The 57671-nt window shown below is 65.9% G+C and carries 48 protein-coding genes, 1 tRNA gene and 1 pseudogene; 32 read left to right on the top strand and 18 right to left on the bottom strand.

Features of this window, described 5'->3' with window-relative positions:
• Positions 1-105: 105 nt before the first annotated feature.
• The 7 genes from UU9_RS13665 (at position 106) to hutH (ending at position 9038) form a co-directional block, all read left to right on the top strand.
• Positions 106-2214, top strand: coding sequence for a glycoside hydrolase family 36 protein (locus tag UU9_RS13665; protein WP_007082351.1), 2109 nt, complete (start codon positions 106-108; stop codon positions 2212-2214).
• Positions 2211-3137, top strand: coding sequence for a DMT family transporter (locus UU9_RS13660; RefSeq protein ID WP_007082350.1), 927 nt, complete (start codon positions 2211-2213; stop codon positions 3135-3137). The genes UU9_RS13665 and UU9_RS13660 overlap by 4 nt, the downstream gene beginning before the upstream one ends.
• A 15-nt stretch (positions 3138-3152) precedes the next feature.
• The gene (locus UU9_RS13655) at positions 3153-4439 is read left to right on the top strand and encodes a D-tagatose-bisphosphate aldolase, class II, non-catalytic subunit (RefSeq protein ID WP_007082349.1); all 1287 of its coding nucleotides are present in this window, start codon (positions 3153-3155) and stop codon (positions 4437-4439) included.
• The gene (locus tag UU9_RS13650) at positions 4429-5586 is read left to right on the top strand and encodes an SIS domain-containing protein (protein ID WP_040671071.1); all 1158 of its coding nucleotides are present in this window, start codon (positions 4429-4431) and stop codon (positions 5584-5586) included. The genes UU9_RS13655 and UU9_RS13650 overlap by 11 nt, the downstream gene beginning before the upstream one ends.
• On the top strand, positions 5583-6527 hold the full coding sequence (locus tag UU9_RS13645) for an N-acetylglucosamine kinase (RefSeq protein ID WP_007082347.1): 945 nt from the start codon (positions 5583-5585) through the stop codon (positions 6525-6527). The genes UU9_RS13650 and UU9_RS13645 overlap by 4 nt, the downstream gene beginning before the upstream one ends.
• 185 nt (positions 6528-6712) lie before the next feature.
• Positions 6713-7438 carry a histidine utilization transcriptional repressor HutC gene (hutC, locus tag UU9_RS13640; RefSeq protein ID WP_007082346.1) on the top strand — a complete coding sequence of 242 codons (726 nt, stop codon included), beginning with the start codon at positions 6713-6715 and terminating at the stop codon, positions 7436-7438.
• Between the two features lie 70 nt (positions 7439-7508).
• Positions 7509-9038, top strand: a complete 1530-nt coding sequence (gene hutH / locus UU9_RS13635) for a histidine ammonia-lyase (protein WP_007082345.1) — start codon at positions 7509-7511, stop codon at positions 9036-9038.
• Between the two features lie 175 nt (positions 9039-9213).
• Here the strand turns inward: hutH and UU9_RS13630 are convergent.
• A tRNA-Met gene (locus tag UU9_RS13630) sits at positions 9214-9290 on the bottom strand.
• Between the two features lie 173 nt (positions 9291-9463).
• Between UU9_RS13630 and UU9_RS13625 the strand changes: the two genes are divergently transcribed.
• The 8 genes from UU9_RS13625 (at position 9464) to UU9_RS13590 (ending at position 14584) form a co-directional block, all read left to right on the top strand.
• Positions 9464-10018, top strand: coding sequence for an RNA pyrophosphohydrolase (locus UU9_RS13625; protein WP_007082344.1), 555 nt, complete (start codon positions 9464-9466; stop codon positions 10016-10018).
• Positions 10019-10076: 58 nt separating this feature from the next.
• The gene (locus UU9_RS13620) at positions 10077-10274 is read left to right on the top strand and encodes a (2Fe-2S)-binding protein (protein WP_007082343.1); all 198 of its coding nucleotides are present in this window, start codon (positions 10077-10079) and stop codon (positions 10272-10274) included.
• Between the two features lie 125 nt (positions 10275-10399).
• Positions 10400-10870, top strand: a complete 471-nt coding sequence (gene bfr / locus UU9_RS13615) for a bacterioferritin (protein ID WP_007082342.1) — start codon at positions 10400-10402, stop codon at positions 10868-10870.
• A gap of 106 nt (positions 10871-10976) precedes the next feature.
• Positions 10977-11723, top strand: coding sequence for a DUF6776 family protein (locus tag UU9_RS13610; protein WP_007082341.1), 747 nt, complete (start codon positions 10977-10979; stop codon positions 11721-11723).
• Positions 11710-12141, top strand: a complete 432-nt coding sequence (locus UU9_RS13605) for a bactofilin family protein (protein WP_007082340.1) — start codon at positions 11710-11712, stop codon at positions 12139-12141. The genes UU9_RS13610 and UU9_RS13605 overlap by 14 nt, the downstream gene beginning before the upstream one ends.
• A gap of 103 nt (positions 12142-12244) precedes the next feature.
• The gene (erpA, locus tag UU9_RS13600; protein WP_007082339.1) at positions 12245-12613 is read left to right on the top strand and encodes an iron-sulfur cluster insertion protein ErpA; all 369 of its coding nucleotides are present in this window, start codon (positions 12245-12247) and stop codon (positions 12611-12613) included.
• Between the two features lie 14 nt (positions 12614-12627).
• Positions 12628-13599: an NAD(+) diphosphatase gene (gene nudC, locus UU9_RS13595; RefSeq protein ID WP_007082338.1), complete on the top strand. Its 972-nt coding sequence runs from the start codon at positions 12628-12630 to the stop codon at positions 13597-13599.
• Between the two features lie 115 nt (positions 13600-13714).
• Positions 13715-14584, top strand: coding sequence for a cobalamin biosynthesis protein (locus tag UU9_RS13590; RefSeq protein ID WP_007082337.1), 870 nt, complete (start codon positions 13715-13717; stop codon positions 14582-14584).
• A gap of 80 nt (positions 14585-14664) precedes the next feature.
• Here the strand turns inward: UU9_RS13590 and UU9_RS13585 are convergent, their stop codons facing one another.
• The 7 genes from UU9_RS13585 to UU9_RS13555 form a co-directional block, all read right to left on the bottom strand.
• Positions 14665-16539, bottom strand: a complete 1875-nt coding sequence (locus tag UU9_RS13585) for an MFS transporter (protein ID WP_007082336.1) — start codon at positions 16537-16539, stop codon at positions 14665-14667.
• A 245-nt stretch (positions 16540-16784) separates the two neighbouring features.
• Positions 16785-18068, bottom strand: a complete 1284-nt coding sequence (gene purD / locus UU9_RS13580; protein WP_007082335.1) for a phosphoribosylamine--glycine ligase — start codon at positions 18066-18068, stop codon at positions 16785-16787.
• A gap of 80 nt (positions 18069-18148) precedes the next feature.
• A complete protein-coding gene (locus tag UU9_RS13575; protein ID WP_007082334.1) occupies positions 18149-19537 on the bottom strand; it encodes an AMP-binding protein in 1389 nt (462 codons plus the stop codon).
• Positions 19538-19617: 80 nt separating this feature from the next.
• Complete coding sequence (gene tsaC / locus UU9_RS13570) at positions 19618-20190, bottom strand: L-threonylcarbamoyladenylate synthase type 1 TsaC (protein WP_007082333.1); 573 nt, start codon at positions 20188-20190, stop codon at positions 19618-19620.
• Positions 20191-22707, bottom strand: coding sequence for a DNA topoisomerase I (locus tag UU9_RS13565; protein WP_007082332.1), 2517 nt, complete (start codon positions 22705-22707; stop codon positions 20191-20193).
• A gap of 111 nt (positions 22708-22818) precedes the next feature.
• Positions 22819-23955: a DNA-processing protein DprA gene (gene dprA, locus UU9_RS13560; protein WP_007082331.1), complete on the bottom strand. Its 1137-nt coding sequence runs from the start codon at positions 23953-23955 to the stop codon at positions 22819-22821.
• Between the two features lie 93 nt (positions 23956-24048).
• Complete coding sequence (locus UU9_RS13555; protein ID WP_007082330.1) at positions 24049-25176, bottom strand: LysM peptidoglycan-binding domain-containing protein; 1128 nt, start codon at positions 25174-25176, stop codon at positions 24049-24051.
• A 190-nt stretch (positions 25177-25366) separates the two neighbouring features.
• Between UU9_RS13555 and def the strand changes: the two genes are divergently transcribed.
• From def to UU9_RS13510, 9 genes are all read left to right on the top strand, one after another.
• Positions 25367-25876: a peptide deformylase gene (gene def / locus UU9_RS13550; RefSeq protein ID WP_007082329.1), complete on the top strand. Its 510-nt coding sequence runs from the start codon at positions 25367-25369 to the stop codon at positions 25874-25876.
• Positions 25877-25902: 26 nt separating this feature from the next.
• Positions 25903-26844, top strand: coding sequence for a methionyl-tRNA formyltransferase (fmt, locus tag UU9_RS13545; RefSeq protein ID WP_040671070.1), 942 nt, complete (start codon positions 25903-25905; stop codon positions 26842-26844).
• Between the two features lie 10 nt (positions 26845-26854).
• A complete protein-coding gene (gene rsmB / locus UU9_RS13540; RefSeq protein WP_007082327.1) occupies positions 26855-28159 on the top strand; it encodes a 16S rRNA (cytosine(967)-C(5))-methyltransferase RsmB in 1305 nt (434 codons plus the stop codon).
• Between the two features lie 151 nt (positions 28160-28310).
• The gene (locus UU9_RS13535) at positions 28311-29585 is read left to right on the top strand and encodes an O-antigen ligase family protein (protein WP_007082326.1); all 1275 of its coding nucleotides are present in this window, start codon (positions 28311-28313) and stop codon (positions 29583-29585) included.
• A gap of 151 nt (positions 29586-29736) precedes the next feature.
• Positions 29737-30753, top strand: coding sequence for a CDP-glycerol glycerophosphotransferase family protein (locus UU9_RS13530; protein WP_040671068.1), 1017 nt, complete (start codon positions 29737-29739; stop codon positions 30751-30753).
• Between the two features lie 38 nt (positions 30754-30791).
• Entirely contained in the window at positions 30792-31253 is a 462-nt protein-coding gene (locus tag UU9_RS13525) for an adenylyltransferase/cytidyltransferase family protein (protein ID WP_040671066.1), read from the top strand.
• A gap of 39 nt (positions 31254-31292) precedes the next feature.
• Positions 31293-32108, top strand: a complete 816-nt coding sequence (locus UU9_RS13520) for a glycosyltransferase family 2 protein (protein ID WP_007082323.1) — start codon at positions 31293-31295, stop codon at positions 32106-32108.
• 118 nt (positions 32109-32226) lie between these two features.
• Positions 32227-34128, top strand: coding sequence for an ArnT family glycosyltransferase (locus UU9_RS18430; protein WP_007082322.1), 1902 nt, complete (start codon positions 32227-32229; stop codon positions 34126-34128).
• Positions 34125-34436: a tetratricopeptide repeat protein gene (locus tag UU9_RS13510; RefSeq protein ID WP_007082321.1), complete on the top strand. Its 312-nt coding sequence runs from the start codon at positions 34125-34127 to the stop codon at positions 34434-34436. The genes UU9_RS18430 and UU9_RS13510 overlap by 4 nt, the downstream gene beginning before the upstream one ends.
• Before the next feature lie 82 nt (positions 34437-34518).
• Here UU9_RS13510 and UU9_RS13505 read toward each other — a convergent pair whose 3' ends face one another.
• Entirely contained in the window at positions 34519-35400 is an 882-nt protein-coding gene (locus UU9_RS13505) for an LpxL/LpxP family acyltransferase (RefSeq protein ID WP_007082320.1), read from the bottom strand.
• Positions 35401-35524: 124 nt separating this feature from the next.
• Here UU9_RS13505 and dtd point away from each other — a divergent pair, with 124 nt between their 5' ends.
• Together dtd and rpoD are read left to right on the top strand one after the other, a co-directional pair.
• Complete coding sequence (gene dtd / locus UU9_RS13500; protein WP_007082319.1) at positions 35525-35965, top strand: D-aminoacyl-tRNA deacylase; 441 nt, start codon at positions 35525-35527, stop codon at positions 35963-35965.
• Between the two features lie 155 nt (positions 35966-36120).
• Positions 36121-38001, top strand: a complete 1881-nt coding sequence (rpoD, locus tag UU9_RS13495) for an RNA polymerase sigma factor RpoD (RefSeq protein WP_007082318.1) — start codon at positions 36121-36123, stop codon at positions 37999-38001.
• A 148-nt stretch (positions 38002-38149) separates the two neighbouring features.
• Here rpoD and UU9_RS13490 read toward each other — a convergent pair whose 3' ends face one another.
• From UU9_RS13490 to UU9_RS13480, 3 genes are read right to left on the bottom strand one after another with little or no spacing between them, the layout of a single operon-like run.
• Positions 38150-38986 (bottom strand): aldose epimerase family protein, encoded by an 837-nt coding sequence (locus UU9_RS13490; protein WP_007082317.1) that lies wholly within the window; start codon positions 38984-38986, stop codon positions 38150-38152.
• Positions 38976-39992 (bottom strand): glycoside hydrolase family 43 protein, encoded by a 1017-nt coding sequence (locus UU9_RS13485; protein ID WP_425476852.1) that lies wholly within the window; start codon positions 39990-39992, stop codon positions 38976-38978. Before UU9_RS13485 ends, UU9_RS13490 begins: the two co-directional genes overlap by 11 nt.
• 32 nt (positions 39993-40024) lie before the next feature.
• On the bottom strand, positions 40025-41527 hold the full coding sequence (locus tag UU9_RS13480) for an MFS transporter (protein WP_007082315.1): 1503 nt from the start codon (positions 41525-41527) through the stop codon (positions 40025-40027).
• 648 nt (positions 41528-42175) lie between these two features.
• Between UU9_RS13480 and UU9_RS13475 the strand changes: the two genes are divergently transcribed.
• The 5 genes from UU9_RS13475 (at position 42176) to UU9_RS13460 (ending at position 49429) form a co-directional block, all read left to right on the top strand.
• Entirely contained in the window at positions 42176-43465 is a 1290-nt protein-coding gene (locus UU9_RS13475) for an MFS transporter (RefSeq protein ID WP_007082314.1), read from the top strand.
• 25 nt (positions 43466-43490) lie between these two features.
• Positions 43491-43631, top strand: coding sequence for a hypothetical protein (locus UU9_RS18035; protein ID WP_156804300.1), 141 nt, complete (start codon positions 43491-43493; stop codon positions 43629-43631).
• Complete coding sequence (locus UU9_RS13470) at positions 43628-46492, top strand: glycosyl hydrolase 115 family protein (RefSeq protein ID WP_007082313.1); 2865 nt, start codon at positions 43628-43630, stop codon at positions 46490-46492. Before UU9_RS18035 ends, UU9_RS13470 begins: the two co-directional genes overlap by 4 nt.
• A 66-nt stretch (positions 46493-46558) precedes the next feature.
• Complete coding sequence (uxaC, locus tag UU9_RS13465; protein WP_007082312.1) at positions 46559-47998, top strand: glucuronate isomerase; 1440 nt, start codon at positions 46559-46561, stop codon at positions 47996-47998.
• Positions 47999-48082: 84 nt separating this feature from the next.
• Positions 48083-49429 carry a glycoside hydrolase family 27 protein gene (locus UU9_RS13460; RefSeq protein ID WP_156804299.1) on the top strand — a complete coding sequence of 449 codons (1347 nt, stop codon included), beginning with the start codon at positions 48083-48085 and terminating at the stop codon, positions 49427-49429.
• Between the two features lie 629 nt (positions 49430-50058).
• Here the strand turns inward: UU9_RS13460 and UU9_RS13455 are convergent.
• Entirely contained in the window at positions 50059-52251 is a 2193-nt protein-coding gene (locus UU9_RS13455; protein ID WP_007082310.1) for a M3 family metallopeptidase, read from the bottom strand.
• A gap of 166 nt (positions 52252-52417) precedes the next feature.
• On the opposite strand from UU9_RS13455, the pseudogene UU9_RS13450 reads away from it, so the two are divergent.
• Positions 52418-52687: pseudogene (locus tag UU9_RS13450) on the top strand (membrane-bound PQQ-dependent dehydrogenase, glucose/quinate/shikimate family); the annotation flags it as partial.
• Between the two features lie 13 nt (positions 52688-52700).
• Here the strand turns inward: UU9_RS13450 and UU9_RS13445 are convergent.
• From UU9_RS13445 to UU9_RS13430, 5 genes are all read right to left on the bottom strand, one after another.
• Positions 52701-53858, bottom strand: coding sequence for an FAD-dependent oxidoreductase (locus UU9_RS13445; protein WP_007082308.1), 1158 nt, complete (start codon positions 53856-53858; stop codon positions 52701-52703).
• Positions 53859-54262: 404 nt separating this feature from the next.
• Positions 54263-54961, bottom strand: a complete 699-nt coding sequence (locus tag UU9_RS18030) for a hypothetical protein (protein WP_156804298.1) — start codon at positions 54959-54961, stop codon at positions 54263-54265.
• 68 nt (positions 54962-55029) lie between these two features.
• Complete coding sequence (locus UU9_RS13435; RefSeq protein ID WP_040671054.1) at positions 55030-56220, bottom strand: hypothetical protein; 1191 nt, start codon at positions 56218-56220, stop codon at positions 55030-55032.
• 71 nt (positions 56221-56291) lie between these two features.
• Entirely contained in the window at positions 56292-57101 is an 810-nt protein-coding gene (locus UU9_RS18025) for a TraB/GumN family protein (RefSeq protein WP_156804297.1), read from the bottom strand.
• 54 nt (positions 57102-57155) lie between these two features.
• A complete protein-coding gene (locus tag UU9_RS13430; protein WP_007082304.1) occupies positions 57156-57644 on the bottom strand; it encodes a P-loop NTPase family protein in 489 nt (162 codons plus the stop codon).
• Between the last annotated feature and the right edge of the window lie 27 nt (positions 57645-57671).

Raw genomic sequence — 57671 nt, 5'->3', positions numbered from 1 at the left:
CTTCGCTACATAACGAAACATATTTGCACCATACCGAAACGAAACGCTTGCATCAACACCGACCACTGACGCAGAATCGGTACAACACTTTTGCAGGAGTTCGCCATGGAACCGATGGGACGCCGCACGGTATTGAAGCTGGTCGCTGGCAGCGTAGCCGGCGGTATGGCCATGGCTCTCCTGCCGAAAGCCATGGCCGCCGCGATCCGGGGCGGCGGCGCGGTGGCGGGCGCGGATGCGGTGGCCCAGGACACCGTCCTGACCATTGCCTTCGACCGCAAACTCCACAGCAGCCTGCTCGTCAAAGGCGGCGCCATCACGCCTTACCAGCCCAGCGAAAGCCTGCTGCTGGCCGATGGCGCACTGGAGGATTTCACCCTCGCCGATCATCGCGAGGAAACGATCCGCGACCCGCGCCATGGCGCCGGCCGCCAGCTGATCGTCACCGGCCGCTCCAGCCGCCATGTCGAAAAGCAGGTGGCGGTGACGTTCTTCGACAGCCTGCCCGGCTTTGCCGTGCTGCAGACGCGCTACCGCAACAGCGGCAGCGCGCCGCTCAAGGTCGCCGGCTGGCGCAACGCCGCGCACGAACTGGCCGATGCGCCGGGCGGCTTCTGGAGCTTCTCCGGCACCACCCACACCGACCGCCGCGACTGGGTGCAGCCGATGGGTGCCGATTTCGATCAGCGCAACAAGCTGTCCATGGATTCGTCCGATTACGGCGGCGGCACGCCGGTGGCCAACATCTGGCGCCGCGATGTGGGCATCGCCGTCGGCCACGTGGAGCCGGTGGTGCGGCCGCTGGACCTGCCGGTGAAGAAGACGGCCAACGGCGCGCACATCGCGGTCGAGTTGATGCAGGAGTCCACGCTGGCGCCGGGCGAAACGCTGATCACCGAGCGCACCCTGCTTGCCGTGCACAGCGGCGACCATTACGCGCCGTTGCAGCAGTACAAGAGCTACATGCAGGCCGAAGGCCTGGTCGCGCCGCAGGCGCCCGCTTCCGCGTTCGCGCCGATCTGGTGCGCCTGGGGTTACGGCCGCGACTTCACCATCAAGCAGATCCTGGACACCCTCCCCAAGGCCCGCGATCTGGGCTTCGAATGGGTGGTGATGGACGACGGCTGGCAGACCAACGAGGGCGACTGGCGCATCGACAAGCGCAAGTTCCCACGCGGCGACGCCGACATGCGCGCCTTCACCGCCGAGGTGCGTCGCCAGGGCATGCGTCCGCGCCTGTGGGTGGCTCCGCTGGCGGCGGACCCGGGCAGCGATGTGCTGCACGACCACACCGACATGCTGTTGCTGGACGAAGGCGGCGCGTTCCAGACCGTGACCTGGTGGAACGCGCTGACCCAATGCCCCGCCTATCAACCCACCGTCGACTTCTACGTGGCGCTGGTGAAAAAGATCATCGGCGACTGGGGTTTCGAGGGCATCAAGTTCGACGGCCAGCACCTCAACAGCGTGGCCCCCTGCTACAACCCCGCGCACAAGCATGCGCATCCCAGCGATTCGGTCGAGGGACTGGCCACGTTCTGGAAGGCCATTTACGACGCCATCCACGAAGCCAATCCGCAGGCGGTGGTGGAGCTTTGTCCCTGCGGCACGGCATTCGACTTCCACAACCTGCCGGCCACTGACCAGTACCCCGCCTCCGACCCGACCTCGTCGTGGCAGGTGCGCAGCAAGGGCAAGTCGATGAAGGCCTTGATGGGTTCGCGCAGCAGCTATGCGGGCGATCACGTGGAGCTGTCCGATCGCGGCGACGACTTTGCCTCCAGCGTGGGTATCGGCGCGGTGGTCTCGACCAAGTTCACCTGGCCGAAGGACACCGAGCATCCCTCCGAACCGTTGCCGCCGGGCGGGCTGGTGCTCAATCCGCAGCGCGAGGCGCTGTGGCGCAAGTGGGTGGCGCTGTACAAGCAGCACATGCTGCCCAAGGGCGAATACCGGGGCGAGCTTTACGACATCGGCTTCGACCGGCCCGAGGCGCACGCCATCGCCAAGGATGGGGCCATGTACTACACGTTCTACGCCGACTCCTTCAGCGGTGCCGTGTCATTGCGCGGCCTGGCGCCGGGCCGCTACCGCGTGCGCGATCTGTTCAATGAGGTCGACCTGGGCGAGGTGGAGGCGGACGCCGGCAAGCTGCACGTGGCGTTCAAGCATTTCGTGCTGTTGCAGGCCACGCCCATCGGGGCGCGCGCATGAGTGTGCCGGCCGTGGCGCTCACCGCCACCTCGCCGCGCCGACCGTGGCTGGGTTTCGCGCTGGCGACCGTCGCGCTGTGGGGCGTGTGGGGCGCGTTGTCGCCGCTGTCCGCCGAGCACGGGTTTCCCGACACGCTGGTGTACTGCGTGTGGGCGCTGACCATGATCCCGCCGGCGCTGTACATCCTGTGGCGCAGCGGCTGGAAGCTCGAACGTTCACCGCGCGCGATCGCCTATGGCATGACCATCGGCCTGCTCGGTGCCGGCGGCCAGATGCTGCTGTTCCACACCTTGACGATCGGGCCGGCGTACTTCGTGTTTCCGATCATCTCGCTGTCGCCGGTGGTCACCATCGCGCTGTCCTTCCTGTTTCTGCGCGAGCGCACGGGCTGGATGGGCACGGCGGGCATCGTGCTGGCGCTGGTGGCGTTGCCGATGCTGGACCTGTCCTTCGGCCGCAGTGCCGACGGTGGTCTGGGCTGGTTCCTGCAGTCGCTGCTGATCATGCTGGCGTGGGGTTTGCAGGCGTATTTCATGCGCCTGGCCAACGACACCGTGCGGGCGGAAAGCATCTTTTTCTACATGACCGTGGGTGCGCTGCTGCTGGCGCCGGCGGCGCTGGCGATGACCGACTGGAGCCAGCCGGTGAACATGGGCCTGGACGGCCCGTGGATGACCGCCGGCATCCAGGTGCTCAATGCCATCGGCGCGCTGACCCTCGTCTACGCGTTCCGCCATGGCAAGGCGATCGTGGTGGCGCCGCTGACCAATGCGGGTGCGCCGCTGGTCACCGCCGTGCTGTCACTGATTTTTGCCAGCGTCGTACCCGGCCCGCTGAAGATCGTTGGCCTGGTGTTTGCCTTGATCGCGTCGCTGCTGCTGGTGCTCGAACCCGAACGCGATCCACCCGCTCCCCTTCCCTGACCGGAGCCCGTCCCCATGCAAGTCCTTCTTGACCTCATCGCCCGACACAAGCAGGGGCACGCCACCGGCGTGACCTCGATCTGCTCGGCCCATCCCATCGTCATCGAAGCCAGCCTGCGCCAGGCGCAACGCACCGGGCAGGCGTTCGTGCTGTTCGAGGCGACCTGCAACCAGGTCAACCAGGATGGCGGCTACACCGGCATGAAGCCGGCCGACTTCGTGGCCTTCGTCCACGGCATTGCCGACCGCGTCGGCTTCGACCGCGCGCGCCTTGCGCTGGGCGGCGATCACCTGGGCCCCAACCCGTGGACGGCGCTGGACGCGGGCGCGGCGATGGACAAGGCCGAAGTGATGGTGGGCGCCTACGTGGCCGCCGGCTTCCGCAAGATCCATCTGGACTGCTCGATGGCCTGCGCCGGTGACCCCGAGCCGCTGCCGGAAACGGAAATCGTGCGCCGCGCCGTGCGTCTGTGCCGCGCCGCCGAAGCCGCCTACGCCAGCGCCGGTGGCGAAGCGCCGGTGTACGTGATCGGCACCGAAGTCCCGGTGCCCGGCGGCGCCACCGAAGCGATCGAAGGGCTGGCCGTCACCACGCCGCAGGCCACGCTGGCCACGATCGAAGCGCACCGTCAGGCATTCATCGAAGCCGGTCTGGAAGCCGCCTGGCATCGCGTGATCGCCTCGGTGGTGCAGCCGGGCGTGGAGTTCGATCATCACAACGTGGTCGATTACCAGCCGCAAAAAGCCCGCGAACTGAGCCACGCCATCACCACCGTGCCGGGCATGGTGTTCGAGGCGCATTCCACCGACTACCAGACCCGCGACGACCTGGCCGCGCTGGTGCGCGACCACTTCGCCATCCTCAAGGTCGGCCCCGGCCTGACCTTCGCCCTGCGCGAGGCGCTGTGGGCGCTGGATGCGATCGAGCGCGAATGGATCGACGAGGCGTATCGCGCCGACCTGCGCGACGTGGTGCTGCGGCGCATGCGCGCCGAACCGGGCTACTGGCAGCGCTACTACCACGGCGAAGGCCACGGGCTGAGCATCGACCTGCAATACAGCCTCAGCGATCGCATCCGTTATTACTGGCCCGATCCGGTGATCGAACAGGCCCGCCAGCGCCTGTTCGACAACCTGCGCGAAAACCCGCCGCCGCTGCCGCTGATCAGCCAGTTCCTTCCCCACGCACTGCATGCGCTGCGCAACGGAACCGCCTCGCGCGATCCGCTGTCGCTGGCCATGGCCCACATCAGTGCCGCCCTCGACGACTACCACCATGCATGCCATCACCATGACCACTGAATATCTGGGCCTCACCGAATCCACGTTGACCGCCTCCGGCGCGATCGCCACCGCGAGGGAAATCACGCAGCAACCGCAGATGCTGGAGCGGACTCACGCGCTGGTGGCCGACCTGCACGAGAAGATCCAGGTCTTCGCCGGCGGGCTGACCGGCAATCCCGCCGCGCGGGTGATCCTCACCGGCGCGGGCAGTTCCGCCTATATCGGCCAATGCGTGGCGCCGCTGCTGGATCGTCAACTGGCTGCCCGCGTGGACGCCGTGCCGACCACCGACATCGTCTGCGCGCCGCATATGTACCTGGACCCGGAGCAACCGCTGCTGCTGGTGTCGTTCGGCCGCTCCGGCAACAGCCCGGAGAGCCTGGCCGCGGTGAAACTGGCCGAGTCCATGGTGCGCGAAGTGCGCCACCTGGTCGTGCTGTGCAACGCCGAGGGCGAACTCGGCAAGCTGGCCGTCGCCCACGCGATGACGGTGCTGCTGCCGCCGGAAACCCACGACACCAGCTTCGCGATGACCTCCAGCTTCAGCTGCATGATGTACGCCGTGGTGGCCGCGTTGCTGCCGACCGGAACCATGGACAGTCGCATCAAGGCCATCGCCAACGCCACCGATCGCAGCATCCACGAAGCGCTGCCGGTACTGGATGCGTTGGCGCTGGAGCAGCACGAACGCGTGGTCTATCTGGGCAGCGGCGTGCTGCAAGGTCTTGCGCGGGAGGCGGCATTGAAACTGGGCGAACTGACCAATGGCGCCGTCGCCACCTGCTTCGATTCGCCACTGGGCTTCAGGCACGGGCCCAAGACGTTCGTCAACGCGCGCACGCTGGTGGTGGTGTTCGTCTCCAACGATCCGCTCACCCGCCGCTACGACCTGGACCTGGTCGACGAACTGCGCCGTGACGGTTGCGCCGGCCGCATCATCGAGGTCACCGCACAACCGCGCACGGAAGCCGGCACCGGAAGCATCGCCGTACCCGACATGACCACCGCCGCCGACCTCGACCTGCTGTGGCCGTATATCGCCATGGCACAGACCTATGCCTTCTTCACCTCGCGCGCGATGGGTGTGACACCCGACAACCCCAACCCCGCCGGCATCGTCAACCGCGTGGTCCAAGGCGTGCGCCTGCATGCGCTGAACGCATGACTACGTCGGTCTACCTGGGCGTCGACGGCGGCGGCACCAAGACCCGCTTCGCCCTCATCGACGCCGACGGCCAGTTGCTGGCCGAGGCGCAGCGGGGCACCACCTACCATCCGCACGTCGGCCTGGAGGGCGTGCGCGCCATCCTCGCCGATGGCGTGGCCGACGTGCTGGCCACCACGAAACGCACGCCCGCCGATATCGCCCACGCCTTCTTCGGCCTGCCCGCCTACGGCGAAGACAGCCACGCCACCGCGTTGCTGCAAACCTTTCCCAAAGCGATCCTGGGCCACCATCGCTACACCTGCGACAACGACATGGTCTGCGGCTGGGCCGGCTCGCTGGCCTGCGCCGACGGCATCAACATCGTCGCCGGCACCGGCTCCATCGGCTACGGCCAGCGCCACGGCACAGCCGCCCGCGCCGGCGGCTGGGGCGAAGCGTTTTCCGACGAAGGCTCCGCCTACTGGATCGCCATCCGCGGCCTCAACGCCTACTCCCGCATGAGCGACGGCCGCCTGCCCAAAGGCCCGTTGCACGGCATCCTCAACGCGCATTTCCAGCTCGACAACGACCTCGACATCTGCGCCCACATCTACGGCGAGAAAGCCTCCCCGCGCAGCGACCTGGCCCAACTGTCGCGCCAGGTGGCCGACGCCGCGGGCGCGGGCGATGCGGCGGCGCTCGCCATCTTCCACGATGCCGGCCGCGAGCTGGCGCAGATCTGCGACGCGCTGCGGCTGGCGCTGCAATTCGAAGCGGGCGAACCGGTACCCGTGTCGTATTCCGGCGGTGCATTCAACGCCGGCGACCTGCTGCTGAGCCCGTTTCGCGACGCACTTGGCGCGGCAAGCTCCGCCTTCGAGATCCGGCTTCCCGTGCACGCACCGGATTACGGCGCGGCGCTCTATGCGATCAGGTTGGGGCAGGGCGGCGCACGCTAGCGCCAGCGCGAGCGGGCCGACGTCGAAATCGGTGTTCTCCGCAGTCCGCGTGGAAATCCGGCTCACCGCGTCAGCGTGACGGCTGCGGCCAGTAAACGGCCGCGTCTTCGCAGCCACACCCGCGCCCTGGCGGGTGAGGTTTCATGGCCTTTCATCGACTTGTATAGACATGTCATCCTAAGCCGATGAACGAGCCCGCGCCCGCGTACCTGAAGCTGAAACGCTACCTGCTTCAGCACATCGTCAACGGCGACTACCCGCCGCAAAGCCGCCTTCCCAGCGAGAAGGATCTCGTCACGAAATTCGGCGTGTCGCGCATGACCGTGAACCGGGCCATGCGTGAACTCACCAGCGCGGGCGTGATCACACGCGTACAAGGCGTGGGATCGTTCGTGGCCGACCCCAAGGTCGAATCGGCCCTGCTCGATGTGCGCAGCATCCGCAGCGAAATCGCGGCGCGCGGCGAGACCCACTCGGTCGACGTGCTGGTCAGCGAATCGGTCGCGGCCAGCCCCACCATGGCCCGACAGTTCGGCATCACTTCGGGCGAGCAACTGTTTCACTCGCGCCTGCTGCATCGGGCGGACGGAAAGCCGCTGCAGCTGGAAGACCGGTTTGTCAGCCCCGCCTGCGCGCCCGGTTACCTGGGCATCGATTTCCAGCTGGAAATCCCGCATCACTACCTCATGCGCACGGCACCGCTGCAGCGCACGGAGCACGTAATCGAAGCGGAGGCGGCGAATCGGCGCCTGGCGAAATGGCTGGACGTCAGCGTGGGTGCGCCGCTGCTCGTGCTGGGCCGCCGCACCTGGTCGCGCGACCGCGTCGCCAGCGTCGCGCGGCTCACTCACCCGGCAGCAAAATACCGTTTCGTCGGCAGCTTCCATGTCGGCGACTCGCTGCATGCGTGACGCAGCGTCCGATGGTCGCCGGCCCACGAACATGCGTTGTACCCGATCCTGATCACCGGACAAACCCGCCATGCAAACCCTGATTCCCGGACACATACCCCTGGCCCAGCTGCGCGACATCGCCGCGGCGTTCGAGCCCATCCGGCTGGATGACGCCTGCACGGCCGGCATCCACGCCGCTGCACAAACCGTGCAAGGCATCGTGGCTGCCGGCCAGCCGGCCTATGGCATCAACACTGGCTTCGGCAAGCTGGCCAAGGTGCATGTGCCAGCCGATCAGCTGGAACAGTTGCAGACCAACCTGGTGCGCTCGCACGCGGCAGGCGTGGGTGCGCTGTTGGACGACACCACCGTGCGCATGATCCTGGCCTTGAAGATTGCCTCGCTGGCGCGCGGCTACTCCGGCGTGCGGATGCAGGTCATCGACACCCTGCTGGCCATGTACAACGCCGAGCTGTGGCCATGCATTCCGTGCCAGGGCTCGGTGGGCGCCAGCGGCGATCTCGCACCGCTGGCGCATCTGGCGCTGGCCGCGATGGGCGAAGGCAAGCTGCGTTGCCGCGGCGAGATCATGGATGCCGACGATGGCCTGCGCCGCGCGGGAATCGCCCCGCTGCGACTGGCAGCCAAGGAAGGCCTGGCCCTGCTCAACGGCACCCAGGTGTCCACCGCCATCGCGCTGATGGCCCTGTTCGGCACCGAGCAGGTTTTCGCCGCCGCCGTGCTGGCCGGCGCCCTGAGTGTCGACGCCGCCTGCGGGTCTGACGCGCCGTTCGACGCGCGCATCCACGCGGTGCGCGGGCAGCCGGGGCAGATCGAAGTGGCCGCGATCTACCGGCAACTGCTGCAAGGCAGCGCCATCCGCGAATCGCACCGCGTCGGCGACCCGCGCGTGCAGGACCCCTACAGCCTGCGCTGCCAGCCGCAGGTGATGGGCGCCTGCCGCGACCTGCTGCGGCAAACCGCACGCACGCTGGAGATCGAGGCCAACGCCGTCTCCGACAATCCGCTGCTGTTTCCGGAAACCGGCGACGTGATCTCCGGCGGCAACTTCCACGCCGAGCCCGTCGCCTTCGCCGCCGACCAGCTCGCCATCGCCGTGGCCGAAATCGGCTCGCTGTCCGAACGCCGCATCGCCATGCTGGTCGACGCCAGCATCTCCGGCCTGCCGGCCTTCCTGGTGCAGGACTCGGGCATCAATTCCGGCTTCATGATCGCCCACGTCACCGCCGCCTCGCTGGCCAGCGAAAACAAGACGCTGGCACACCCCGCCAGCGTCGATTCGCTGCCCACCTCCGCCAACCAGGAAGACCACGTCAGCATGGCAACCTTCGCCGCGCGCAAAGCCGTCGACATCGTCGGCAACGTGCGCCGGATCGTGGCCATCGAACTAATGGCCGCCGCCCAGGGCATCGACTTCCGCCGGCCATTGCACTCATCCGCCGTACTGGAAGCCGCACACGCCCGCATCCGCGAAGCCGTGCCGCACTACAGCGAAGATCGCTATCTGGCGCCGGACATCGAGGCGTTGAATGCACTGATCGACAGCTCGGCACTCCACGAATTTCTCGACTTGCCGCTACCGTCGACGGTGTCGTGATGGAAATCGTCGACCAACAGCGACGCTCGGCATCTGCACCATGCGGAGCATCGCAGCTCTTGCGTTCGACGAACGAATCACATCCATCCATGCAGACGGGAAATTCAGACATGAAAAAACCCGCATCGGCGGGCTTGATCGCTCGTCATTCACTGATCTGACGGACGGGAAGACTTGGTGGCTATGGGTGGACTCGAACCACCGACCCCAGCATTATGAGTGCTGTGCTCTAACCAGCTGAGCTACATAGCCATTGGGAACCCGCCGCGGGGGATCAGAACGATCACGGGTGGGGCGCGGCAGTTTAGTCGTCTGGACTCGTCTGTTCAAGCCTTGAGCTTGCCGTGGCTTCGCGCGCCGTGCTTGAATCGACGTGACGGGTACGGTCCCGTGCGGCGCTGCGCCGCGTGATCCGAGGACGCGAGATGATTGACGCTGATGGTTATCGACCCAACGTGGGCATTGTTCTGCTGAATGCAGACGGCCGACTGTTCTGGGCGCGCCGGGTCAATCGCGATGGCTGGCAGTTTCCCCAGGGCGGCATGCGCAGCGACGAGACGCCGCTGGAGGCGATGTACCGCGAGCTGGAGGAGGAAACGGGCCTTTCCGAGCACGATGTCGAGGTGGTCAGCGCCACGCATGGCTGGCTGCGTTATCGCTTGCCGGGCCGCTACGTGCGGCATCACCAGCGTCCCACGTGCATCGGCCAGAAGCAGGTCTGGTTTCTGCTGAAGCTGGTGGGTGGCGAGGAGGCGTTGAAGCTGGATGCGGGCGAGAAGCCCGAGTTCGATATCTGGCGCTGGGTCGATTTCTGGTACCCGGCGGCGCATGTGGTGAACTTCAAGCGGCAGGTCTACGAACGTGCCCTGCGGCAGTTCGCGCCGCTGGTGGAAGGCCTGTTCCAGGTGGATCTGGGCACCGCGCCGCCGCGCGAAAGCACCGCGCCAACGCCGCCACAGGGCGGTCGCAAGGTGGCCTGAGCGTCATGCTCACCTTTTGTTGTTGACAATCATTCGCATTCGCGTTCTTATACGCGCCATGTACGTCTGCATGTGCAACGCCGTTACCGACCATGACATCCGCCGCGAGGTGGCCGATGGCGTGCGCACGTTCGCCGAGCTGCAGGCCCGCACGGGTTGTTCCGATTGCTGCGGCTGCTGCGAGCCGGAGGCCCGCGCCATCCTGCAGCAGGCGCTGACCCAGGTGCCGTTTCCGCTGCCGCTCGTCGCTGCCTGAAATCCTCTTCTTGCAACACGCGTTTGCCGCATCGCTGCGATGCATCGGCAAACCATTCCCGTTCGCGTTTCGCCCCGCTGCCGATGACCTTTGTATAGTCGGCGGGTCGTCAACGGAGAACTGCCATGAAGGGTGATGCCAAGGTCATCGAGTTCCTGAACAAGGTGCTCTACAACGAATTGACCGCGATCAATCAGTATTTCCTGCACTTCCGCATGCTCAAGGACTGGGGCTATACCGAGCTGGCCGAGCATGAGTACAAGGAATCGATCGAGGAAATGAAGCACGCCGATCACCTGATCGAGCGCATCCTGTTTCTCGACGGGCTGCCGAACCTGCAGCATCTCGGCAAGCTGCGCATCGGCGAGAACGCGCTGGAATCGATGCAGGGCGACCTGGATCTGGAGCTGGCCGCGGTGAAGGATCTGCGCGAGGCGATCGCGTACAGCGAAGGCATTGCCGACTACATCAGCCGCGATCTGTTCAAGAACATCCTGCATGATGAGGAAGAGCACATCGACTGGCTGGAGACGCAGTTCAGCCTGGTGCGCGACATCGGCGCCGAGCGCTACCTGCAGAGCAAGATGCAAAGCTGAAGTCCATCGTTGTGACCTGTGGCGCTTTTCCGGAGCGCCGCCAGGCGGCCAACCTTGACCGCCTCGCCGTGGCGACGCTATACCTTGGGTTTGCCGGGGGAGTCACATGGCCTCACGACCACCACCGCGCTTCGTGGTGCGGCCGCATCGCGAGCGGCGTTATCGGGGATTCTGGCTGGGCCTGGCGTGGCTCGGCAGCGTGGTGTTGACCGGTGCGCTGGTGGCATGGCTGACGTCGCACGACGCGCCCGCCAGTGTCGACCACCGCCAGCAGCGGGCGTTGAACGCGCAGATCGAACAGCTGAAACAACAACTCGCCAACCTCGAAAGCGCCGCGCGGGTGAACGAGGTGGCCACCCGCTCCCTGCGAAATACGCTGACCCAGCGCGAAACCGAGCTCAGCAGCCTGCGCGCCGACCTCGGCTTCTATTCCCGCCTGGTTGGCGGCGAAGGCCAGCGCACGGGGCTGCAGGTGCAGGGTGTGCGGCTGCGGCCCATTGCCGGGTCGCACGGCTGGGACATCGGCCTGAGCCTGTCGCAGAACACCCGCCGCGGCAGCGACATCAGCGGCGCCGTCACGGTCAGCGTGGAGGGATTGCGCGGCGACAAGGTCACCCGGCTGGATTGGGCAGCCCTGGGTGACGCGGATCAGAAGGCCGGCATTCCGTTCAAGTTCCAGTATTTCCAGCAGCTGCGCGGCACCCTGGTGCTGCCGGCCGATTTCCGTCCCACGCGGCTGCGCCTGCATATCCAGCCCGAAGGCCAGCCCGCCATTGTCCGCAGCGTCGCCTGGAGCGACGCGCTCAGCGGCAACATCAATACCGTCCTGGGAGACAACGATGCTCAACCGTAAGCGCCGAGAACGCCACCAAGCCAGCGACGACACCAGCCTGATCGCCCGCGGCACCGTGATCCGCGGCGACCTCTGCTTCCGCGGTGCGCTGCACCTCGATGGCCGCGTCGAGGGCACCATCGTGGCCGAGGGCGAGGATGCGATGTTCACGCTCAGCGAGCACGGCCAGGTCGACGGAGAGATCCGCGTGTCGCACGCGATTCTCAACGGCCATGTCACCGGCGACGTGTGGGTGACCACCCGGCTGGAGCTGTCGGCGCAGGCGCGCATCGACGGCAACCTGCGCTATCACACGCTGGAAATGGCCGCCGGCGCCCAGATCAACGGCAGCATCAGCCGCGAGGGCGACGGCGGGGAAGCCACCGCGCCGCACGAATTGCCGGCGCCCGTCGAAGCGGAAGAAGCCGTATCCGCCTGAGCCGGCGAGCGCGATGGCGCCTCGCGCGCCATCCGCGTTCATGGAGGCGGAGGCCGTCGCGGGTATGCTTGTACCGTCCCGCAACGACCCCATCTGGAACGTCATGAACACTTTCGTCGCCATTCCCGATTACCGCAGCGCCAGTGCGCCGCTGCTGTTCACCGCGGCGGCCGCCAGCAAGGCGCATGAGTTGATCGCCGAAGAGGGCAACCCCGACCTGAAGCTGCGCGTCTACATTTCCGGCGGCGGCTGCTCGGGTTTCCAGTACGGTTTCACCTTCGACGAGGCCCAGGCCGAGGATGACCTGGCGGTCGAGCGCGAGGGCGTGACCCTGCTGTGCGATCCGTTGTCGCTGCAATACCTCACCGGCGCGCAGATCGATTACGCCGAGAACCTCAGCGGCGCGCAGTTCGTCATCAGCAACCCGAACGCCAAGACCACCTGCGGCTGCGGGTCGTCGTTCTCCGCCTGAACGGCCCACCTCGCATGGACCGGGCCAGCACGCCGCCACCCAACATCTTTGCCGGGCTCAGCCTGGTGCTGGACCGGGTGGCCGAGCGGCGCGACGACCACGCCTGGATCGACGCACAGGCCCGATCCGGCGACGCACGTTACCTGCTGCTCGACGCCGCCGGCGACACCCTGCTGCAACGCGACCGCCACGCCCTGCGCTGGCTCGACGTCACCGAGCGCGAACAACGACTGGGCGACGTACCCGCCAGCCTGCTCGGTCTGATCGACGGACGCCCGCATTTCGTGCTGGCGCTGGATGACGCCGCCCGCACCAGCGCGCTGGCGGTTTCGCTGGGGGCGCCTTTCGCCAGCCTGCGCCACTCGGCGCTGCAGTTGCCGATCGAAGAAGCAGCCTTGTTCGCCTACGCCAAGGGGCTGGTGCACTGGCAACGCGAGACCCGTTACTGCGGCCGTTGCGGCGCAACGTTGCGCCTGGTCAGTGCCGGTCACCGTGCGCAGTGCAGCAACGCCGAGTGCGCACGCATGCATTTCCCGCGCACCGATGCGGCGATCATCGTGATCGTCGAACACGACGGCGCCTGCCTGCTGGGGCGGCAAGCCGGCTGGCCGGTGGGCCGCTATTCGACGCTGGCCGGCTTCGTCGAACCGGGCGAAACCCTGGAGGACGCGGTGCGGCGCGAAGTGGCCGAGGAATCGGGCGTGCTCGTGGACGAGGTGCACTACCACTCCTCGCAGCCGTGGCCGATGCCCGCCTCGCTGATGGTGGGCTTCACCGCCACCGCGCATTCACGCGAGATCGCCATGCGCGATCACGAGCTGGAGGAAGCGCGCTGGTTCACCCCGCAGCAGATCGCCGACGCGCTGGCGGACGGCAGCTTCCTGCCCTCACCGCCGCTGTCGGTGTCCTACCGGTTGCTGGCGCACTGGCTGGAACGGCGCGGCGGCATGGATCTGGACGACCTGGTCGCCGCGGCCGGGCGGTAGATCCTGCTCACTCGAATCCGCAACGCGGCTGACGACACGCGCTGAAGTTTCAGCCGTCCAGACGGCGGATCGTCCCTCGCTTACAATGTGTGCCATTCGTCCGCGAGTGTTTGTCATGGCCATCAGCCTGCTCATCGTCCTCATCGCCCTTGGTCTGCTCCATCTGCGGCCGCAGCTGGCCCGCTGGGGTGGCGATCGGCCGTTTCGCCGATGGGTGCGGCAACTGGGCGACACCAGTGGCGTGGGGCGTGTGGTGCTGGCGCTGCTGTTGCCGCTGGTGCTTTGCGCCGCGGTGGCCTGGCTGCTGGGGCGGCTGCCGCTGGCTGAACTGTGGCAGATGCTGTTTGCACTGGCGGTGCTGCTGTATGCGTTCGGTCCGCGCGAATTCGAGGCGGACCTGGAAGCGATCGTGCAGGCGCCCGACGGGCTGCAGCGTGAAGCCACGGCGCAGGCGCTGACCGAGGATGGCGAGACGGTGACCTGGCAGGCGGCGGCGCTGGGCGAAGCGGTGGCGTACGCGGCCTTGCGCCGGCGCTTCGGCGTGCTGTTCTGGTTTTTCCTGTTCGGTCCGGTGGGCGCGCTGGCGTACCGGCTGGCGCAGACGCTGGGGCGTGATCGTTCGCTGCAACTGGACGACGCCAGCGCGGTCAGCGCGCGGCATGTGGCCAATGCGCTGGACTGGCTGCCGGCGCAACTGCTGACCCTGACTCTGGCGGTGGTCGGTCATTGGGAGGCCGTGATCGGCGCATGGCAGCGCTGGCACGCCCAGGCCGCCACCAACAGCTGGTACAGCGTGGGGCCCGGCTTTCTCGGTGCGGCCGCCCGCGCCGATGCGATCAGCGACATCGAGGGCGGCGACGGCTACGCCGAGGATCGCACCGACCCGCTGGCCGAGCTGGTGCGGTTGCGCAGCGCTTTGCTGCGCGCCTTGCTGGCGTGGCTCAGCGTGGTGGCGTTGGTGGTGATCGGCGGCTGGGTGGCCTGAGGCCGGGATTCGGGATGACCAGCCGTTAGGCTGTTGGAAGCCGGGATTCGGGATTCGGAGAGCGTCGCCGCGCAGGTCTGCTACGCCAGATCGCCGCGTAGTTCGTTGACGCGTGCTTCCAGTGCTTCGGCGCTGGCTTCAATCGGCTCCAGCGGTGCACCGGCGACCAGTTCCACCCGCGCCCGGAAGCGGCGCGGCAGGCGCGCGCGATGCAGCCTTGAATCGCGCCGGCTCCACACGCTGCCCCACAGGCCACGCAGCGCCAGCGGTACGACTGTCACCGGGCGACGCGCCAGTATTTTCTCCACGCCCGTTCGGAACGGCGCGATCCGGCCATCGCCGGTCAAGCCGCCTTCGGGGAAAATGCACACCACCTCGCCCGCCGCCAGCGCGTCGTCGATGGCGTCGTAGGCTCGCTGCAGCACGGCCGCATCCTCTTTGTAACCCGCAATGGGAATCGCCTTGGCGGTGCGGAAGACGAAGCTCATCAGCGGGATCTTGAAGATCTTGTAGTACATGACAAACCGCACCGGCCGCCGCAGGTTCGCCATCAGCAGCAGCGGATCCATGTAGCTGACGTGGTTGCACACCAGCAGCACCGGGCCGTCCTCGGGGATCTGCTGCAAACCATCGGCACGCACCCGATACAGCGTGTTCACCAGCACCCAGGTGATGAAGCGCATCAGGAACTCGGGCACCAGGGTGAAGATGTACGCGGCCACCGCGATGTTGAGCAGCGCGGCGGCCAGGAAAATCTGCGACGCGTCCAGACCGAGCGCCCCCAGCCCCAACCCGAACCCCGCCGCCAGCACGATCAGCAAGGCGTTGACGATGTTGTTGCCGGCGATGATGCGCGACAGCTTTTCGCGCGGCGCGCGCGCCTGCACGAAGGCGAACAGCGGCACCACGTAGAAACCGGCAAACACGCCGATCAGGGTGAGATCCAGCGCGATGCGCCAGCTCCCCGCGCCGTGCAGGAAGGTCAGCCAATCCACACCGCGCATCGCCGCCATGCCATGCCGCGCGAGATACAGATCCACGCCGAACACGGTGAGCCCGAACGCGCCCAGCGGCACCAGCCCGATCTCCACCCGCTTGCCCGACAACCGCTCGCACAGCAGCGCGCCGATGCCGCTGCCGACCGAGAACAGGGTCAGCACCAGCGTATTCACCGAACCGTCGCCACCCAGCGTCTCGCGCGTGTAGTTGGGCAATTGCGCGATCAGCACGGTACCGAAAAACCAGAACCACGAGATGCCCAGCACCGCGTTCCACACGGCGCGATCCGCGCGCGTGATGCGGAGCACCCGCGCCGTTTCACTGAACGGGTTCCAGTTGAATTTCAGCTCCGGTGCGGTTGCCGGTGCGGCGGGAATCCTGCGGCTGACCAGATACCCCGCCACCGCCACCGCGATGGTGGCGCCCGACGCCAGCAACGGCCCCACACCGGCCACCAGCATCAGGGCATTGCCCGCGATCATGCCGATCAGGATCGCCAGCTGGGTGCCCATTTCCACCAGGCCATTGCCGCCGACCAGTTCAGCGGGCTTCAGCGCCTGCGGCAGGATCGCGTACTTGATCGGCCCGAACACGGTCGAATGCATGCCCATCATGAACAGCACCACCAGCAGCAGCGAGAGGTGATGGGTGTAGAAGCCGATGGCGGCGACCACCATCGCCACGATCTCGAACAACTTCACCCAGCGGATGATGCGCGTCTTCTCGAACTTCTCCGCCAGCTGCCCGGCCGTGGCCGAGAACAGGAAGAACGGGATGATGAACAACGCCGGCGCGAAGTTCGTGTACAGCGACACGGTGTAGTCGCCCAACCCCATCTGGAACGCCACCAGCATCAGCAGCGCATTGCGGAACGCGTTGTCGTTGAACGCCCCCAGCGCCTGCGTCCAGAAGAACGGTGCGAAGCGACGCTTTCCCAGCAATGCGAATTGGCTCATGCGAATCCATGGCGGGTGGGTGGGAGTGTCGGGTGTTTTCTTCCTGGGCTATCCGGAGTGTGGAGCGAAGAGCGCCCCATCCGCCTTCGGCACCTTCCCCCGCACAGCGGGGGAAGGGAGCTGGCTGTTTCGAGGGGCCCGGTCGCTTCCTTCCCCCGTGCAACGGGGGAAGGTGCCGAAGGCGGATGGGGGCGCTCCTGGCCAAAAAGTTACCCCTCCAAAACCCCATGTCCGACCTCACCACCTCAACGACGATGCAACGCCCGGTGCGCAATATCGCGGCGATGGAACGCGCCTTCGTAGTGGATCTTCTCGATGGCGGCGTAGGCATGCGTGCGGGCGGAGGCAAGGTCGTCGCCGAGCGCGCAGACGGTGAGCACGCGGCCGCCGGCGGTAACCGCGCGGCCTTGCTGGTCGAGTTTGGTGCCGGCGTGGAAAACCTTGACGTCAGACGCGACGGCGGCATCCAGCCCGTCGATCACGTCGCCGCTGCGCACCCGCGCCGGATAACCCGCGGCCGCCAGTACCACGCCGATGGCGGGGCGGCGGTCCCAGCGCGCGCTGACTTCATTCAGACGTCCATCCAGCGCGGCGTCGATCAGGTCGACCATGTCGGATTTCAGCCGCATCAGGATGGGCTGCGTCTCCGGGTCGCCGAAGCGCACGTTGTATTCGATGACCTTGGGATTGCCCTGCTTGTCGATCATCAGCCCCGCGTACAGGAAGCCGATGAACGGTGCACCTTCCAGCGCCATGCCGCGCAGGGTGGGTTCGATCACTTCCTTCAGGATGCGCTGCTCGACTTCCGGCGTAACCACCGGCGCGGGCGAATACGCGCCCATGCCGCCGGTGTTGGGGCCCATATCGCCTTCGTCGCGGCGCTTGTGGTCCTGGCTGGAGGCCATCGGCAGGGCGTGGCTGCCGTCGCTCATCACGATGTAGCTGGCTTCTTCGCCGTCGAGGAATTCCTCGATCACCACGCGGGCGGAGGCGTCGCCGAAGCTGTGCGCGCCCAGCATGTCGTGCAGGGCCAGCTCGGCATCGGCCTGGGTCAGCGCCACCACCACGCCCTTGCCGGCGGCCAGGCCGTCGGCCTTGATCACGATCGGCGCGCCATGCTTGCGCACGTACGCCAGCGCCGGCTCCAGCTCGGTGAACACCGCGTAGTAGGCGGTGGGAATGTTGTGCCGCTGCAGGAAATCCTTGGCGAACGCCTTGGAGCCTTCCAGTTGCGCGGCGATGGCGCGCGGCCCGTAGATGCGCAGGCCCGCATCGCGGAAGCGGTCGACCACGCCGGCCACCAGCGGCACTTCGGGGCCCACCACGGTCAGCGCGATGCCTTCGTCACGGGCCAGTTTCAGCAGGCCGTCGAGATCGGTCACGGCCACGTCGGCGTTGCGCACGCCCGGCTCGCGGGCGGTGCCGGCGTTGCCGGGCGCCACGATCACTTCGCTGACCCGCGGCGATTGCTTCAGCTTCCACGCCAGCGCGTGTTCGCGACCGCCGCCGCCGATGACGAGAACCTTCATGTACTGCTCCGATACAGATGCGCGCCGGCGCGGCGCCGTCGCGCATTGTAGGGCACGCTGCGCCCTGGACGTCGGCGCGGTCAGTTTGGCGAATGGCCTTCGCTGGCCGTTTGCAGCAGTGCCAGCAACGCGGCGCGCGGCAATTTTCCGGTTTCGTTGCGCGGCAGCGCGTCCACCAGCCGCAGCGGTCGCGGCAGGAACAATGGGTCGATCGCGCGGCGCAGTGCATCGAGGATCATGTGCTCGTCCAGCTCCGGCGCCACCACCACGGCCGCGATGCGACGCACGCCGATGGTGTCGGCGTCGTCCAGTTGCAGCATCACGCCGTCGCGCACGCCGGGGATGGCCAGCAGGCGGCGGGTGAGATCGGCCAGCGAGGCGCGCTTGCCGGCGATTTCCAGCAGGTCCGCACGACGACCGCGCAAACGGAAACGCCGACCTCCATCGTGCAGGCTGACCAGGTCGGCCAGCGCCACCGCATCATCGAGCTGTGGCGCGTCGACCAGGGTGCCGTCCGGCTGCGGGTGCAACTGCACGCCGTCGAACAGCGACCACTCCTCCTGCACGCTGGCGCGGCGGCTGGCGAACACGCAGGTCTCGGTGGAACCGAACACTTCCAGCAAGGGCGCGCCGAAACGCTGCTCGGCGGCCAACGCCAGTTCGCGCGACAGCGGCGCCGTGGCCGACACCATCGCCGCCAGCGGCGGCAGCGCGATGCCCGAGTCGACCAGGGCGCGCAGGTGCACGGGCGTGGTCACCAGCACGCGTGGCGCGGGCACCTCCGCCAGCGCCGCCGCCACATCGGCGGGAAAGAACGGCCGCCCGGCATGGATGCCGATGTCGCCCAGCAAGGGCAGCAGCACCGACATCTCGATGCCGTACATGTGCTGCGGCGGCACCGTGGCAACAACCTCGAACCGCTGGCCCAGCTCGGCGCGCAGCATCTGCAGGTTGCCGGCGGTGCTGGCGTGGAAGCTGCGCCAGGTTTTCCGGTTGGCGCTGGGCGCACCGGTGGAGCCGGAGGTGTAGCCGATCGCCACCACCTGGTCGGCATCGATCGATGGCAACACGAAGTCGCTGCTTTCGACCATGGCCTCCAGTGGCGACATCCTCTGGTAGCGCGGCGGCGCCACGTCCAGCGGCAGGTCGCCCAGCACATGGCAACCGGGATGCGCGGCCATCACCTCGTCCACCGCCTGCGGCGCGCGCGAGGAGGGCAGCAGGTTGGTCTGGCCGCGCAGCACGATGGCGCAGAACGCCACCAGGAACGCGTAGCGATCCTCACACAGGTTGACCGTCGCCGCGGTGGCCGGCAGCTGCGCCGCCACCTGCCGCACGTGGCCCAGGAATTGGGCGGCACTGACCGCGGCGCCATCGCGCCAGGCCACCGTGCGATCGGCGGCAGTGGCGAACAGCAGCGGCAGCCGGCTGGGCGCCTCCTGCTGGAATGTGTCGTAGACAATGGCCAAGCGGGGTTCTCCTGTGGCATCCCGCCGATCGGCAGGTGCTTCCGTGCGGACGGTTCAGCGGCGAATTATTGCGCGGCGGCTCAGTGCCGAACAGTGGCGCCGGTGAGGGCGTCGCGGATGGTCGTGGGGCGGTCCTGCTGTCCCAGCGGCGCGTCCAGCAGCCCGTCCAGTGCGTCGCCGAAATAGCTGGCTACCGTGTCCGCCGTGCGGGCCGGTGCGCTGCCGTGTGGGTTGGCGCTGGTGGAAACCAGGGCGCCACCGTAGGCGCGGCACAAGGCTGCTGCCGGCGCGTGGGCCGTCACCCGCAAGGCGATGCCGGCATGCGCGCCGGCGATCCACGCGGGAATGTCGGCGGCACGCGGAAGAATCCAGGTATGCGGCCCCGGCCAGCTGGCCTGCACCTGGGCCAGCACGTCAGCAGGGACGGCAGCGCGGTCGATGTAACACTCCACCTGCGCGAAATCCGCCGCGATCAACAGCACGCCTTGCGTGGGCGGCCGCTGTTTCAGCGCAAACAGGTGTTCGAACGCCGTCCGGTTGCGCGGGTCGCAGCCCAGGCCGAACACCGCTTCGGTCGGATAGGCCAGCACGCCACCGTCACGCAGCAGCGCGGCGGCAGCATCGATCTGGCTCCCGGCAAAGCGCTGCAACACTCAGGCCTCGCCCGCGCCCGAGGTGCCGGAGGATTTGGCTGGCGTCTTGCGTGCCGCGGTTTTCTTCGCCGCGGTTTTCTTGGTAGCCGTCTTCTTGGTCGCAGATTTCCTGGCAGCCGTCTTCTTGCTGACGACCTTTTTCACGGCAGCCTTTTTCGCGGCCGGCGCCTTTTTGGCGGCCACTTTCTTGGCGGCCGTCTTCTTGCCGAAGCGGCCTTTCTTCACCGGCGCGGCGGCCAGCAGTTCGAGGCATTGGGCTTCGGTCAGCGTCTTGGGTTCCTGGTCCTTCGGGATCCGCGCGTTCTTTTCGCCGTCGGTGATGTAGGGGCCGTAGCGACCGTTCAGCACCTGCACGCCATTGCCGAAGTCGAGGATCAGGCGGTTGGCCAGCATCTCCAGTTTCTCGGCCACCACCTGCAGCGCACGGGGCAGCTCGATGGTGTACGGATCATCCTCGGCCTTGAGCGAGGCGTAGGTGCTGCCCTGCTTCACGAACGGGCCGAAACGGCCGATCGCCACGCTGACCTCGTCGCCGTTCGGCGCGGTGCCCAGCTGGCGCGGCAGCTTGAACAGCTCCAGCGCGTCGGCCAGGGTGATGGTGTGCATGCTCTGGCCGGGGCGCAGGCTGGCGAAGGTGGGCTTTTCCTCGTCGTCCTTGGTGCCGATGGCCGCGTACGGCCCGAAGCGGCCCAGCCGCACCGACACCGGCTTGCCGGTTTTCGGATCGGTGCCCAGCTCGCGCGCGCCGGTGGCCTCGCTGCGATCGACCGATTCGGTTTTCTCGTCCACCTGCTGCTTGAACGGCACCCAGAAGCGCTCCATCAGCGGCACCCAGGCTTCTTCGCCACGGCTGACCGCGTCCAACTCGTCTTCCATCTTCGCGGTGAAGTCGTAGTCGACGTACTGGGTGAAGTGCTGGGTCAGGAATTTGCTGACCGCGCGGCCGACATCGCTGGGCTTGAAGCGGCGGCTGTCGAGGAAGACGTACTCGCGGTTCTGCAGCACCTGGATGATGCTGGCGTAGGTGGACGGACGGCCGATGCCGTGCTCTTCCAGCGCCTTGACCAGGCTCGCTTCGGAGTAGCGCGGCGGTGGCTCGGTGAAATGCTGATCGGCGGCGATCTCGTGCAGCGGCACCGCCTCGCCTTTTTCCAGCCGCGGCAGGCGCCGGCCTTCGTCGTCGTCGTCGGCCTTCTTCTGGTCGCTGCCTTCCTCGTACACGGCCAGAAAACCCGGATCGACCACGGTGGTACCGCTGGCGCGGAACGAGGCGTCGCCGCCTTCCACATGCGGCAGCGCGAATTCCACGGACACGGTATTCAAGGTGGCGTGGATCATCTGGCAGGCCACGGTGCGCTTCCAGATCAGCTCGTACAGCTTGCGCTGGTCGTCGTTGAGGTAGGCCGCCACCGATTTCGGCGTGTACATCGCCGAGGTGGGACGGATCGCCTCATGCGCTTCCTGCGCGTTCTTCGACTTGGTCTTGTACACCTGCGGCGCGTCGGGCAAGGCCTTGGCGCCGAAGTCGCGGGCGATCAGCTGGCGCAGTTCGGCCAGCGCGTCGTCGCCGAGCATGGTGGAGTCGGTACGCATGTAGGTGATCAGGCCCACGTTGCCCTCGTCGCCCAGCGCCACGCCTTCGTACAGGCCCTGCGCCACCTTCATCGTGCGGCTGGTGGTGAAGCCGAGCTTGCGCGCGGCCTCCTGCTGCAGGGTGGAGGTGGTGAATGGCGCGGCGGGACGGCGCTTGCGCTCCTTGGAGCTGACGTCGCTGACGGTGAGGCGACCGCGCGCGGCCTGTTTCAGCGCGTCGCGGGCGGCCTGCGCATCGGCCTCGTTGGTGAGGTCGAACTGCTCGAACTTCTTGCCGTTGAGGCGCGACAGGCGGGCGCTGAAATCGCCCTCGGCATGCTTGAGCTGGGCTTCGATGGTCCAGTATTCGCGCGCCTTGAACGCCTCGATCTCCTCCTCGCGCTCCACGATCATGCGCAGCGCCGGCGACTGCACGCGGCCGGCGGAAAGCCCGCGCTGCACCTTGCGCCACAGCACCGGCGACAGGTTGAAGCCGACCAGGTAATCCAGCGCCCGGCGCGCCTGCTGCGCATCGACCAGGTCGTGCGACAACTGCCGTGGCGCGGCCACCGCGGCCTTGATCGCCTTGGGCGTGATCTCGGAGAACACCACCCGGTGCAACTGCTTGCCCTTGGTCAGGCCACGCTCGTTGAGGATCTCGCTGATGTGCCAGCTGATCGCCTCGCCTTCGCGATCCAAGTCGGTCGCCAGATAGATGTCGTCGGCCAGCTTGGCTGCCTTGGCAATGGCGTCGACATGCTTCTCGTTGCGCTCGATCACCTCGTAGGCCATGGCGAAGCCGTGTTCGGTGTCGACCGCGCCCTCCTTCGGCCGCAGGTCACGCACGTGGCCGTAGGAGGCCAGGACCTGGAAGTCCTTGCCGAGGTATTTGTTGATCGTCTTGGCCTTGGCCGGCGATTCGACGATGAGCAGGTTTTTTGCCATGAAGCTGGATTTCCACAAACGTAAAGACCGCCGCTGGGCGACGGGCGCATATATATAGTTGAAACCACGCCGGGCGGGCGACTGTCAAGCCAAATCACGCCGGCCGCGCGTTCAGCCCGGCAGTTGCTGGTAGCGATTGCCGGGCAGCGTCTCGACGCGTCCCTGCAATTCCAGCATCAGCAGCATCGAGGAAAGCGCCGACGCCGTCTGACCCGTACGTTGCACAAGTTCGTCCAACGTCGCCGGATCATGACCGAGCGCCCCGCATAAGTCGCGATATGCCGGGTCGTCAGGTGCCGACGAAGCGGCATCGCCAACGCTGGCGGCCACGTCCGTGCTGCCCAGCCGCGCGGCCAACTCGCCGCCAAGCATGCGCGCTGCGGGCGTCAATGTCTCGATAATTTCGGCGGCCGTTTCCACCAGCCGGGCGCCGTCGCGGATCAGCCGATGGCAACCGCGGGCCAGCGGGTTGTGGATGGAGCCGGGCAGGGCGAACACCTCGCGCCCTTGCTCGCCGGCCAGCCGGGCGGTGATCAGCGAACCGGAACGCAGGCCCGCCTCGACCACCAGCGTGCCCAGCGACAAGCCGGCGATGATGCGGTTGCGCCGCGGAAAGTGGTCGGCGCGGGCGCCGGTACCTGGTGGGAATTCGCTGATCAACGCGCCCTGCGCGGCGATGCGTCGGGCCAATCCATGGTGCTTGCGCGGATAGACCCGGTCGGGCCCGGTGCCGATCACCGCCAGCGTGCTGGCGCCGGCATCCAGCGCGGCCGTGTGGGCGGCGCCATCGATGCCGTCGGCCATGCCGCTGGTGATGGCGAACCCGGCCTGCGCCAGCGCCCGGGCAAACGCACTGGCGTGGGCCATGCCCGCCACGCTGGCGCTGCGCGCGCCGACGATGGCCACTTGCGGCAGCAAGGCGAGGCCCGGATTGCCGGCCACGAACAGGGCCGCGGGCGGCTGCGGGATGTTTTCCAGTTGCGGCGGGAAATCCACGTCGGTACAGCGCAACAGGTGGTGATCCGGCTCGGCCAGCCAGGCGATGTCGGCAGCCAGCCGCGCCTCGTCGGGCGCATCCAGCCAGGCCCGGGCTTCATCGCCCAGCGCGGTTCGGTGACGATGCAGGTTTCGCAGTACGGCATCGATGTCGCCGTCGGCGGCGTCGAGCCGCTCGCGCAAGCCGCCCGGCCCCAGGCCCGGCGTGCGCAGCGCGGTCAGCCAGGCGCGCAATTCGTGTGTTTCGTCCATGCCCCGAAGTTTACGCAGTCACCCCAAACAATCACGGCGCGGTGGTAGCCGCGCCGTGGTGTCAGGCAATGTCGCCGGGTTTCGCCGCCGGGACTACTCCGGCATCGCCAGCTTGTCGTTCTTGTGCACCGGCCGCAGGCTGTCCATCACCAGGCCGTAGCTGACCCGATCGAAGGTGCGGAACACCATCACGTGGCCCACGAATTCGTCTGGCAGGGTGACGCGGGAACCCACGCCACGGCGCCAGCTGTTGCTGGCCACGTCGTCATGGATGTTCTCGCCCGGGCGGTAGATCGAGAAGGTCTGGCCGTTGTCCACACCATCCTTCGCACCGACCGACAGCGCCACCACCTGGCGCGAACCCACCGCGTCCAGCGCATCGGCGAAGCCGATCACGTGGGAGTCCTGGGCAAGGGACTTGGGCGGATGCGGGTAGAAGTAGGGATCGTACGGCGCGTCGTCGATCGGCAGCACGCGGTCGCCGCTGCGGATTTCGCGGGTGGAGTCGAGCAGCAGCAAGGTGGACGGATCACCCACCCGCAGCGTTTCGGCGGTACCGATCACGGTCACTTCCACGCCCATGTCCTGGCCGCGGCCCATCTGACCGTCGTGGCGGGAATCCTCGCGCCACGGCGCGTTGACCATGGCCGCGTTGCTGTCCAGCTCATGCGCGAAGATGCGGCTGTCGGCGTCGCCCGGGTCGTCCTGCTCGAAGCCGCGGAAGACGTGGCTGGGCCGCACGATGGCCCAACGCTGGCCGGGCGTGGCCTGCAAGCCACGCACGTAGATGTTCTGGCCTACCGCGCCGCGCAGCCGGTTTTCCTCCAGACCCACCACGTAGGGCGCCGAGCTGACCTCGTTGGAATTCAGCACGCGCAGGTCTTTCAGGAAGGTGCGCAGTTCCGACAGCGGGATCGCCGGCACGGCATCGCCCTCGCGATGCACGCTGGGCTGCAGGCGCAGCGACGGGCCGTTGATGAACGACAGATTGAGCACGTCACCCGGATAGATCAGGTGGGGATTGCGTACCTGCGGATTGGCCTGCCAGATTTCCGGCCACAACCAGGGCTTGACCAGGAAACGGGCGGAGATGTCCCACAGCGTGTCGCCACTGCGCACGGTGTAATTGTCGGGATGATCGGTGCGCAGTTGCGCGCCTGCTGCGTAGACGGCCACGGTTACCAGCAAGCCGGCCAGCAGGACGATGGTTTTTCTGATCATTGTTGGGAATCCCCCTCCCCTTATGCTCGGTCGAGTGTAGCTGAACCCTTTCGACGCGCAACAGTCGTCCGTCGACAAAAATCGTCTGCAGACACGCGCTTGCCGACGTACAATGAGGCACATTCTAAATGGCGCCAGGGCTCGATTTTTACCAAGTCGCCCGCACTTTCGGCGTCGAGGTGAAAAATACATGTCCGTTCTGTCCATTCTCGAATTCCCCGACCCGCGCCTGCGTACCCGTGCCGTGCCGGTAACCGTGTTCGACGCGAAGCTGAAGCAGTTCGTCGCCGACATGTTCGAAACCATGTACGCGGCCAATGGCGTGGGCCTGGCCGCAACCCAGGTCAACGTGCACCAGCGCGTGCTGGTGACCGACATGAGCGAGGGACGCACCGAGCCGCTGGCGCTGATCAACGCGCAGATCCTGGAAAAGGAAGGCTCGCAGGTTTACCAGGAGGGTTGCCTGTCGTTTCCCGGCCTGTACGCCGATGTCACCCGCGCGTTGAAAGTGAAGGTGAAGGCGCAGGACGCGGCCGGCAACGAGTTCGTCGTCGATGCCGAGGGCCCGCTGGCGGTCTGCATCCAGCACGAAATCGACCATCTCGACGGCAAGGTGTTTGTCGACCACCTGTCTGCACTGAAGCGCGGCATGCTGCTGAAGCGGCTTGAGAAGGCGCGCAAGCAGGCGGCCAGTGCTTGAATAGTGCCGGCTTGAACAGTGCCGGCTTGAGTAGCCCCGGCTTGCGGCTGGTTTTCGCCGGCACTCCCGATTTCGCCGTGCCCTGCCTCGATGCCTGCCGCGGCAGCGGCGCCGAGGTGGTGGCCGTCTATACCCAGCCCGATCGCCCCGCCGGCCGCGGCCGCAAGCTGACCCCCAGCCCGGTGAAGCAGGCCGCGTTGGCCGCTGGCATCGCGGTGTACCAGCCCGATTCATTGAAATCCGCCGAAGCGCAACAGGCGCTGGCCGCCTTGCAGCCGGACCTGCTGGTGGTGGTGGCGTATGGGCTGATCCTGCCGCGCAAGGTCCTGGCCATCCCGCGCTTCGGTTGCTGGAACGTGCACGCCAGCCTGCTGCCGCGCTGGCGTGGCGCGGCGCCGATCCAGCGCGCCATCCTTGCCGGCGACGCGGAAAGCGGCGTCGACCTGATGCAGATGGAAGCGGGCCTGGACACCGGCCCGATCCTGCTCGAGCGGCGCACGCCGATCGCTCGCAACGACACCGGCGGAACGCTGCATGACCGTTTATCCGCGCTGGGTGCCGACGTGCTCGCCGAGGGTTTGCAGCGCCTGCGCGCGAGAGACATGCCGGCCGCCGTGCCGCAGGCGGACGACGGCGTGACCTATGCGCACAAGCTGGACAAGGCGGAGGCGAAGCTCGATTTCCAGCGCCCGGCGATCGAGCTGGAGCGCCAGGTGCGCGCGTTCGATCCCTGGCCGGTCGCCGAAGGCGAGATCGCCGGCGAACGTTTGCGGATATGGGCCGCGCAAGCCATCGACATCGTGCATCACGCCGTGCCCGGCAGCGTGATCGCGGCTGGTCGCGATGGCATCGACGTGGCGTGTGGCCAGGGCGCGCTGCGCGTGCTGGCAGTGCAGCGCGCTGGCGGCAAACGCATCGGCGTGATGGATTATCTCAACGCGCGGCCTGAACTGCGGCGCGCGCCATGATCTGTCGTCGATGAAACCCGATACCCGTGCACTGGCCGCCAAGGGCCTGGCTGACGTCGCCCTGCGCGGCGCGTCCCTGCGTGACGTGATGGAACGCAACGCACGGCGATTGGCCGATCCGCGCGATCGCGCGCTGCTGATGGCCTTGCTCAGCGAAGGGGCGCGCTGGTGGCTGCGTTTCGATGCGGCCGTTGATGGCTTGCTGGAAAAGCCGCTGCGGCACAAGGACCCGGCCGTACACGCGCTGCTGGTGCTGGGGCTGGTGCAACTGGAAATCCTGCAGCTGAGCGACTACGCCGCCGTGGCCGCCACGGTCGAGGCCACACGCACGCTGGGTCGGCCGCAGCTGGCCGGTCTGGTCAACGCCATCCTGCGGCGCTGGCAGCGCGAGCGCGACAGCCTGCTCGCCCGCCTCGACGCCAAACCACAAACCCGTCACGCCCACCCGGCGTGGCTGGCCGCCGCGCTGCAGCGCGACTGGCCGCAGCAGTCCGATGCGGTGATGGCAGCGGACAACCGCGAGCCGCCGCTGATGTTGCGCGTCAATCGCCAGCGCAGCGGACGCCAGGCGCTGATCGACCAACTGCAGGGCGCCGGTTATGCGGCCAGCGCGCACCCGTGGCTGAGCGATGCGCTGGTACTGCCGCACAGTACCGACGTCACCCGCATGCCCGGGTTCGAAGACGGCTTCTTCGCCGTGCAGGATGGCGCCGCCCAGGTGGCCGCCGACCTGGCCGACCTGCGCGACGGCCTGCGCGTGCTGGATGCCTGCGCCGCACCCGGCGGCAAGGCCTGCCACCTGCTGGAACGTGCCGACATCGACCTCACCGCGCTGGAATTCGATGCCGCCCGCGCCGAGCGCATCCGCCAGAATCTGATGCGGCTGCGCCTGAATGCGAAAGTGGTGATCGGCGACGCCGGCGCGCCCAAGGGTTGGTGGAAAGGCCAGCCGTTCGACCGCATCCTGATCGACGCGCCGTGCTCGGCCACCGGCGTGCTGCGCCGTCGCCCCGACGTGCGGCTGCACCGGCGCGAAAGCGACATCGCCGCGATGCACGCGCAGCAGCGCCGCATCCTGGCGGCACTGTGGCCACTGCTGGCGCCAGGTGGCCGGCTGGTCTACATCACCTGCTCGGTGCTGCGCGCCGAGAACGAGGCCATCGTGGCCGAACTGCTGGCCGCGCAGCCCGATGCGCAGGCGATCGCCTTCACCCTGCCGGCGGGCCAGGCGGCCGGCGTCGGCTGGCAGATCCTGCCCGGTGACGGCGACCTGGATGGCATGTATTACGCCGTGATCGAAAAGCGTGCCTTGTGAAGGGCTCAGCTGGCGGTAAGCCGGGGCCAGCTATACAACGCATCCGTTCGGCTCGATTTGCTATTTTCCCGGCGCTGCCGCACACCGCCCGCCTTCCCCCAGGCGGCACGTCGCTCCACCATCCACCCGATCGCGCAACCGCTGGAACGCAATGGACGCCATGCACGGTACACAGTTGAAGCGATGGGCACTGGCGTGCTGCACCTTGCTGGTCATCCTGGTCCCGCTGTCGTTCTCCATCGAAAGGCACGTCAGGGTGCTGCCGATTGCACTGCTTTTCCTGACCGGGCTGTGGTTGCTGGCGGCGGGCCGGGCGGTGCGTCGCGATTACCGCTACGCCTGGCCCGCGCTGGTTCCCGCGGCGCTGATGGTGGCGCTTTCGGTGGTCAACATCTGGCAACACCAGCTCGACTGGCGCGAGTTCGACCAGTCCGCGCACATCATCATGTACGCGGTGATCGCCGCTGTTTTCAGCCTCGGCCTGAGCATGCGCAAGGTCTGGAATGGCTTCAGCCTGACGCTGATTTTCCTCGGCGCGGTGAGCATCGTGCAGCACCACTTCTACGGTGTCCTGCGCCCGGCCGGACTCAATGGCGGCCCCGCCAGCACGATCGAGTTCGCCACCGTCATGCTGGGGCTGACCTTGCTGGCGCTGCTGCAACTGCTGAACCCGAAGGCGACCAGAGGCGAGAAGTGGCTGCATGGCGCCGCCATGGCGCTGGGTCTTTATGGCGCGCTGCTGACCCAGAGCCGCGGGCCGCTGCTGGCCTTCGTGCCGGCGTTTGCGCTGGTGATGGCGCTGCATGGTTATCGCAAGGGTTTGCGGCGCCGGCAATGGCTGCCGATCCTGGTGATCGGAATCGCGGCGGCGCTCACGGCCGCGGCCAATCTCGATGGTCGACTGATCGAACGCTTCGCCAGCATCAGCCAGGAAGTCAGCTCGTACAACCCCAACCACGACGCCAAGGGCGCCGTGCGCGAGCGACTGGAGATGTGGCGCACGGCCGTTCGCGCGTTCAAGGAACACCCGCTGGCCGGCGTGGGCATCGACCGTTTCGGCACCTATATACGCAGCGAAGTGGCGGCCGGGCGCACCAATGCGGCGGTCGCGCAATACGGCCATCCGCACAACGAATACCTGGACGCGGCCGCCACCCGCGGCATCTTCGGGCTGGTGGTGCTGGTGCTGCTGTTCGTGCTGCCGTTCTTCTATTTTTTCCGGCACGCGGCCGATCCCGACGACGCCGTGTCCGGGCCCGCGTACGCCGGCCTGGCGATCGTGGTGCTCTATGCCGTCTGCGCGCTCACCGAGAGCGTGCTGTTCCGGGTGATGTCGCAATCGCTGTTCTTTTTCCTGCTGCTCGGCCTGGCGGTACGTGTGGGCCACGGGCTGCGCCGCCGGGCCGAGGGAGATGGCGCGGCCTGATCGCGGGGCGACGTCGCATCGATCAGGACGCGATCGCAAACGCTAGACTTCGCCCATTGATCTCCTGCGTTTTCCGCATCGCGCTGATGCCGGCCGGAAACCTGGAGTGCTTTTCTGGCGCCGTGGCGTGGCGCCGCGTTCGGGATTTTTCATGGCAAAGCCGCACCGTTACCTGCTTTTCGCCGAGCTGTCGTATGCGTTCGAGATCCTGCGCCCGCTGCAGGCCGCGGCGCTGGAACGCGGCGACGAGGTCGCGTGGTTCCTGAATGGCCCGGTGCCGGGAAACCTGCTTCCGGGCGAACGCCTGCTGCGCACCACCGCGGAAGTGCGCGCGTTCAATCCCGACGCCGTGCTGGTACCGGGCAACGAAGTGCCGCTGTCGTTTCCGGGGCTGAAGGTGCAGGTTTTCCACGGCCTGGGCATCGAGAAGAAAGGCCACTTCCGCATCCGCGGCATGTTCGACCTGTTCTGCACTTTCGGTCCGCTGACCACGGCGCCGTTCGAGCAGCTGGCGCGGCAGCACGGCTGGTTCAAGGTGGTGGAAACCGGCTGGCCGAAAACCGACGTGTTGTTGCGCACGCCCGCCGCCGCCCGCGCCGAAGGCGATGAAAAACGCATCCTCTACGCGCCCACGTTCAGCCCCTCGCTCACCTCGGCGCCAGCCCTGGCCGCCGCGATTGCCGACATCGTGGCGCGCCGGCCGTGGCGCTGGACGGTGAAGTTCCACCCCAAGATGGCCGAGGAATTCGCCGCGCCGTTGCGCGCGATCCATGGCGACAACTACGAGATCGTCTCGACCACCGCACTGGCACCGCTGCTGCAGGACGCCGACGTGCTGCTGACGGACACCTCATCGGTAGCGGCCGAATTCATGTTGCTGGACAAGCCCGTCGTGGCCTTCCGCAACCGCCTGCCCGGCCCGCACCTGGTGAACGTGGACGACCCCGCCGCGCTGGAGCACAGCCTGGAAGCCGCGCTCGGCGGCGACGATCCGTCCCGCGAAGCGCGCCGCGAATATGCCCACGCGATGCAGCCGCTGCGCGACGGACGCTCCAGCGAGCGCGTGCTCGACGCGGTGGAAGCGATGCTGGCGACGGGCCGCGGCGACCTGAAACGCAAGCCCTTGAGCCTGCTGCGCCGCTTCAAATACTGGCGCAAGCTGCGATGACCGGCGCCGTCGACACCAACGAGGCAGGGGATCGATCGATGAAAAACGTCGTACTGACCTACGGCACCTTCGACCTGTTTCACGTCGGCCACCTGAACCTGCTGCAGCGGCTGAAGGCGCTGGGCGATTACCTGGTGGTAGGCGTGTCCACCGACGAGTTCAACGCCACCAAGGGCAAGCAGACCATCGTGCCGTTCGAGGATCGCCAACGCATCGTGCAGAACATCAAATGCGTGGATCTGGCCATCCCCGAAAGCCACTGGGAGCAGAAGGTTGGCGACATCGCGAAATACGGCGTGTCCACCTTCGGCATGGGCGCGGACTGGACCGGTCGTTTCGACGAACTGAAGGCCCATTGCAACGTGGTCTACCTGCCGCGCACCGAAGGCATATCCAGCACCAGCATGAAGAAACTCCTGCGCGTGCTGGACAAGGAGCACGTGAACGACCTGCGGCAGGCGTTGAACGTCATCTCGGCGATCATCGACCGCTTCGATTGACCGCCGCAGCGACCCTGGCTTGACTGGTAAAATCGCCGCATGCCCCAGCTTCCCCTGACCCTGGTCGTCATGACCCACAACGAGGCGGCCGTGATCGGTCGCTGCCTGGACAGCGTGCCGTTCGCCGCGGAAAAGCTGGTGGTCGATTGCGGCAGCACGGACGCCACCCTCGAGGTGGCCCGCGCCCACGGCGCCCGCGTGGTGCACCAGGACTGGCTGGGCTTCGGCCCGCAGCGCAACTTCGGCACTACCCAGGCTAGCCACCCGTGGATACTGGTGCTCGATGCCGATGAATTTCTTTCGCCGGAGCTGGCGCGCGAACTGGAGCAGCGGCTTCCGCAAGTGATGGCGTCGGAGGCGGCGGTCGGCATCCTGCGTCGGCGCACGCTATATATGGGCGCGCCGATGCGCTGGTATCGGCCGATGGTGGGCGAGAAGCTGGCGCGTCTGTATCACCGCGACCGCGCCCGCTGGCGCGACGTGCGAGTGCATGAATCGCTGACCTGGGACGGGTCGCAGGCATCGTTCAAGGCGCCGTTCGAGCACGAGAACAACCCCACCCTGGTGCACAAGGGCCTGAAGGTGCTGCGCTACGCCGAGCTGAAGGCGCGCGACTGGCAACAGAAGGGCCGCAAGCCGCGGATGTGGGATTGCGCGCTGGTGTTCGTCACTACCTTCTTCAAGGACTACGTGCTGCGCCTGGCCATGTTCGACGGCTGGCGCGGTTTCGCGGTTTCGCAGACCAATGCCAGCTACGCGGTCTACAAGCGCATGCGCTATTACGAGATGTGCCGCAACCCGGCGTCGGTGGCGATGGCCGGCGACGTGCTGATCCGCCACGGTCTGGACCGCTAGAAATCGCCGCCGATCAACGCATGCGAGGACGCGCCCGCGACGCACCGGCCGGTACGATCTGCGGCACCGGCCACGTTGCCGCGATGCGGCGCAGGCTAGAATCGGCTGCCTCTCCACCATGAGCTTTCCCGTGCCCCTCAACGCCTACAGCCGTCTCGAAAACCTGCGCGCCATGTGGTCGTGGTTGCTGTTGTGGACGGTGGTGGCGCTGTTGGCCATTTTTTCGCACGGGCCGATGCCGCTGTATTCCACCCGCACGCTGGCGGTGGCGTGGGAGATGTTCAACCAGGGCCACTGGCTGGTGCCGTACATCAATGGCGAGCCGTACAGCGAGAAGGCGCCGCTGCTGTTCTGGCTGATCCAGAGCGGCTGGTTCGTGTTCGGCGTCAATGACATCTGGCCGCGGGTGCTGGAGGTTTTGTTCGGCGCCACGCAACTGGTGCTGGTATCGACCCTGGCGCAGCGGTTGTTTCCGAACCGTCCGTGGATGGCCAAGGCGGCACCGTGGATGCTGCTGGCGCTGGGTTACGCGTTCCTGTTCGGCCTGCAGATCATGTACGACGTGCTGCTGGCGGTGTGGACGCTGGCGGCGCTGCTGTGCCTGACGCCGAAGACCCGGCGGGCCGAGCCGCGTTGGCTGCTGTTCGGCATCTGCATCGGGCTGGGCCTGCTGACCAAGGGTCCGGTGATGCTGCTGCACGTGGTGTTTCCGTGGTTGCTGGGCCCGTTGTGGAATGACTGGGCGCGTCAGCATCAACTGCGCTGGTACGGGCGCGGCGTGCTTTCGTTGCTGCTGGGTGCGGTGATGCTGCTGGCGTGGGCGCTGCCGGCCGGGTTCGCCGGTGGCGAGGCGTATCGGCAACGGCTGTTTTTCACGCAGACGGCCGGCCGCGTCGTCGATGCGCTGTCCAAGGGCAAGGATCTGCAGAACCACGCCCAGCCGGTGTGGTGGTACCTGCTGTGGCTGCCGGCCCTGCTGTTTCCGTTCAGCGGCTGGCCGCGCGCGCCGGTGGCGGTGGCGGCGACTTTGCTGCAGCGACCGTGGGAGCGCGGCATCAAGCCCGCGCTGTGGCTTTCGTTGCTGGCGCTGGTGGGGTTGCTGGTATTGGCCATGATTCCCGGCGCCTCGCCGTGGCTGGCGAAACTGCTGGTGTGCCTGTTGCTGGTGCCGCTGTCGGTGGCGCTGCTGCGACGGCCGCTGGAGCCTGGCATGCGCTTCGCGCTGTGCTGGCTGTTGCCCGGCTTCTTCGTGTTTTCGCTGATCAGCGGCAAGCAGCTTTACTACCTGCTGCCGGAGCTGGCCGGCGCCGTGCTGCTGATCGCCGGCTGCATTGCCGTGCTGCGCGAGCGCCATCCCGTGCTGGCCAGCCATGGCTGGCTGGGCACCTGGCCGCTGGGCGTGGGCGGCATCGTGTTCGCGCTGCTGCTGTTCGCCATGCCGCCGCTGGTGGCCAGCCACCTGCTGACCGGTGAATGGGCCAGCGACGCGGCGCCGTACAGCCGCTATTTCAGCGTGGTCTTCCTGTTGCTGGGTGGGTTGCTGCTGCTGCGCGGCCGCGGCGAGTTGCGCCGCCTGGCGTTCGCCGGGCTGATTGGCGTGCTGTCGCTCAATACGTTGTTCACGCTGGCCCTGTGGAAGAACTACGACATCCGCCCCGCGGCGCGCCTGCTCGGCGCCGTCGAACAGGCGCATCGGCCGATCGGCTATCTGGGCAATTACGCCGGCGAGTTCCACTTCGCCGGACGACTGACCCAACCCATCACCGAGTTGTACGGCGACCAGGCGCTGCTGGATTTCGCCCGCGACCACCCGGACGCCGTGGTGGTGACGCATCCGGACGCGCTCGACCCGGACGACCTGCGCTACGCCTTGCTGGTGCAGCCGTTCCGCTCATCGTGGCTGGCGGTATGGCCAGCCCAGTCGCTGGCCGACCTGCGCGAAGGCCACACGCCGCCCGAGCCCAGCCGGGCCACCCAGGTCTATCCGGCCGACGATCGGCGTTACCGGCTGCAACCGTGAGCGCGCCGCTGATCGCCAGCCTGCGCCAGCAATGCGGAGGGCCGCGGGACGGCGCGTTGCTGCGTTTCTCGCTGGGCACCGCCCTGTTGAACGACGGCGACGCGGTCGCCGCGATCGAGGAATTGCGGCGCGCGGTGGCGTTCGACCCGACCTACTCCGCGGCGTGGAAAGCCCTGGGCAAGGCCTGCCTCGCCGCCGGCCAGAAACCGGCCGCCGCCGAGGCATGGCGCAGCGGCATGGCAGCGGCCGCGCAGCGCGGCGACAAGCAGGCGGAGAAGGAAATGGCGGTGTTCCTGCGGCGGCTGTAGGAAGCGCACCCTGTGCGCGATTGCTCTTGCGAATCCCGAATCCCGAATCCCGCGTGAAAAGCATCGCGCACAGGGTGCGCTCCTACCCGTAGGGGCTGGGCCAGCCGTTTCCTGAAAAACGTTTGTACTGCCATTGATACTGCGCAAACGCCTGCTCCACACAGGCCTCCACACCGCGGTTGAGTGCGCGGCAGGCGACTGCCGGATTCGCGTCGTCGAGTTGCTCGGGCGCCGGGCGCAGATGGATACGATAGCCCGCACCCCGCGGCAAGCGCTCGGCGAAGGCAAACAGCACGGTGGCGCCGGTGCGCGCGGCCAGCCGCGGCAGCAGCACCATCGTCAGCGCGTCACGACCGAAGAACGGCACCGCCTGTCCCTCGCCCGCGCGCGGTTTCTGGTCGGGCAGGATGCCCACCGTGCCGCCCGCGGCCAGTCGCTTGTACAGCGCACGCACACCCGCGCCATCGGCGCGCACCTGCTCGGGTGCCAGCGCACCGCGCACCCTGCGCAGCAGCGCCTCGATCGCCGCGATCCGCGGCGGACGGTAGAGAATGGCCAGCGGCATCTTGCTGCCCAGCCAGTAGTTGAGCAGTTCCCAGCAGCCCAGGTGCGGCGCGGCGATGATCACCCCCTTGCCCGCCGCCAGCGCCGCATCGAGCAGCGCCTCGCCACGCACCTCGCGGATCAGGCCCAGCGAACGCTGCGCGCCGCTGCCCCAGATCTTGATGATCTCGGTCACCGACTTGCCGCTCTCCATCATCACGTCGCGCAGCAATGCCGCCTGTGCCGCGTCATCGAGTTGTGGCCGCGCGATGCGCAGGTTCACCGCGGTGTTGTGCGCCGTGCGGCCGCCACGCCACAACAGCAGCCGTCCCAACAGCGCACCGGCGCCATGCAATAACCGCAGCGGCAGCAGCGCGAGCAAACGCAGCACGAGATAGAGAAGGTAGACGTCGGGACGCATCGGCGAAGTTTACGTGAGGCCGCCGCGGAATCCTTCTGCCGGAGAGGCACCGGCATCTGCCGACAGTCTTCCGCCGCCCCCGCCGGCGCCGTAAGCTGTGCGCTTCCCGCTACGCCGAGCCCTCATGATTGCCCTGATCCAGCGCGTCCTGTCCGCCGAAGTCGAGGTCGAGCAGGAATGCGTCGGCGCCATCGGGCCCGGCCTGCTGGCGCTGGTGGCGGTGCAGCCGGACGACGGCGAGGCCCAGGCGCGGCGCATGCTGGAACGCCTGCTCGGCTACCGCGTTTTCGCCGACGACGCCGGCCGCATGAATCGCTCGCTGACCGATACCGGTGGCGGCCTGTTGCTAGTCAGCCAGTTCACCCTGGCCGCCGACACCCGTTCCGGCATGCGGCCAAGCTTTACTTCCGCCGCGTCGCCGGACCACGCCCGGCATTGGTTCGACCGGCTGCTGGAGCTGGCGCGCGCCGCGCACCCGGGGGTGGAAACCGGCCGCTTCGGTGCCCATATGGTGATCCGGCTGGTCAACGATGGCCCGGTGACGTTCCGGCTCGATACCGGCTGATGCGAGGCCTGCGCCGTGTGGCGTAAAACCACGCAAGGCCCCGATCTGGCGCGCTTTTTGCGTGGCCTGTCCTGATGATTTCTCACTTGCAAACTGGTCAAAAAAGCAGCATATCGCTATAATGTCCGGTTCTTGAACCCCGCGGTGGTCGGTTAATGAATAGCAAAGCTCCCCACGAGCAACAGTCGGAAATCAAAGCGCTCATCTCCAAGGGTCTGGAGCAGGGCTATTTGACGTACGCCGAAATCAACGACCACCTGCCCGACGACGTCGTCGACCCGGAGCAGATCGAAGACATCATGGCGGTGCTCAAGGGCGTCGGCATCGAAGTCCATGACGCCGCGCCCGACACCGACACCATCGCCGACGGCGCCGCCCCCGGCAACACCTCCGGCGACGACGAAGCCGCCGCCGAGGAAGCCGTGGCGCTGCTCTCCGCCGTCGACGCCGAAGTGGGCCGCACTACCGATCCGGTGCGCATGTACATGCGCGAGATGGGCACGGTCGAACTGCTGACGCGCGAAGGCGAGATCGCCATCGCCAAGCGCATCGAGGAAGGCCTGGGCCAGGTACAGACCGCGCTGGCCAGCTTCCCGCTGACCATCGAGCTGCTGCTGGAAGAGTACGACCAGCACCTGGACGGCAAGCGCCGCCTCAGCGAGATCCTGGCCGGCTTCCTCGACCTGGAAGAAGCCGCCGACCTCGCCCGCAAGGAAAAGGAAGCCGCCGCCGCACTGCTGCCCGAGCCCGATCCCAACGACGACTCCGAAGGCGACGACGATGACGCCGAAGAGGAAGAGGAAGAGGCCGGCCCGACCGGACCGGATCCGGAAGAGGTCAAGCGCCGCATGGAGTTGCTGCGCGACTACTACGCCAAGTTCCAGAAGGCCGCGCCCAAGGCCGACAGCATTCTCGACAAGAAGATCGTGAAGCTGCGCGATCAGATGGCCGAGGAATTCCTGAAGCTCAAGCTGCCCAGCGCGCTGATCGACGGCTTCGTGCGCAAGCTGCGCGAAGTCGTGGGCGACATCCGCCATCACGAGCGCGCGCTGATGGACATCTTCGTCAAGCAGGTGAAGATGCCCAAGACCGAGTTCATCAAGACCTTCCCCAGCAACGAGGGCAACCTCGAATGGGCGGCCGAGTTGAGCCGCAAGCGCCAGAAGTGGTCGCCGAACGTGAAGACCCACCGCGAGGCGATCGACGCCGAGCAGGAGAAGCTGGCCGCGATCGAGCGCAAGCTGTTTCTGCCGCTGATCGACATCAAGGACATCAACCGCGCCATGGCCAGCGGTGAGGCGCGCGCGCGCCGCGCCAAGAAGGAAATGGTCGAGGCCAACCTGCGCCTGGTGATCTCGATCGCCAAGAAGTACACCAACCGCGGCCTGCAGTTCCTGGACCTGATCCAGGAGGGCAACATCGGCCTGATGAAGGCCGTCGACAAGTTCGAATACCGCCGCGGCTACAAGTTCTCGACCTACGCCACCTGGTGGATCCGCCAGGCGATCACCCGCTCGATCGCCGACCAGGCGCGCACCATCCGCATCCCGGTGCACATGATCGAGACGATCAACAAGTTGAACCGCATTTCCCGCCAGATGCTGCAGCAGTTCGGCCGCGAGGCCACGCCGGAAGAACTGGCCAAGGAAATGGAGATGCCCGAGGACAAGATCCGCAAGGTGCTGAAGATCGCCAAGGAGCCCATTTCGATGGAGACCCCGATCGGCGACGACGAGGATTCGCACCTGGGCGATTTCATCGAGGACGGCAACGCCAGCTCGCCGATCGATTCGGCGACGGAAACCGGCCTGATGGAAACCGTGCGCGACGTGCTCGGCGGCCTCACCCCGCGCGAGGCGAAGGTGCTGCGCATGCGCTTCGGTATCGACATGAATACCGATCACACCTTGGAGGAAGTCGGCAAGCAGTTCGACGTCACCCGCGAGCGCATTCGCCAGATAGAGGCCAAGGCGCTGCGCAAGCTGCGCCATCCCAGCCGCTCGGAGCAGCTGCGCTCGTTCCTCGACGTGGAATAAGCGCTACCGCGCCATCAACGAAATGCCCCGCCAAGTGCGGGGCTTTCTCGTTGGGCCGGAGCTTTTTGTGGGAGCGGCTTCAGCCGCGATACCCTTTTTCACCCAACCTGCAAAAGCATCGCGACTGAAGTCGCTCCCACAGCAAAGGTCAATCCCACGCCAGGCGGTACCACGCCGACAAGGTGGCGCCGGGCTCGAGCTGTTGCGCCGAGCCAAGGTTGAACGCATCGGGCGGGCCGCTCTGCGGTTCGACGCAGGTGGCGTGCGCCGGCTGGTCGTAGACCACCCAGTGATCGCAACTCGACGTCAGCCGCAATTGCTGCGGCCCGCGCGCCAGCACGACCGGCTGCTCGTTGATGAAGCAATCGTCCCACGGGCCCGGCGGCGGCTCGGCCAGCGGCAGGGTGGCCATGCCGTCGGCGTCGCGGGGGTAGTAACGCGATGGCTGGAAGTCGAGGCGATCGGGTTTCAGGAACCACGGATGCCAGCCCAGGGTGGCCGGCATGGCCTGCTCCCCGGCGGTCACCGACAGCGTCATGTGCAATGCCCGCTCGCGCGCCTCGATGCGCTGGTGGGCACGGCCGCCGAACGGCCAGCGGTGGTCGCGCGGCAGCGGCAGCGACAGCTCCACATGCGTGGCCGAGTGCTCGTCCACCTGCCACGGCAGCAGCAGCGCCACGCCGTGGATGGCGTGATCGCCCAGGTTCACCGGCAACTGGCGCGGGCCGTGGAAATCGAATTTCCCGTGCCGTACGCGACCGGCCCACGGCAGCATGGGAAAGCTGCCCCAGGCGATCGCCGTCTGGTTCTGCGGACTGTAATCCGCCAGCCAGGCGACGCCATCGAACATCACCTGCGCCACGCGCCCGCCGGCGACCGGCGCGATATCGACCGACAACGGCCCACGCCCGATCCGCAGCAGCGGCCCCGGCGCAAGCTCGGCAGTGACGTCGATATCCGACGGCTTTGCCTGCTCAGGCGCCATACGGGTGCAGCGTCACGATGCGGCCCTGCTCGTCGTGCTGCAGCTCCGTCATCTTGATCGAGCGCAGATGCGTCACCCCGCCGGACAACAAGGCGTCGTGATAGAACAGGTACCACTTGTCGCCGAACGCGCAGGTCGAATGGTGTGTCGTCCAGCCCACCACCGGGGACAGGATGCGGCCCTGGTAGGTGAACGGCCCGTAAGGGTTGTCACTGGTGGCGTAGCACAGGAAATGCGTGTTGCCGGTGGAATAGGACAGGTAGTACGTGCCCTTGTAGCGATGCATCCACGGCCCTTCGAAATAGCGCCGGTCGTGGTCGCCCGCCAGCAGCGGTTTGCCGTGTTCGTCGAGGATCACGATTTCGCGCGGCGCTTCGGCGAAGCCGGTCATGGCCGCGTCGAGCCGGGCCACGCGCGGCCCCAGGGCGGGTTCGTCCGCCGCCGGCTCCTCGTTTGCCTCGGCGTAGGTGTTGTTGCGGTATTTCTGCAGCTGCCCACCCCAGAGACCGCCGAAGTACATGTAGTGATCGCCATCCTCGTCGCCGAAGACCGCCGGGTCGATGGAGTAGCTGCCTTCGATCGCCTGCGGCTCGGGCTTGAACGGGCCTTCCGGGCGGTCGCCCACGGCCACGCCGATCTGGAAGATGCCGTCGGGGCGCTTGGCCGGGAAATAGAGGTAGTACTTGCCGTTCTTGCGCGCGGCATCCGGCGCCCACATCTGGCGCTCGGCCCAGGGCACATCCTTCACGTGCAGGGCCACGCCGCAATCGACCGCCTCGCTGTCGGGAGATGCCATGCGGAAGACGTGATAGTCCTCCATGCAGAAGTGGTCGCCGTTGTCGTTGAACGGCACGCCGCCCTCGACGTCGTGCGACGGGTAGATGTAGATCGCCCCGTCGAACACATGCGCGGACGGATCGGCGGTGTAGATCTGCGTGACCAGCGGCTGGGAGATCGCCCGTGCGGTCAGCGCCTGCACTTCGGCCGGAGTGGGGTTTTCCGGCACGCCGGAAACCTCATCGGTGGAATGGTTCGACATCAGACTGCCTCCTCGGCCAATCGCCGACGCTCCGCGAGCTCGCGTTCAATGCGCGACTCCATCGGCTTGTTGATTTTGTACAGGAACAGCAGCCCCACGCAGACCAGGAACGGCAGCGCGGCGTAAAGGCTGACCGACAGGCGGATGCCATCGACCGTGGCGGCGGACTGGGTCGCCGCGCCGGCCAGGTAGCCGTAGTGGGCGAGGATGCCGGCAACCAGCGCGCCGCCGATGCTCAGGCCCAGCTTCAGACCGCACAGCATGGCCGAGAAGATGATCGCGGTGGCCCGGCGGTTGTTCTTCCACTCCGAGTAGTCGGCCACGTCGGCGGTCATCGCCCACAGCAGCGGGATGGTGATGCCGTAGAAGAAACCGTGCAGGATCTGCGCGACGAACACCAGCCCGATCCGGTCCGGCGGAAAGGCCAGGAACGCCAGCAGGAACAACGTGGAGACGAACAGCGCCGCGCCGAACACGTCGCGCTTGCCGAAACGGTCGGCCAGCCGCTTGGAGAAGCCGATGCCGACGATCATGAAGATGATGCCGCCGGCGTTGAACAGGCTGAACGCCGAGGTCGCCGGGTCTTCCGGCCACTGGAACTTGGTCAGGCCCATGCCGGTGAGCATCGCGTTGAGTCCGTCGATGAACCGGTTGAAGCCGATGTGGTGCAGGAACGCCGCCAGCGCCGGTTCGTCCAGGTAGTACTCGAAGTAGTAGACGTAGGTGCCGCCCTTCAGCGCCAGGGTGGTGAACACCATGACGGTCAGCAGCAGCATGACCATCCACGGACGGTTGCCGGCCAGGTCGGTCAGATCCTGGCGGACGCTGGATTTCTGCTCCGGCGCCGGGACGATGCGCTCGCGGGTGGTGAAGAAGGTGATCAGCAAGAACACCGTGCCGACCCCCGCGAACAGCAACATCGCATTGTGGAAGCCCTGCACCTTGTCGCCGCCGCCGAGGATCAGCACCAGCGGAAGCAGCAGCGACTGCACCATCAGCTGAGCAATCATCACCGCCACGAAGCGATAGGACGACATGCTGTTGCGCTCGGCCATGCTGCCGGTCAGCACGCCGCTGAGCGCCGAGTACGGCAGGTTGCTGGCCGCGTAGACCATCACCAGCAGGGTGTAGGTCGTGGCCGCGTAGAAGACCTTGCCGCCCGGCCCCAGGTCGGGCGTGCTGAAGGCCAGCAGCGCCAGTGCGCCGAACGGGATTGCGGTCCACAGGATCCACGGCCGGAATTTGCCCCAGCGCGTATGGGTGCGGTCGGCCAGCAGCGCCACCAGCGGGGTGAACACGAACGCCCCCAGCAAGCCGACGACGAAGATGATCTTGGCCGCCGTGCCGGCGGGAATGCCGAAGACGTCGGTATAGAAGAAGGCCAGGAACGTGATCAACGTCTGGAAGATCAGGTTGGCGGCCAGGTCGCCCAGGCTGTACCCGACTTTTTCCGTGACCGAAAGCCGGTCGGTGGCGCTACGCGTGGTGGTGGATGGCTTCATGATGGACCGCTTCCGCGCTGTCGCGCCTTAAGAGGAGTGTCACGCCACCTTCGCCCGCTGCCTGGCGACCGCCGTGATGCATGCCTGGCGGCGCGACGAGCGGCGAGCAATCGATGTCGCACATGTGACGGCCCGCTCGATGCGTCTGCGTCGGGTGGGCCGCCGGTATCACTGCCGCCAATCTACGGCATGGCGGTTTGTTGCGTCAGAAAGTATCGAGTACCGGCAGGGTAAAACCATCAGCCCCGCGCCACGGCGGCGGGGTCTGCGATGGATACTTGCACCGAATTTCCCCGTCCAGTCCTGATATTTGTTTTTATTGTCGAGGGGTCCGTGCCGTCCACCGCGCACGGCGGGCCACCCTGATCGTTTCAAAAAGATAGCGCTAACACTAGCACCCCGCACGCTGCAAAGCAGCATTCGACGGAGGTGGTCGGATGTGGCATAAAGCGGTAAAACAAGCAGTTGGGTGAGGGTAGACTTCCACGGACGGTACAGCGGCAGCGACCTGCCCGATGGGGCGCTGTTTTCACTGGTAGCGCTATCACCGTCAGGATGACGCTGGGCCGGCTTGATGGGCACACACCAGACCGCCCATCAACCACGACGCGCCGTCATCGCGGCCGGCCTATCGCCAAGGGGATCGACATGAACGCCATCGACGCTGCCACCACGCCGCCCGGGAAAGGGGGCCGATACCGCTGGCGCGTCTGCGCGCTGCTGCTGGCCGCCACCACGCTCAACTACATCGACCGCCAGGTGCTTGGCGTGCTGGCGCCGTTCCTGCAAAACCAGATCGGCTGGAACGAGATCGAGTACGGCTACATCGTCACCGCGTTCCAGTGCGCCTATGCCATCGGCCTGTTGTGCGCCGGCGCGATCATCGACCGTTTCGGCACGCGCATCGGCTACGCCCTGTCCATCGGCATCTGGAGCCTGGCGGCGATGAGCCACACGCTGGCCGCCAGCGTGCTGGGGTTTGCGCTGGCCCGGTTCGCGCTGGGCCTGGGCGAGGCCGGCAACTTCCCGGCCGCGATCAAGACCGTGGCCGAATGGTTTCCGCGACGCGAGCGCGCACTGGCCACCGGCATCTTCAACTCGGGTTCCAATATCGGCGCCATCGTGGCGCCGATGGTGGTACCCGTCATCGCGGTGGCGTGGGGTTGGCAGGCGGCGTTCCTGTTTACCGGCGTGCTCAGCGCCACTTGGCTGGCCACGTGGCTGCTGACCTACCGGACGCCGGAGCGGCAGCCCAAGTTGTCGCCGGCCGAACTGGCCTATATCCAGAGCGATCCCGCCGAGCCGATCACCCGCGTGCCGTGGGCAACCATCCTGCACCATCGTCAGGCGTGGGCGTTCATCGTCGGCAAGTTCATGACCGATCCGATCTGGTGGTTCCTGCTGTTCTGGCTACCCAAGTTCCTGCACAGCACGTACGGCCTGTCCCTGCTGGAACTGGGCCTGCCGCTGATCGCGATCTACGTGACCGCCGACGTCGGCAGCATCGCCGGCGGCTGGCTGGCCGGTTACCTGATCCGTCGGGGCTGGAGCGCCAACCGCGCCCGCAAGGGCGCGATGCTGGCCTGCGCCCTGTGCGTGGTGCCCATCGTGTTTGCCGCCAATGCCAGCCACATGTGGGTGGCGGTGGCGTTGATCGGGCTGGCAACGGCCGGCCACCAGGGCTGGTCGGCCAACCTGTTCACGCTGGCCTCGGATCTGTTTCCGCGCCGCGCGGTGGCTTCGGTGGTCGGTATCGGCGGTTTCGCCGGCGCGGTCGGCGGCATGATGATCGCCACGTTCGCCGGCTTCCTGCTGCAGGCCACCGGCAGCTACGTGCCGTTGTTCATCATGGCCGGCTCGGCCTATCTGCTCGCCCTGCTGGCCGTGCACGCGCTGGCCCCGCGCCTGCAGCCGGCGGCCCTCGGCACCAACTCTTGATCCCCCAGCTCGTCGGAGAGGGCCCATGAAAATGATCGAAACCTTCCTGGCTAGTCTGTGGCGCAACGAGGAGCGTTCGTGTCTGGTCGACAATCGCAGTCAGGAGCGGCCAGCGACGTTGCCTCTGCACGGTTGCGTGCGCGGCGTCGAAGGCGCTGCAAAATGAGCGGGCGGGGCCTTGTCTTCGCGGTTGTCGCGCTGCTGGCGGGCACCAACGTCCATGCGGCCACCGGCTGCACGCAGCCAGCGGCCGTGTGCGCCCACGCGGTGCCCGGCGCCGCCACTTTGATCAAGGCCAATACGCCAGCGACCATCGTGGCCGATGCGCAGGATTACCCCGGCGTATTGCGCGCCGCACACGACCTGCAATCGGATCTTTCCTCGGTGGCGGGTGCGCAAGCGACGTTCACCACCGACACGCCGGCAGCCGGTCGCGCCGCGATCATCATCGGCACGCTGGGCCACAGCCCGCGCATCGACCGCATCGTGCGCGACAAACGCCTCGACGTGAGCGGCGTGACCGGCCGCTGGGAGGCGTACGCCTTGCAGGTGGTCGAGCATCCCGAACCGGGTATCGACCGCGCGCTGCTGATCATCGGCGCCGACAAGCGCGGCACGATTTTCGGCATCTACGAATTGTCGCGTCGGATCGGCGTATCGCCGTGGACGTGGTGGGCCGACGTGCCGGTGCCGCACCGCGCGGCGCTGTACGCAGCGCCCGGGCGCTTCGTCGATGCACCGGTGGTGCGTTACCGCGGCATCTTCATCAACGACGAGGAGCCCGCGCTCGGCGGCTTCGCGCGGGCCAAGTTCGGTGGCTTCAACCACACGTTCTACGCCCATGTCTTCGAGCTGATCCTGCGCCTGAAGGGCAACACCTTGTGGCCGGCGATGTGGGGCAGCGCGTTCGCCGATGACGACGCCGAGAATCCCGTGCTGGCCGACCGTTACGGCGTGGTGATCGGCACCTCGCACCACGAACCGCTGATGCGCGCCCACGCCGAGTGGGAACGCTACGGCCATGGGCCCTGGGATTATTCGAAGAACGCCGAGGCGTTGCGCAAGTTCTGGCGCGGCGGCATCGAGCGCATGGATCACCACGAAAGCCTGGTCACCGTGGGCATGCGCGGCGACGGCGACGAGCCGATGACCCAGGGCACCGCCATCGGCCTGCTCGAACGCATCGTCACCGACCAGCGCAAGATCATCGCCGACGTCACCGGCAAGCCGGCCGAGCAGGCGCCGCAGGTGTGGGCGCTGTACAAGGAAGTGCAGGATTATTTCGACGCCGGCATGCGCGTACCCGACGACGTGACGCTGCTGTTTGCCGACGACAACTGGGGCAACCTGCGCCGCGTGCCGAAGCTTGGCGACAAGCGCGCCGGCGGCTACGGCATCTACTACCACTTCGATTACGTGGGCGGGCCGCGCAACTACAAGTGGATCGCCAGCAGCCAGATCGAGCGCACCTGGGAACAGATGCGGCTGGCTTCGGCGTATGGCGCCAACCAGTTGTGGATCGCCAACGTGGGCGACATCAAGCCACTGGAATTCCCGCTCAGCTTCTTCCTCGACCTGGCGTGGAACCCGCAAGCGATGACGTTGCAGCGATTGGACGGCTATGCCGCCAACTGGGCCGCCCGGCAGTTCGGCACCGACCACGCCGCCGAGATCGGCGAGCTGCTGACCCGCTACACGCAGTACAACGCGCGCCGCAAACCGGAGCTGCTGTCGCCGGACACCTTCAGCCTTACGAACTACCACGAGGCCGAGCGCGTGCTGGCCGACTGGCAGGCGCTGGCGGACAAGGCGCAGCGCATCGGCAAGGCACTGGGCAGCACATATCACGACGCGTATTACGAACTGGTCGAATACCCGATCCTGGCCAGCGCCAACCTCAACGCGCTGTACGTGGCGGTGGCGCGCAACCGGCTGTACGCGCAGCAGGGTCGCGCCTCGGCCAACGCGTGGGCGAAGGAGGCCGAGCGCCTGTTCGCGCGCGATGCGGAACTGGCGCGCGTCTACGAGCAGGACATCGCCGGCGGCAAGTGGCCGCACATGATGTCGCAGACGCATATCGGCTACACCTATTGGCAACAGCCCGAGCGCAACGTGATGCCGGCGCTGTCGCGGGTGGATGTGCCGGCGCGTGGCGTGATGGGCGTGGCGATCGAAGGTGACGCGCATGCGTTGCCGCAAGTCGCCCAACGCGCGCAGCTGGCGCCGCTGGAGTCGTACGGCGCCACGTCGCAGGAAGTGGTGGTGTTCAATCGCGGCGGCGCGCCGTTCACCTTCGAGGCGAAGCCGTCGCAGCCGTGGTTGCGGGTCACGCCGGCCAGCGGCAAGGTCACCGACGCCAGCAAGCTGCGGCTGGACGTGGACTGGAAAGCGGTGCCGCCGGGTACCCACGCCGCCGAACTGTATGTGCGCGGCAGCGACGGCGCCGAGGTGCACATCGACGTGCCCGTGCGGCGCGATGACACGCGCATGAGCGGCTTCATCGAGAGTCGTGGCGTCGTCGCCATCGAGGCCGCGCACTATGCGCGCAAGGTCGACGGCGACGGCGTGCAGTGGACCACGATCCCCAACCTGGGCCGCACGCTTTCCGCCGTCACTGCCTTGCCGGCCACGGCGCCGGGCAGCGCTGCCGATGGCAACGGTCCGCGACTGGAATACCCCGTGTGGCTGCAACGCGATGGCAAGGTGGACGTGCGTGTCACCGTGTCGCCCACGCTCGATTTCCGCGGCGGCGACGGCCTGCGTTTCGGCGTCTCGCTCGGTGACGAAAAGCCGCAGATCGTGACGATCAAGCTCGACCCCACGCCAGGCGATGCGGATTTCATGGCCTGGAGCAAGGCCGTGGCCGACAGCGTGGACGTCGTGGTGTCGCAGCACCAGGCCAGGGCCGGCGCGCAGACGCTGACGCTGTGGCGCATCGACCCGGGCGTGGTGTTCCAGCGCATCGAGATCGTGCGTGGCCCGCTGCGCGACAGTTATCTCGGCGCGCCCGAAAGCCTCCACCGTTGATCACGCCTCCGTTCTCCCCCTTGCGAGGAGAATGGAGCCACTCCCCACTGCTGATATGCCATCGCCATGAGCCTTGCCGGAAACTCCTCCCAGTCAACGCCGCTCGTCCTGGACGAGAACCGCCTGTTCGCCTCCGACCCCGTGCAGCGCGCCATCGCCCGCCGCCTGTACGCGCAAGTGACGCAGCTGCCCATCGTCAGCCCGCATGGCCACACCGACCCGTCATGGTTTGCCGGCAATGCGCCGTTCGCCAACGCCGCCGAACTGTTGCTGGTGCCGGATCACTACGTGTTCCGCATGCTCTACAGCCAGGGCATTTCGCTGGATGCGCTGGGCATTCCCCACGCGGACGGCTCGCGCGCCAAGGTGGACCCGCGCGAAGCCTGGCGTCTGCTGGCAAAGAACTTCCACCTGTTTCGCGGCACGCCGTCGTCGATGTGGCTGAACCATGTTTTCCACGAGGTGTTCGGCCTGCGCGTGAAGCTGGACGCCGGCACCGCCGATCATTATTTCGATCACATCACCGACGCACTGCAGACGTCGGCCTTCCTGCCGCGCGCGCTGTTCGAGCGCTTCAACATCGAGGTGATCGCCACCACCGAGTCGCCGCTCAACGCGCTGGAGCATCACGCCACCATCCGCGACAGCGGCTGGTCCGGCCGCGTCATCACCGCCTACCGGCCCGACCCGGTGATCGATCCGGAACACGAGCAGTTCCCCAGCGCGCTGCAGTACTTCGGCGAGCTCACCGGTGAAGACGTCCATACGTGGGAAGGCTATCTGCGCGCGCATCGCCAGCGCCGCGCGTTCTTCGCCTCGATGGGCGCCACCTCCACCGACCACGGCCATCCCGACTGCACCACCGCGGATCTTCCGGTCGACGAGGCGCGCAAGCTGTTCGGCAAGATCGTGCGCGGCCAGTTCACGCCGGCCGAGGCGGCCACCTTCCGCGGCCAGATGCTCACCGAGATGGCCGCGATGAGCCTGGACGACGGCCTGGTGATGCAGCTGCACCCCGGCTCGTTCCGCAACCACAACCAGCGCCTGTTCGAGACCTTCGGCCGCGACAAGGGCGCCGACATCCCGGTACGCACCGAGTATGTGCACGCGCTCAAGCCGCTGCTCGACCGCTTCGGCAACGAGCCCAACTTCCGCCTGATCCTGTTCACCCTGGACGAAAGCACCTACGCGCGCGAACTGGGCCCGCTGGCCGGCCATTACCCGTGCCTGCTGCTGGGCCCCGCCTGGTGGTTCCACGACGCGCCCGAAGGCATGTGGCGCTTCCGCGAACAGACCTTGAGCACCGCCGGCTTCTACAACACCGTCGGCTTCAACGACGACACCCGCGCCTTCCTGTCCATCCCCGCCCGCCACGACGTGGCCCGCCGCATCGACTGCGCCTTTCTGGCCAAGCTGGTGGCGGAGCATCGGCTGGACGAGGACGAGGCGGCGGCGGTGGCGGTGGATCTGGCCTACCGGCTGCCGAAGCAGGCGTACAAGCTTTAGAACGCAGGGGCCGCTGCCTGTTCGTGCAGCTCGATCGGGATTCGGCGGCCCTCGCCCGTCATGACTCAACCAAGGCGCAGAGACATGTTGAAAACTCTTTGGTGGATGGTGGGCGCAGCAGCCCTCGTTCTTGGAGCACAAGCACAAGCGCAGCAGGCCACCCTGGCTCCCACGCCGCCGATGGGCTGGAACAGCTGGGATTCCTACGGCCTGACCATCGACGAGTCGCAATACCGCGCCAACGTGGACGTGCTGGCGAAGCGGCTGAAAGCGGCCGGCTACCAGTACGCCGTGGTGGATGAGGGCTGGTATCTGGCAAACCCGCAGGACGCGTCCCAACCCGAGAAGTTGCACTACCGCATCGATGCCAACGGCCGTTACGAACCCGCGCTCAACCGCTTTGCCACGGCGAAGGGGACGACAGGTTTCAAGCCGCTGGCCGACTACGTCCACGCGCAGGGACTGAAGTTCGGCATCCACATCATCCGCGGCATCACCAAGCAGGCCGTGGCCGGCAACCTGCCGATCGCGGGCAGCGCGTTCCACGCCGTCGATGCGGCGGACACCGGCGACACCTGCCCGTGGAATCCCGACAACTTCGGCGTGAAGGACAACGCCGCGGGCCAGGCCTGGTACGACGCGCTGATGCGGCAGTACGCCCGCTGGGACGTGGACTACATCAAGGTCGACTGCATCGCCTCGCATCCGTACAAGGGCGACGAGATCCGCATGATCCACCGCGCCATCGTGAAAACGGGGCGGCCCATGATCCTGAGTCTTTCACCCGGCCCCGCGCCGCTGGAAAAGGCTGCGGAGCTCGGCCGGAACGCACAGCTCTGGCGCATCTCCAACGACGTCTGGGACCACTGGCAAGACAACGGCGAGTGGTCGCAGAACGTGAAGGCGCAGTTCGCCGTGATCGCCAGCTGGGCCAGCCACGTAAAGCCGGGCAACTGGCCCGACGCCGACATGCTTCCGCTGGGCTGGCTCGGCCCGGTGCCCGGCGACGGCAAACCGAGGACCACGCGGCTGACCCGCGACGAACAGCGCACCCTGGTGACACTGTGGTCCATCGCCCGCTCGCCACTGTTCTTCGGCGGCAACCTCACCAGACTGGATGACTGGACCCAGGCGCTGCTGACCAATCCCGCGGTGATCGCGATGGACCAGCGCGGCGAAGGCCAGCGGTTCGCCGTACAGGATGGGGCGGTGATCGCCTGGACGACCCACGCCGACGGCGCGGACTACCTGGCGCTGTTCAACACCGGCGATTCGGCAACTACGGTGAAAGCCGGATTTGCGAAGTACGGGCTTGCGGATGGCAACTATTCCGTGAGCGACGTCTGGGGTGCGAGGAACCTGGGCAAGCTGGCCGCAGTGAATCACGCGGTCGCCGCACACGGCGTCTTGCTGTTGGAGTTGCGCCGGTGAAGACCCGACGGCCCCAGGTTCACTCCCTGACGCCCCTCTTGCCACCATTTTTGCGGGCAGCAAAACCCCTGCAGGAGCGTCCCCTGTGCGCGATTCTTGTATCCGGTGTATCGAAATTTCCAAAGCAGGAGCTTTCGTCCTTCTTCGGAGGGCGAGCCGCAGCACGGCCCGTCAGGTTATGTTTCATTAACAAACTATGTAGTACAGTAAAGCCCATGTCGTGAGACAACACTCCCACCGCATGACCCGGATCCCCCTCCGGTTTCATGCATACAAAGATGGACTCCCCCGAAACCCGCAGACTCCCCCTCTGCGGGTTTCTTTATGCGCCACTGTCAGCGACCTGTCCGACACCCGGCCACGCACCGGCGAGCACGCACAACGCCTGCGATGCCGCTCGCGTGTGAGGTTGTCGCGCCCACGGGAAAGCCGACCGAATCGCGCCGAGCGGCTTTGTTTTTCAGCGGATGAATGCGTCAAAGTCCGCGAAGGAAACCGCTTCCGGTGGTTTCCTTCTATCGCGCGTCCGGCACATAGCGGGACACGCTCACATGAAACAGTCACTTGCCTGACTGCTTCATGCCCAGCCATCCCTGGCCGGGCCGAGAGCTTGAAAAAATCGCAACCTCTCAGTCGTTCGCAACATCCAGCCCGCGACGTTCGAGCAACGGCTGGATTTTCGGCTCCTGGCCGGTGAAGTCATGGAACAGCGCCAATGCATCCTTGCTGCCGCCCTGCGACAGCAGGGTCTGGCGGAAGCGATCGCCGTTGGCGCGGGTCAGCCCGCCGTTGGCCTTGATCCATTGCACCGTGTTCGCGTCCAGCACTTCGGACCAGATGTAGGCGTAATAGCCGGCTGCGTAGCCGCCCATGATGTGGCTGAAGTACGGCGTGCGATAACGCGGCGGTACCGGCGTGTAATCGGTGCCGTTCGTCTTCAGCGCAGCTGCCTCGAACGCCATCACGCCGTCGGCGGCGGGGATCTTGTCGGCGCCGATCTGGTGCCAACTCTGGTCGAGCATCGCCGCGCCCAGGTACTCGGTGGTGGCGAAGCCCTGGTTGAACTTCGAGCTGGCCAGCACCTTGTCTAGCAGCGCCTTCGGCATCGGCTCGCCGGTCTGGTAATGCTTCGCATAATTGGCCAGCACGCTCGGCCAGTCGGACCACATCTCGTTCACCTGCGACGGGAATTCGACAAAGTCGCGCGGCACGCTGGTGCCGCTGAAATACGGGTATTCCACGTTCGAGAACATGCCGTGCAGCGCATGGCCGAACTCGTGGAACGCGGTGGTCACCTCGTCCCAGGTCAGCAGGGTCGGGCCATTGGCCGGCTTGGTGATGTTGAGGTGGTTGGCGACGATCGGCAGATTGCCGGTCAGCGCCGACTGGTCGACGTAGGAGTTCATCCAGGCGCCGCCGCGCTTGGACGGGCGCGCATACATGTCGGCCAGGAAGATCGCCAGCTGCTTGCCGTCGGCATCGAACACGTCATACACCAGCACGTCCGGGTGGTAGACCGGCAGGTCGGTGCGTTGCTTGAAGCTGAGCCCGTAGAGCTGGCCGGCGGCGTAGAACACGCCGTTCTCAAGCACGTTCTTCATCTCCAGATACGGCTTCAGCTGGCTCTCGTCGAAGTTGTATTTCTCGGCGCGCACCTTCTCGGTGTAATACGCCCAGTCCCACGGTTCCAGCTGGAACGTCGGCTCGCCCTTCGCCGCCTGCTCCTTGTCGATCATCGACTGCAATGCCGCGCCCTCGCGTTTCGCGTTGGCCACGGCCGGCGGCGCCAGCTGGGTCAGCATGGCGTTGACCGCTTCGGGCGTTTTCGCCGTTTCGTCGGCCAGCACGTAGGCGGCGTAGGTGGGATAGCCGAGCATCGTCGCCTTCTCCGCGCGCAGCTTCAGCACCTGCGACACGATGGCGGTGTTGTCGTATGGGTTGCCGCGGCTGCCGCGCGCCACCGAGGTCTTGTGCAGGCGCTCGCGCAGGGCGCGGTTCTGCAACTGCGCTTCCGGCGGCTGGCCGGTGGTGTTGAGCAGGGCGATCACGTATTTGCCGTCCAGGCCCTTCTCCTTCGCTGCCGCCGCGGCCGCGGCGATCTGTTCGTCGGTGAGGCCGGCGAGCTCTTCCTTCGTGTCCACCACCACGGCCGATTCGTTGACCTCGGCCAGCACGTTCTGGCTGAACTGCGTGCCCAGCCTGGCCTGCTCGCCGTTGATGGTCTTCAGCCGCGCCTTGTCGGCCTCGGACAGCTTGGCGCCGGCACGCACGAAATCGGTGTGGTAACGCTCGATCAGGCGCACGCCCTCGGCGTCCAGGCCCAGGCTGTCGCGCGTGTCGTACAGCTTCTGGACGCGCTCGAACAGTTTCGGGTTCAGCGCGATCGCATCGCGATGCGCGGCCAGCTTCGGCGCGTACTCGGCCTGGATCGCCTTGCGTGCATCGTTGGTGTCCACGCCGACCAGACTGAAGAACACGGTCGAAGTGCGGCTCAGGATCTGCCCGGATTTCTCCAGCGCGATGATGGTGTTGTCGAACGTCGGCGCCTCGGCACTGTCGACGATCGCCGCCACTTCCTTCAGCTGATCGGCCATGCCGCGGTCGAAACCGGGCGCGAAATCACTGTCCTTGATCTTGTCGAACTGCGGGTAATGCAGCGGCAGCGGACTTTCAGCGAAAAACGGATTGCTGCTTTCGGTTGCGACTGCCGGGCTCTGCGCCTGGGACGTGGCGGATTCGTTCTTGCCGGATTCTGTATCGGTACAGGCGGCCACGGAGCCGGACAGGGCAATGGCCAGGGCCAGCGCGACGGGATGCTTCATGAGGGACTCTCGACGTGGGCAAACTCCGATCGTACCCAATGCGCCCGCTGATCACCCATGACTAAAGGCATGAAATCAAGGAGTCAGGTCCAGCAACGTTGCGTTTGCAGATTGGCACCGGCTTCGGGGTCCATTTCACACGGTCGGGCGTGGGTCTCTTCGCAAACGCTGGGGCTCGCCCACCATCGGCGGCCCGGCGGTCACCGCCGGCGGCGTCATCTTCATCGGCGCGTCGATGGACGCCAAGGTACGCGCCTATTCGCTGGCAACCGGCGAAGAGCTCTGGTCCGACCAGGCGCAGGCTCCGGCGGTCGCCAATCCCGCGGTTTACGAATACAAGGGACGCGAGTACGTGGCCTTCGTGGCCGGCGGCAACACCATCCTGAAAGACCAGGTCGGCGACCAGATCGTGGTGTATGCGCTGCCGCAGGACTAGCGCGGCCGCGCCACTAGTGGCCGGCGAACAACTCCACCACGCTGCGCGGCGTGCTCTCGCCAAAGAAGCGCCGATGATTGCTGGCCGTTTGGCGCGCAACGGACGCGCTGCGCGGAAACAAGGCCCGCTCATACGTGGTCAATGCCGCTTCGATGTCGCCGGGATGATCGCGAATCGCCAGGCCCAGTTCGGCACCGTCAAGGATGGCCAGGTTGGCGCCCTCGCCCGCAAACGGCGACATCAGGTGGGCGGCGTCGCCCACCAGCGTGACGCCGGCGACGCGATTCCACCGATGGTCCACGGGCAAGGCATGGATGGGCCGCACGATGGGTGCCGTATCGCTGTCGGTCACCAGGGTCCGCAGTTCGCTGGCCCAGCCGTCGAATTCGTCGGCGAGCCGGCGCAGCGCCGCGGGCTTCTGGCTGAAGTCGATCGCGTCGAACCACGCCATCGGCTGGTTCAGGGCAACGTAGGCTTGCAGCGCACCGTTCGCGTAGCGGTGCGCCAGGATGCCCCTGCCCGGCTCGACCGCCATCAAGGTGCCGCTGCCGATGGCGTTCGCGCTGGCCTGGTAGCGGGTGTCGCCATCGAAGAGGTGCGTCTCGACGAAGGTCGTGCCGATGTACGCGGGCACCGCGGCGGACAGCAGCGGGCGCACCCGCGACCAGGCGCCATCGGCCCCGACCAGCAGATCCGCCGTGGCCGTCGAGCCGTCCGCGAAGACAAGTTGATGCGTTCCGTCGGTGCGGCGGCAGGCCTGCTTGAGCTTTCGACCCCATTGAATGGCGCCGGCGGGAAGCGACTCGATCAACAGGCGACGAAGCGCACCGCGGTCGACTTCCGGCTTGGCGCTGCTGCCCGAACCCGGTTGGTCGAGCAGCACCTGTCCGTGCTTGTCCATCACACGCTTGGCATCCTCGCCCGGTAGCGCGAGGGCGAGAAAGGCCTCGTACAGGCCCGCCGCTTTCAGGCCGAGCTGGCCGTTGTATTCGTGGATGTCGAGCAAGCCGCCCTGCGCCCGCGCATCGGGGGAAGACTCCGCCTCATGCACCGTGGCGGAAATGCCGTTGACGTGCAGCACGCGCGCAAGCGTCAGCCCGCCAAGGCCGGCACCGACGATGGCGATGCGCGGATAGGTCGACGCAGGGGATGGATGAAGTTCGTTGTTCACAGCGCGCTCCAATGACTGCGACCGCGCGGTTCGATCCGCGACGGTTCACAGCAAGCTCCGACCTATGTCGGGGGAAACGCTGGCCGACCCAGCTCGACTGCATGGGTGGCGTGTGTGCGGTCGTCCGGTCTTGCGATTTGCTTCCCGACCGGACAGCCGTTTTTCGCGATGGTTGAGGGATGCACTATCGCACAAGGCGATTAAAGGCCCGAGATGGAAGGAAGTTTGGTTGGCTATCCGGTTTTGATGCGCTCAGTGGTCAGCCAGGGATATGTGGGCGCCGAAAAGCGGCTCAGGGACTATTTACAGCTCCGTGTCTGTATGAAAATTGCCCTGACACCATTTCGCTTAACGCTTGAGTTGAGCGGCGGCGGAGCCGTCCGCCTCGAACGAGTGGTTAGGGTTCATGGCGAAAATGTCTGTAGCTCGATTGCCATATTGCGGTAAAAGTCAATTGCTAGCCGTATTGCTTCTGTTGCCGATGGCGGGAGCATCTTGCCAAGATGTTGTTCCGGCGCGGGGATCGTCTCCGCACGATTGCCACTCCCTATAATGAAGCTGTCCAAGCTGAGAGTGCCATGAGAAGACTGCATCTCGATGCCGGCGACTAGCTGATCGGCGCGTGAGGGAAAGTGGCCTGCCTTTACCTTGTCAAAAAATTCGTCTTCTGTTGAAACACCGAAGGCCTTGAAGATCAGTCTCCTAGTAGCCTCGTATTGGTTCGGGGCACCAAATTGAAGGATTCTGGCAGTTTCCGGAAACACTATCTGGAACTCCATATGCTTCATGTCCGGACGCCACTTAACGAGTGCGTCATGTGCCTCGGAACGTCGAGCATTCCAAATGTAGCGAAGCAATGGGTCAGTTTCTCGCAGTTCGTTTAGGCTGTCTCTCCACGACAGTGCACCCAATTTTTTTGCTGCGTCGACTAAAGACTGATGTATCGAGTCAAGCAGTAGAAGAACGGAGACAAATGTACGCTCTACGTCCTCAATCCGGTCGACCTTTCCGTACTCCAGCATATTTTGATAATACAAATCACACCAGCCAAGCCACTTGGACGACTTAGCAACAAACTCTTGGGCTCGGTCGGAATCTTTCAAAGGAAGCCTAACGCTTGAGTTAAGTGGCGGCGAAGCCGTCCGCCTTGAATGAATTGTTAGCGCGCACTTTACGCATACGCCAACGCGAGTGCCGCTTTGTGCTCCACGGTCATATGTTCAAGCAGCGACCGCAACCAATCCAATAGCGCTTCCCAGTTGTTGAGCGAAAAGACTCGAACTCCGTAGCGGTTGGATACGTCCAGCCGACCATCACTTACAATAGACGACATGGGTTGATCAACGATGATGGCATCGACGTAGGGCCCGTAGAACGAAATGTGATCTACGTCTTGGAACAGGCCTGAAAGCCTGCGCTTTGCCTCATCTGGTTTGGTGTACGCCCCATTCTTGACTTGTTCACGCAGGACCGCAAACATCCTGGCCGAAATCCAATGATGAGGGATACTAGCGAAATGCTTTGATGCGAAGAAACCCCTGACCAGCGAAATTTTGGAAGCTAAGTCTTGCTCGTCTGGGAGCACTTCAAGCATGTGCTGGACTACCATTGACATGATCGGCGAATCAAAGTTGGCGCTGTAGTCTCCGGAGACTATACGCGATACATAGTCGAGATAGAACTTAATGTAGAACTTGCCAGCATCTGTAAGTTCTAAATTAACGTGATCTTGAAACGAGGAGCCACCATTCCGCCAGCTCGGAAAGGCGTCATCTACTAATTGATCAATGCTTTCAGCTTTGAGCTTTCTAATCAGCTCTACATCGCCGCGATAGGATCCAACTTCGATGCGGAAATAGCTCTCCCACTGATTTATGTCGGAGCTTAGTGCTGTTTTGCGACGGACTTGAAACTCATCAGCCTTGCCTTTTGTGAAGGCTAAAAATGCTTGAATTACTTGGTCACGTTCTACGCTATATGATGGTTCAAACTCATGACCTCTGGAGGTAGCCTTGATGAACTTCATTAAGTCCTCCTTGGTCTTCCCATCGAAGCCTCTCCATTGAAACGTCTCGTTTTCATGGATTGACGAATACGGCGCCACAAGCAACTGGTTGGCTGCTGCTTTCTTTATGAGATCGGCAGCTTCCACGAATCTTGAATCCTTCTTGCGAAACGCACCACTGAAAAAGAACTGATCTAGATAGATCACCTTCTTAGAGAGACGAGGAAGCGGGATTTCTTCGGAATAAGCACATACCTTACAACCCCGCAGGACGTGATCGCGAGCGATGAGTACGTTACCGAAGGCGTCAGTCGCATTGCATGCAGGACAATTACCGATGACCCTAGTAACAAGCATTGCGATCCTCGCTGTGCGGGCGCTTGAGTTAAGCGGCGCGCGGCTTTTCGCGCGTCCGCTTGGGCGAATGGTTAGCCTTTGGAGCCATTCATGATGGCGGGCGGCGATGCCGTGATAGAGTTAAGTAGAAACATTCGGCTATAACCATCTAAAGTCGCGCCGTTCTTGAAGCCTGCCGGCCCCGCTACTGGAGTTCTTGGTGAAAGATCGTGTTTGCGACAGTCCGGCATGCACGCCCAAATCGTACCTTTGGGATAAGTCACCAAGATGGAGATTGGCGTCAGGTCTTTAAGCAAGTACCCGGAAGGAACGAGCTTCTCCTTCCCAATGTTCATCGGGTCTTGCATGGCATGAATGTTACCCATAAGGGCAACTACCTTCGCTTCGCGATGCTCTTTGACAAACCGTCGGATGCCGTTTGCAATTGCGACATTTCTTTCTAGCGTCGTGCCTGGCTGGTCATCAAAGGCAAATAGGTCAATTGCACGTCCATGCTCTTTGAGATCTCGGATAGCATCTATGAGCTCGAACATGGCCGCACTCGACCTTCCATCTCTGTCAGTTTTCCAAAACACGCTGCTCATAAGCTTTTCCCTGCTTGCGTTTGTACCGCGGCTGGCAAGATAGGCATCAATGAGAGGCTGATCGCGTGACGGAATTTCAAGGCCAATCGCTACTTCCTGGTGCTTTGAAAGAAAGCATGCCAGTTGTGCGATGAGCGCCGGCGTTTCTTTTGAACCGTGCATTTCCCCAAAAAGAAGCAGCTTGCCTCTCGGTAGACCATCAGGTTCGGAACAGTTCATGTGCCAAGCAGGCGGTTGAGCTGCGTAGCTACCCGCTGAAAATAAAAGGACGATGAGAAGTACGATGGCTTTGATCATGGTGGCTAACGCTGGAGTTAAGCGGCGGCGCAGCCGTCCGCCTTGAACGAACTGTTAGGCCGCGACCGCGCTGCCACTGAGGTGCTCGGTTTTGCGGCCCGCAAAAGAATCGAAGATCTGACGGTGGGCGTGGTATGACCACTGATCCTGCCGCTCATAGTAACCGGCGACCCAAGATTGCAGATTCTCCAGCATGCCGTCTTGAGTTTCTTTTGAGGCGTACTTGTGAGGCTCCCAAGGACGTTTGCGGTTGTGCTCTAGGCACGCCTCCAAGCCGGGGTTGAGGAACACAAGCTCGGTGCAATGATGGGATGCAGCTTGCACGAGCTCGCCGTAGCAGCCCTCGATGGCCCAGCGGGAGTGCTCGGATAGGAACGCAGCCAAGGATGCAGCGACCGTGTGAGCTGGAAGTTGGACTGCGATCTTGCCGGGCTCCCAGACGATGGAGTCGAGGTCGAGGTGGGCGAGCCCATGCTCCTCGGCCAATTGCTTAGCCAAGGTGCTTTTGCCAGAACCTGAGTTGCCGAAAACGAGAACTTTCATAGCGGCCTAAGGATGCTCTGATCTATT

This window comes from Rhodanobacter fulvus Jip2, assembly GCF_000264315.1.
Classification (GTDB): Bacteria; Pseudomonadota; Gammaproteobacteria; order Xanthomonadales; family Rhodanobacteraceae; genus Rhodanobacter; species Rhodanobacter fulvus.
The sequence above is the reverse complement of the archived record's forward strand: the minus strand, read 5'-3'. Positions and strand labels throughout refer to the sequence as shown.

Bases quoted from the DNA above. Each gene is read 5' to 3' on its own strand.
- UU9_RS13665 (WP_007082351.1), top strand. From the start codon at position 106: ATGGAACCGATGGGACGCCGCACGGTATTGAAGCTGGTCGCTGGCAGC.
- UU9_RS13660 (WP_007082350.1), top strand. From the start codon at position 2,211: ATGAGTGTGCCGGCCGTGGCGCTCACCGCCACCTCGCCGCGCCGACCG.
- UU9_RS13655 (WP_007082349.1), top strand. From the start codon at position 3,153: ATGCAAGTCCTTCTTGACCTCATCGCCCGACACAAGCAGGGGCACGCC.
- UU9_RS13650 (WP_040671071.1), top strand. From the start codon at position 4,429: ATGACCACTGAATATCTGGGCCTCACCGAATCCACGTTGACCGCCTCC.
- UU9_RS13645 (WP_007082347.1), top strand. From the start codon at position 5,583: ATGACTACGTCGGTCTACCTGGGCGTCGACGGCGGCGGCACCAAGACC.
- hutC (WP_007082346.1), top strand. From the start codon at position 6,713: ATGAACGAGCCCGCGCCCGCGTACCTGAAGCTGAAACGCTACCTGCTT.
- hutH (WP_007082345.1), top strand. From the start codon at position 7,509: ATGCAAACCCTGATTCCCGGACACATACCCCTGGCCCAGCTGCGCGAC.
- UU9_RS13625 (WP_007082344.1), top strand. From the start codon at position 9,464: ATGATTGACGCTGATGGTTATCGACCCAACGTGGGCATTGTTCTGCTG.
- UU9_RS13620 (WP_007082343.1), top strand. From the start codon at position 10,077: ATGTACGTCTGCATGTGCAACGCCGTTACCGACCATGACATCCGCCGC.
- bfr (WP_007082342.1), top strand. From the start codon at position 10,400: ATGAAGGGTGATGCCAAGGTCATCGAGTTCCTGAACAAGGTGCTCTAC.
- UU9_RS13610 (WP_007082341.1), top strand. From the start codon at position 10,977: ATGGCCTCACGACCACCACCGCGCTTCGTGGTGCGGCCGCATCGCGAG.
- UU9_RS13605 (WP_007082340.1), top strand. From the start codon at position 11,710: ATGCTCAACCGTAAGCGCCGAGAACGCCACCAAGCCAGCGACGACACC.
- erpA (WP_007082339.1), top strand. From the start codon at position 12,245: ATGAACACTTTCGTCGCCATTCCCGATTACCGCAGCGCCAGTGCGCCG.
- nudC (WP_007082338.1), top strand. From the start codon at position 12,628: ATGGACCGGGCCAGCACGCCGCCACCCAACATCTTTGCCGGGCTCAGC.
- UU9_RS13590 (WP_007082337.1), top strand. From the start codon at position 13,715: ATGGCCATCAGCCTGCTCATCGTCCTCATCGCCCTTGGTCTGCTCCAT.
- UU9_RS13585 (WP_007082336.1), bottom strand. From the start codon at position 16,539: ATGAGCCAATTCGCATTGCTGGGAAAGCGTCGCTTCGCACCGTTCTTC.
- purD (WP_007082335.1), bottom strand. From the start codon at position 18,068: ATGAAGGTTCTCGTCATCGGCGGCGGCGGTCGCGAACACGCGCTGGCG.
- UU9_RS13565 (WP_007082332.1), bottom strand. From the start codon at position 22,707: ATGGCAAAAAACCTGCTCATCGTCGAATCGCCGGCCAAGGCCAAGACG.
- dprA (WP_007082331.1), bottom strand. From the start codon at position 23,955: ATGGACGAAACACACGAATTGCGCGCCTGGCTGACCGCGCTGCGCACG.
- UU9_RS13555 (WP_007082330.1), bottom strand. From the start codon at position 25,176: ATGATCAGAAAAACCATCGTCCTGCTGGCCGGCTTGCTGGTAACCGTG.
- def (WP_007082329.1), top strand. From the start codon at position 25,367: ATGTCCGTTCTGTCCATTCTCGAATTCCCCGACCCGCGCCTGCGTACC.
- rsmB (WP_007082327.1), top strand. From the start codon at position 26,855: ATGAAACCCGATACCCGTGCACTGGCCGCCAAGGGCCTGGCTGACGTC.
- UU9_RS13535 (WP_007082326.1), top strand. From the start codon at position 28,311: ATGGACGCCATGCACGGTACACAGTTGAAGCGATGGGCACTGGCGTGC.
- UU9_RS13530 (WP_040671068.1), top strand. From the start codon at position 29,737: ATGGCAAAGCCGCACCGTTACCTGCTTTTCGCCGAGCTGTCGTATGCG.
- UU9_RS13525 (WP_040671066.1), top strand. From the start codon at position 30,792: ATGAAAAACGTCGTACTGACCTACGGCACCTTCGACCTGTTTCACGTC.
- UU9_RS13520 (WP_007082323.1), top strand. From the start codon at position 31,293: ATGCCCCAGCTTCCCCTGACCCTGGTCGTCATGACCCACAACGAGGCG.
- UU9_RS18430 (WP_007082322.1), top strand. From the start codon at position 32,227: ATGAGCTTTCCCGTGCCCCTCAACGCCTACAGCCGTCTCGAAAACCTG.
- UU9_RS13505 (WP_007082320.1), bottom strand. From the start codon at position 35,400: ATGCGTCCCGACGTCTACCTTCTCTATCTCGTGCTGCGTTTGCTCGCG.
- dtd (WP_007082319.1), top strand. From the start codon at position 35,525: ATGATTGCCCTGATCCAGCGCGTCCTGTCCGCCGAAGTCGAGGTCGAG.
- rpoD (WP_007082318.1), top strand. From the start codon at position 36,121: ATGAATAGCAAAGCTCCCCACGAGCAACAGTCGGAAATCAAAGCGCTC.
- UU9_RS13490 (WP_007082317.1), bottom strand. From the start codon at position 38,986: ATGGCGCCTGAGCAGGCAAAGCCGTCGGATATCGACGTCACTGCCGAG.
- UU9_RS13480 (WP_007082315.1), bottom strand. From the start codon at position 41,527: ATGAAGCCATCCACCACCACGCGTAGCGCCACCGACCGGCTTTCGGTC.
- UU9_RS13475 (WP_007082314.1), top strand. From the start codon at position 42,176: ATGAACGCCATCGACGCTGCCACCACGCCGCCCGGGAAAGGGGGCCGA.
- UU9_RS18035 (WP_156804300.1), top strand. From the start codon at position 43,491: ATGAAAATGATCGAAACCTTCCTGGCTAGTCTGTGGCGCAACGAGGAG.
- UU9_RS13470 (WP_007082313.1), top strand. From the start codon at position 43,628: ATGAGCGGGCGGGGCCTTGTCTTCGCGGTTGTCGCGCTGCTGGCGGGC.
- uxaC (WP_007082312.1), top strand. From the start codon at position 46,559: ATGAGCCTTGCCGGAAACTCCTCCCAGTCAACGCCGCTCGTCCTGGAC.
- UU9_RS13460 (WP_156804299.1), top strand. From the start codon at position 48,083: ATGTTGAAAACTCTTTGGTGGATGGTGGGCGCAGCAGCCCTCGTTCTT.
- UU9_RS13455 (WP_007082310.1), bottom strand. From the start codon at position 52,251: ATGAAGCATCCCGTCGCGCTGGCCCTGGCCATTGCCCTGTCCGGCTCC.
- UU9_RS13435 (WP_040671054.1), bottom strand. From the start codon at position 56,220: ATGCTTGTTACTAGGGTCATCGGTAATTGTCCTGCATGCAATGCGACT.
- UU9_RS18025 (WP_156804297.1), bottom strand. From the start codon at position 57,101: ATGATCAAAGCCATCGTACTTCTCATCGTCCTTTTATTTTCAGCGGGT.
- UU9_RS13430 (WP_007082304.1), bottom strand. From the start codon at position 57,644: ATGAAAGTTCTCGTTTTCGGCAACTCAGGTTCTGGCAAAAGCACCTTG.